Here is a 57,267-nt window from a genome sequence, read left to right on the forward strand (position 1 = left end):
ACCGGCCCGGCCGCGTGCTGCGCCTCGATCGCAGCCTCAAAGGCCGTGCCCGCACCATGAACTGGCATGGCACCACCGGTGTGTGGCTGCTCGCGGCACTGCTGTTCCTGTCCGCGACCGGCATCACCTGGTCGACGTACGCCGGGGAGCACGTCACCGAACTGCGGTCGGCGATGAACTGGAAGCGTCCGGCGCTGGACACCGCCCTGACGCCGGCGGCGGCCGTGGTGCCCGACGAACACGCCGGCCACACCGGGCACACGGCACCGGAGAGCGATTCCGGACCTGTCGATTTCGATGCGGTGCTTCGCGCCGCGGCCGGCGCCGGTGTGCGCCTGCCGCTGGAGGTGACGCTGCCCGCCGAACCCGGACAGGGCATCGGCGTTGCCGAGATCGAGAAGCCCTACCGGCTGACCACGAACGCCGCCTCGGTGGATCCGGCGACCAACACGGTGACCAGCGAAATCGATTACTGGCGTGACTATTCGGTGGTCGCCATGCTCGCCGACTGGGGTATCCGCGGGCACATGGGTCTGCTGTTCGGCCTGCTGAACCAGCTGCTACTGCTCGGTATCGCGGTCGCGCTGGTCGCGGTGATCGTCGGTGGATACCGAATGTGGTGGCAGCGCCGCCCGACCCGCGGATCAGCGTGGGCGGTCGGCCGCCCACCGGTGCGGGGCGGCCTGCGGCGGCTGTCCCCTGTCACGATCGGTGTGCTGACGGTGGCCGCGGTGGCGGTCGGCTGGTTCCTTCCGCTGCTGGGAGTCTCGTTGGCCGCCTTCGTGGTGCTGGACCTCGCCATCGGTGCGGCCAAGCGGCGCAAGGAGCTTTCCGATGCGTAGGTTTCTGATCGCTCTGGTCGTCGCGCTGCTGGCCACCGGTTGCACCTCGCCCACCGCGGAGCACTCCGACCACGCGATGGCCTCCGAGGTGGTGCTCGAAGAGCAGTGGGCGTCGGCCGGCGACGGCGAGATGGCCGCGGTGTTCGGCACGCTGGTCAACCACGGGCACCACGAGGCCCGCATCGTGTCCGGCAGCTCGCCGGCGGCGGGTCACGTCGAGGTGCATGAGGTCGCCGGCGAGGCCGGTACGAAAACCATGCGCCCCAAGGAAGGTGGGATCGTGCTGCCGGCCGGCGGGAGCCACGAACTGGCGCCGGGCGGTGATCATCTGATGCTGATGGATCTCACCGCACCGCTGTCGGCGGGCTCCGATATCGCACTCACGGTGCAGTTCGAGGACGGTTCCACGCTGCCGGTCACCGTGCAGGTGCGGGACTTCGCCGGGGCCAACGAGGAATACCAGCCCGAGCACAACGGCCATGGTTGATGTCAACCGGCGGCGCCTCCTCACCGGGGGCGCCGCCGCGCTGGCCGCCGGCGCCGCCCTCACCCAATGCGGGGCCGCGCAATCCGCCACCCCGGCAGCCGACGGTTTCGGCGGTAACGCCGAGCCGTTTTACGGCACGCACCAGGGCGGCATCACCACCGCGCCGCAGGCCCACGCGCTGTTCGTCGCACTCGATCTGACGCCGGATGCCGGGCGCAGCGCCCGCGCGACGCTGGCCGCGGTGCTCAAGCTGTGGTCGGCGGACGCGGCCAGGCTCACCCAGGGCCGACCTGCCCTCGCCGATACCGAACCCGAACTGGCCGCACGTCCGGCACGACTGACCGTCAGCGTCGGGTTGGGCCCCGCACTGTTCGACGGCATCGGACTGGCGCACCGGCGGCCGCCGACCGCCATCGCGATGCCCGCGTTCCGGACCGACCGGCTCGACCCGGCGTTCTGCGGCGGCGACGTGCTGCTGCAGATCTGCGCCGACGACCCGATGGTCGTCGCGCATACCAGCCGGGTGTTGCTGAAGAACGTGCGGGCGATGACGCGGCAACGCTGGCGTCAGAACGGTTTCCGGCATGCGCATGGTGCCGACGGATCGGGCCGCACCATGCGCAACCTGATGGGGCAGGTGGACGGCACCGCGAACCTCCGGGATGCCGGAGAGTTCGACCGGTTCATCTGGGACGAGGGCGCCGGGCAGCCGTGGTTCGCCGGGGGCACCATCCTGGTGCTGCGCCGGATCCGCGCCGAGATGGACACCTGGGACGAACTCGACCGGGCCAGCAAGGAATTCGCGGTGGGCCGACGTCTGGACACCGGCGCCCCGCTGACCGGGACACGTGAGGACGACGTGCCCGATCTGGACGCGCAGGTGGGCGGCATCCCGGTCATTCCGCCCAATTCGCATATCGCGCTGGCACGTCACCACAATGACGACGAGCGGTTCCTGCGGCGGCCCTACAACTACGACGATCCCCCACCCGCCGGGGTGACCACCGACAGCGGGCTGATCTTCGCGAGCTATTTGAGGGACCCGGCGCGCCAGTTCATCCCGGTGCAGCAGCGATTGGCCGACGCGGACGCGATGAACCAGTGGATCACCACGGTGGGGTCGGCGACGTTCGCGATGCTGCCGGGTGTGGCCGAGGGCGACTGGTTGGGGCAGACCCTACTGTCATGACCGCCGAAACTGTATTCCAGAGGGCAAAGTTCGAGAGCCCGCCGTCTGGAATACAGTTTCGGCGAAGAGGGTTCAGCCGGGCCAGTGGGCGCGCCATTCGTCGGCGCCGATCGGCTCTGACGGCGCCTCCCCGATGGCGTCGCCGCCGCGGGCGGCCTCGATGGCCTGCTCGGTGCGGCGGACCGTGTCGATGAACTCCAGTGTGGCTGTGCGCAGGGTGTTCTCGGCGTCGGAGTCCACCCCGATCCGCACCTCGCGCAGCGCATCGGGGATCAATTCGTCGGGGATCCCCGCTCCGGCGCAGCGTTCGAGCACCTTCTGCGTCAGCGCCAGCGCGGGCTGTCCGGTCGGGACATCGTCCATGCAGGAGTCGCGCACCTTCTCGTTGCGCTTGCGTTCCTCCCACTGGGCGAGCTGCTCCTCCAGTGACACCGAGTCACCGGCGAGCACCCCGGCCGCCCGGTTGCCCAGTTTGCGGACCAGCGCGTCGGCGACATCGTCGATGCCGAACGGGTGAGCCGGCGCGTCCTCGGCGATGCGGGCGTGAAAAAGCACCTGCAGCAACACATCTCCGAGTTCCTCGCGCAGTTCCTCGGCGTCGCCGCCGCGCACCGCGTCGAACAGCTCGTAGGTCTCCTCCAGCAGGTAGCGCCGCAGCGAATCGTGGGTCTGCTCGCTCTCCCACGGGCCGTCGGTGCGCAGCTTGTCCATGATCGCGACCGCGTCGACCAGCCGCTCGCCGGCCTGCGGGCCGGGCGCCGCGATCAGCTGCTCCCCCGCCGCCAGCCGGGCCTTCACACTGGGATGGTCGGGATCCGAGGACAGCAGCACCGGGGCCGGTTCGCCGGCGTAGTCCGGGCGCGCCGAGGGCAGCGACCACGGCACCTTGATCGGCATCTCCTCGGTGTACTGCACGTCACCGGCGAGCAGGCCGACGGCTTCCACCGGCACCTGGGAGGGCCGGCGCGGGTCGACCAGGACGACTGTCATTGCGCACCTCCCATAGCGGTGATGTCGACCTCATTGGCCGGTCGACCGTCCAGGGCCAGCAGAAGACCCGCAACCGCTTGCAGCAGTTCGAGATCGCGGATACGCGGGGCGCCCACCCCGGTGCCTGCCCGCGGAATCGGGATCTGCACCGTCGACGTCGTCGCCCGGTAGGCCGACCCCGGGTAGACCCGCTTGAGCCGCATCTGACCGGAGTCCAGCAGCGTCAACGGTGCGACCTTGATGGTGGCATCGGAGATCGTCGCCACCTCGGTGACCCCGTATTCGCGGCACAGCAGCCGCAGCCGCGCCACCGCGATCAGGCGTTGTGCCGGCTCGGGCAGCGGACCGTAGCGGTCGACGAGTTCCTCGATGACGCGGTCCACCCCGGCCGCGTCGGAGGCCGCGGCCAGCCTGCGGTAGGCCTCCAGCCGCAGCCGGTCGCTGCCGATGTAATCCGGCGGGAAGTGGGCGTCGACCGGCAGGTCGATGCGCACATCCTTGGGTTCCTCGACGGTGCTGACGGTCTTGCCGTCCACGGCGGCGCGGTAGGCCTCGACGGCCTCACCCACCAGCCGCACGTACAGATCGAACCCGACGCCGGCGACGTGGCCGGACTGTTCGACACCCAGCACGTTGCCCGCGCCGCGAATCTCCAAGTCCTTCATGGCCACTGCCATACCAGCGCCGAGTTCGTTGTTCTGGGCGATGGTGGCCAGCCGGTCATGGGCGGTCTCGGTCAGCGGCACCTCCGGCGGATACAGGAAGTACGCGTACCCGCGCTCGCGGCTCCGGCCAACCCGGCCGCGCAGCTGGTGCAGCTGCGACAGACCGAAGGTGTCGGCGCGCTCCACGATCAGGGTGTTGGCGTTCGAGATGTCCAGGCCGGTCTCCACGATGGTGGTGCAGACCAGGATGTCGTAGTCACGATTCCAGAAGCCCTCGACGGTCTTCTCCAGGGTCTCCTCGGCCATCTGGCCGTGTGCCACCACCACGCGCGCCTCCGGCACCATGGCCTGTACCCGTGCGGCGGCCTGATCGATCGACTTGACCCGGTTGTGGATGTAGAACGCCTGCCCGTCGCGCAGCAGTTCGCGGCGCAGCGCCGCGGCGACCTGCTTGTCGTCGTGCGGGCCGACGTAGGTGAGCACCGGGAACCGTTCCTCGGGCGGCGTCAGGATGGTCGACATCTCGCGGATGCCGGCCAGGCTCATCTCGAGGGTGCGCGGAATCGGGGTGGCGCTCATGGTCAGGACGTCGACGTGGGTCCGCAGGCTCTTGATGTGTTCCTTGTGCTCGACACCGAAACGCTGTTCCTCGTCGACGATCACCAGCCCGAGGTCCTTCCAGCGCACCGCGGTCTGCAGCAGCCGGTGCGTGCCGATGACGATGTCCACCGAACCGTCGGCCATCCCCTCCAGGGTGGCCTTCGAGTCGGCCCCATCGGTGAACCGGGACAGCCCCTTCACGGTGACCGGGAAGCCCGCGGTGCGGGCGGTGAAGGTCTGCAGATGCTGGTCGGCCAGCAGTGTCGTCGGCACCAGCACCGCCACCTGCTTACCGTCCTGCACGGCCTTGAATGCTGCGCGGACCGCGATCTCGGTCTTGCCGTAGCCGACGTCACCGCAGATCACCCGGTCCATCGGGACCGGCTTCTCCATATCGGCCTTGACCTCGGTGATGGCGGTCAGCTGGTCCATGGTCTCGGTGAAGCCGAACGCATCCTCCATCTCGGCCTGCCACGGGGTGTCCGGCCCGAACGCGTGGCCCGGCGCGGCCTGGCGTTTGGCGTACAGCGACACCAGCTCACCGGCGATCTCCCGAACAGCCTTGCGCGCCTTGGTTTTCGTGTTGGTCCAGTCGCTGCCTCCGAGGCGGCTCAGGGTGGGCGCCTGGCCGCCGACATACCGGGACAGCTGGTCCAGGGAGTCCATCGGCACGTACAGCTTGTCGGTACCACCGCCCCGCTTGGACGACGCGTATTCCAGCACCAGGTATTCGCGGCGCGCGCCGCCGATCACCCGTTCGGTCATCTCGACGAACTTGCCGATGCCGTGTTGATCGTGCACCACCAGATCGCCTGCGGCCAGCGCCAGCGGGTCGACGACGTTGCGGCGTTTGGCGGCAAGCCTTTTCCCGTCGGTGGCCGCGACCCGGTTACCGGTGAGGTCGGTCTCGGTGATGATGACCAGGTTGGCCCCGGGGATCACCAGCCCGTCGTGCAGCGGTCCCTTGAGCACGCCGACCACGCCGGCCGCGGGCTGCGCGCCGGGCTCCAGAAGCGCTGCCGGCGTGTCGGATTCACCGAGCTGTTCGACGACGCGGTGCGCGGTACCGGTGCCCGGCGTCACCACCACGCCGTATCCACCGGTGAGGACATGCGCGCGCAGCATGGCGAAGATCTCCTCGACCGCGTTTTGGCTCCGCGCCGAGGGAGCGGGCCGGATATCGAGTTCCAGCGCCGATTCGTCGTTGAGCTGGCTCAGCGTCCACCAGCGGCCGGCCGCGGCCCGCACCTCGTCGAGTTCGCGGAAACCGGAACCGCCGAGCGCTTCGATATCGACCGGTGCGGCCCCGCCGATGGCAGCGACCGACCAGGACGCCTCCAGGAACTCCCGGCCGGTGCGGATCAGGTCGGCGGCGCGCGAGCGCACCTTCTCCGGGTCGCACACCAGCACCGGCGTGCCCTCGGGCAGGTGCGTGGTGAGCAGGGTCAGCGCGTCGGGCTGCAGCACCGGCAGCAGCGCCTCCATCCCGTCGACCGGAATGCCCTCGGCGAGCTTGGCCAGCATGTCGCCGACGCCGCCGGCGACGGTGTTGTCGGTCTGCGGGCCGGCGTCGACGAGTTGACCCGCGCGTTCCTTGACCGCATCGCTGAGCAGGATCTCCCGGCACGGAACGGCCACCAGGTGATTGATCTCGATCTCGGTGATGGACCGCTGATCGGCCACCGAGAACATCCGCATCTCGCTGACCTCGTCACCCCAGAACTCGACGCGCACAGGGTGTTCGGCGGTCGGCGGGAAGATGTCGAGGATGCCGCCGCGGACCGCGAACTCGCCGCGCTTGGCCACCATGTCCACCCGGGTGTAGGCCAGCTCGACCAGCCGGGCGATGGTGGCATCGAAATCGGAATCGGCCCCGACGGCGAGCGTCACCGGTTCGATGTCACCGAGGTCGATCACCATCGGCTGTAGCAGCGAGCGGGTGGTGGTGACGACGACCCGCAGCGGTGGCCCCAGGTGTTCGTCCTCGGGATGCGCGAGCCTGCGCAGCAGCATCATCCGGGCGCCGACCGTCTCCACGCCGGGTGAGAGCCGCTCGTGGGGCAGCGTCTCCCAGGACGGGAACAGCGCGACGGCGTCGCCGAAGACGGCCTGCAGTTCGGCGGTCAGGTCGTCGGCCTCGCGGCCGGTGGCGGTCACCACCAGCAGCGGGCCGGTGCGCGCCAGCGCGGCGGCGGCGAACAGCCGCGCGCTGGCCGGCCCGACCATCGCCAGCGAGTCCGGACGGGTCTGTGCGCGGTCGATCAGATCGGTGAAGGTGGGCGAGCTGAGCGCCAGGTCGACGAGCCCCGCGATCGAGTTTTGGACATGCGTGTGCCCCGGTGCGGTCATGATGGCTCCATCCTAGGCGGCACCCTTCAGTGACGAATCTCGCGCCGGAATACCCGGAATTTTGGTGACCGAACGGTGACCGCCACGGTGTTAACGTGCTGGCAGGCATTCATGGGGGCGGGGGCGACATGACCGGGGTGACGCGGTGACGGTCACGATTCCCCAGGTCACCGCCAGTAATCCCGCGACACTGTCCGACGCCGCGGCGCAGCTGCAGGCCAAGATCGCCCAGCTGGACACCTCGATCGACACCCAGCGGCGCACGCTGGCCGGGCTGGCCGCCGGCTGGGAGGGCGACGCGTCCGCGGCCGCCGTGGCCGGCGGCGAGAAGACCCTGGAACGGCTCACCGAACTGCGGCAGCAGCTGCAGACGATCCAGACCACGCTGAGCACCGGCGGTACCAATCTCACCCCGCTGCGCCAGGCCGTCGTCGACGTCACCCAGCAGGCCGTCGCCCTGGGCGCCACCGTCGGCGCCGACGGCACCGTCACCCCGTCCGGCAGTGGCGGCCCGATGACCCCGCAGGTCGCCGCCGCCTACAGCACCGTGCTGAAAACGCTGCTGCAGCAGTTCGACGCCGTCGACCAGGCCACCGCCGATGCCGTCACGAACGCCGCCCCGCTGAACGCTCCCGGCGGCGAGCTGCCCGCCGAACCGCCCCCCGCACCCGATATCGAGGAGCTGAAACCACCCGAGGGCGCCACCGACACCGAGGTGAACCAGTGGTGGGACAGGCTCAGCCCCGAGGAACAGCAGCGCCTCATCGCCGAGAAGCCGGAGTGGATCGGCAACCTCGACGGGGTGCCCGGCACGGCACGCGATCTGGCGAACCGGAACCGGCTGGAGACGCTGCGCCGGGACCCGAACCTCACCGACCAGGAGCGCGCGACGATCGCCGAGATCGACGCCGCCCTCGCCAAGCAGGGCACCCGTCAGCTCCTGGTGGTGGATTTCGACGGCGATCACCCGAAGGTGGCGCTGGCGATCGGCAATGTCGACACCGCCGATCACGTCAGCGTGTACGTGCCCGGTACCGGCTCCATCCCGTGGGACAACCCGACCGACGGCAACGACCTGCCGGCCTACATCGAGCAGTCGGAATGGCTGAAGACCGAGACCGAGCGGGTGCTGCTGGACGCGGGCAAGACCGACGAGACCGTGGCGACCGTCGCCTGGCTGGGCTACGAGCCGCCGTCCAACGTCCTGCAGGCCACCCGCCCGCACTACGCGGACGACAACGCCCCCGAGCTCGCCTCGTTCATCAACGGCATCGACAGTTCACGCGACACCGACCCGCATCTGACGGTGCTCGGGCACTCCTACGGGTCCACCCTGGCCAGCGAGGCGCTGCAACGCGGCACCGCCGCCGATGATGTGGTGTTCATGGGATCTCCGGGACTGGAGACCGACCCGCAGCAGTACCGGGTGCCGACATCGGTTCAGGATCTGCACCTGTCCGAAGGGCACGTCTACGTCCAGCACGCCAAAGACGACCTGGTGGCCAATGCGCGCATCTTCGGCCAGACGATCCCCTCGGACCTGGTCGGCTTCACCGACCTGTCCACCAATGCCGAGACCACCGCGCTGGGCCCGCGCGACGAATCGACGGGCCACAGCAGGTATTCGTTCGTCGACACCACTGCCCTCTACAACCAGGCGGTGGTGGTGGCCGGACTGGGACAAGACGACCGCTACGTGAAGGTGGAGCCGTGATGGGACGACTGATACTCGCGCTGGCGATGGTGCTCGCGCTGGCGGGGTGCGGCCATATGTTTGACACCATGCCCCCGGTCACAGGCGAAGGCGATCACGGCTACGGCACGCCCGAGGAACTCGGCACCCTGCTGGAGCGTCGCGACGCCGAACAGGTCATCGCCGACCGCGACCGGATGATCGGCGAGATCACCACCGCGCTCGGCGATATCGTGCCCGGCGCACGGTGGCTGCCGCACGGCGAACCGCATTCCTCGGTGTGCGGTGACTTCGGGTCAACCGACGGCAGCATCTACTTCAGCCCGCATTACGTGTCGAAGGTGCCCGTGCCCGCCGCGCTGTGGGATCAGGCCTCCCGGACCGTCATCGACATCGCCGCGAAGTTCGGCTACACCGATGTCGTCAGCCGCACCGAGAACGCCACCGACGATGTCGCCAAGGATCTGACCATCCGGGACGCCGACAACGGCCGGCTCGCGTTCGGATCGATGCAGGCGTCCACCATGTACGTCGGTACCGGGTGTTACCTGACCGCCGAGCAGAAGCAGCAGGCCCGCTAGTCCTCGAGCTTGGGATCCGGCTCCAGATGCGTCAGCCCGTTCCAGCACAGGTTGACCACGTGCGCGGCCACGACCTCCTTGGGCGGCTCACGCACATCGAGCCACCACTGCGCCGTCATCGACACCGACCCGACCAGCGCCTGGGCGTACAGCGGCGCCAGATCCGGATCCAGACCGCGCCGGGAGAAGTCCCCGGCCAGGATGGAGGCCACCTGGTTGACGGCGTCGTTGAGCAGCGTCGCGTAGGTGCCCTCGGTGATGGCCGCCGGGGAGTCGCGGATGAGGATGCGGAACCCGTCGGTGTGTTCCTCGACGTAGGTCAGCAGGGCCAGCGCCACCAGCTCGACGCGCACCCGGGACCGGTTGTTGGTCAGCGAGGCGGTGATCCGGTCCAGCAGGGTGGACATCTCGCGGTCGACGACGACCGCGTAGAGGCCCTCCTTGCCGCCGAAATGCTCGTAGACGACGGGTTTGGACACGTTGGCGCGCTGCGCGATCTCCTCCACCGAGGTGCCGTCATAGCCGCGTTCGGCGAACAGGGACCTGGCGATCGCGATGAGCTGTTGACGACGTTCGCTGCCGGTCATCCGGGCGCGGGGCGCACGAGTCTCTTTATCAGGTGCAGCCACACCGAGGAGCCTATAGCTTTCGACTAGAGTCTCGGGTTGATCAGTCCGTCGTGGTGTAATCGGCAGCACCTCTGATTTTGGTTCAGATAGTTCAGGTTCGAGTCCTGGCGACGGAGCAACCCTGCCGTGAGCGACCCCGAACTGACCGCGTCGCCGGAGGAGAAATCCGTGTCAACCACCGAAACCGCCGTGATCGTGCTGGCCGCCGGCGCGGGCACCCGGATGCGCTCGGCCACCCCCAAGGTGCTGCACCCCCTCGGCGGGCGAAGCATGCTGGCCCACGTCCTGCACGCGCTGAACGCGCTCACCCCCACCCACATCGTGGTGGTGGTCGGGCACGGCCGCGACCAGGTTAACGACGAGGTGACCCGGGTCGCCGCCCGCACCAACAGCCGGATCAGCACCGTGGTGCAGGACGAACAACTCGGGACCGGGCACGCCGTCAGCGTCGGACTCTCCGGTCTGCCCGACGACTTCACCGGCACCGTGGTGGTCACCACCGCCGATGTGCCGTTGCTCGGCGGGGCCACCCTGACCACCCTGGCCGCCGCGCATGCGGGCGCCCGGGCCACCATCCTGACCACCACGCTGGCCGACCCCACCGGATACGGGCGCATCATCCGGGACGCCGAGGGTGAGGTGGCGGCCATCGTCGAGCAGGCCGACGCCGACGAGGCCCAGCGGTCCATCGCCGAGATCAATTCCGGGGTGTACGCCTTCGAGGCCGCCGCGCTGCGCTCGGCGCTGACCCGGCTGAGCACCGACAACGCCCAGGGCGAGCTGTACATCACCGATGCGGTGGCCATCCTGCGTGCCGAGGGGCACACCGTGCGCGCCCAGCACGTCGCCGACACCACCGAGGTCTCCGGGGTCAACGACCGCGTCCAGCTCGCCGCGCTGGGCGCCGAGCTGAACCGGCGCACCGTCGAACGCCATCAGCGGGCCGGGGTGACGATCATCGACCCGGCCACCACCTGGATCGACGTGGACGTGGAGATCGGTGCCGACACCGTCGTGCATCCGGGCACCCAGCTGCTCGGCGCCACCGCGATCGGCACCGACTGCACCATCGGACCCGGCAGCACGCTCACCTCCATGGAGATCGGTGACGGCGCGTCGGTCATCCGCACCCACGGCGAGCTGTCGGTCATCGGGGCGGGCGCCACCGTCGGACCGTTCACCTATCTGCGGCCGGGCACCGAACTGGGCGCCGACGGCAAGCTCGGCGCGTTCGTCGAGACCAAGAACTCGAAGATCGGCACTGGCACCAAGGTGCCGCACCTGACCTATGTCGGGGACGCCGACATCGGCGAGCAGAGCAACATCGGCGCCTCCAGCGTCTTCGTCAACTACGACGGTGAGACCAAGCGCCGCACCACGATCGGCTCCCACGTCAGGACCGGTTCGGACACCATGTTCGTGGCCCCGGTGACCGTCGGGGATGGCGCCTACACCGGGGCAGGCACCGTCCTGCGCGACGACGTTCCGCCCGGCGCGCTGGCCGTCTCGGACAATACGCAGCGCACCATCGAGGGGTGGGTGCTGCGCAAGCGCCCAGCAAGCGCGTCGGCCGAGGCCGCACGCAACGCCGGGGCACCCGAACCCGACGCCTGATGTTGGCGTTCCGGTAACCCGGCCACGACCGGTCAGGAAAGCTACGTACGATTGGCGCGTAATCGACCCGACTGGCGAAGGCACCTAAATGAGCCACGACTGGACCGACAACCGTAAGAACCTGATGCTCTTCTCGGGTCGGGCCCACCCCGAGCTGGCCGAGCAGGTGGCCAAGGAACTCGATGTTCCGGTCACCGCGCAGACCGCGCGCGACTTCGCCAACGGTGAGATCTTCGTCCGTTTCGACGAATCGGTACGTGGCTGCGACGCCTTCGTACTGCAGAGCCATCCCGCGCCACTGAACCAGTGGTTGATGGAACAGCTCCTCATGATCGACGCGCTCAAGCGCGGTAGCGCCAAGCGGATCACCGCGATCCTGCCGTTCTACCCGTACGCGCGCCAGGACAAGAAGCACCGTGGCCGTGAACCCATCTCCGCGCGCCTGGTCGCCGATCTGTACAAGACCGCCGGCGCCGACCGCATCGTCACCGTCGATCTGCACACCGACCAGATCCAGGGCTTCTTCGACGGCCCGGTGGATCACATGCGCGCCCAGAAGCTGCTCACCGGGTACATCGCGGAGAATTACGCCGACGCCGACAAGGTCGTCGTCTCCCCCGACTCCGGCCGGGTGCGCGTCGCCGAGAAGTGGGCCGACGCGCTCGGCGGTGTGCCGCTGGCGTTCATCCACAAGACCCGTGATCCGTTGGTGCCCAACCAGGTCAAGTCCAACCGGGTGGTCGGCGAGGTCAGGGGCAAGACCTGCATCCTGACCGACGACATGATCGACACCGGCGGCACCATCGCCGGCGCGGTCAACCTGCTGCGCGAGGACGGGGCCAAGGACGTCATCATCGCCGCGACGCACGGCGTGCTGTCCGACCCGGCCGCCCAGCGACTGGCCGACTGCGGCGCGCGGGAAGTCATCGTCACCAACACCCTGCCCATCGGCGAGGAGAAGCGGTTCCCGCAGCTCACCGTGCTCTCGATCGCGCCGCTGCTGGCCAACACCATCCGGGCGGTGTTCGACAACGGTTCGGTCACCGGATTGTTCGACGGATCCGCGTAACCGTGGCGCGAATCCTCCACAACCCGAAGTGCTCGACCTCGCGCAAGACGCTGGATCTGTTGCGCGAGAACGGTATCGAGCCCGAGATCGTGCTGTACCTGAAGACCCCGCCCTCGCGGGCCGAGCTGGCCGCCATGATCGCCGATGCCGGGATCGACGTGCGCTCGGCTGTCCGCAAACGCGAATCCCTCTACAGCGAACTGGGTTTGGCCGACGCCTCCGATGACGAGCTACTCGACGCGATGGCAGAACATCCGATTCTGATCGAACGGCCGTTCGTGGTCACCGACAAGGGCACCCGGCTGACGCGCCCGATCGACAAGGTCCACGAGATCTTGTGAGAGCTGCACTTGCGGCGCTGGCGGCCGCGGCGACGCTGCTGACCGGCTGCGGTGAAGCCACCCCGGACTACCAGTCGTTGCTGTCGACCACCCCGGCACAGCCGACCCAGACCACCTCGCAGGAGTCGGTCCCGCTCTCGGCCTACCTGGAGGGCGTCGGGGTGAAAGGGCAACCGGTCGCCCCGGAGAAGCTCACCGATCTGGCCGTGACGGTGCCCCGGCCGCCGGGCTGGCACGACTACACCAACACCAATCTGGCGCCCGGAACCCGGGTGATCGCCGACGGCGAGACCTATCCGACGGCCATGCTGATGGTGTTCACCCTGGACGGCGACTTCGACACCGCGGAGGCGCTCAAGCATGCCGACGTCGACGCCGAGGTGTCGGAGAACTTCAAGAAGCTCAACGGTTCTCGCGATGACTTCAAGGGTTTTCCGTCCTCGATGATCGAGGGCACCTACGACGTCAGCGGGCAACGCATGCAGGCCTACAACCGGATCGTGTTCGCCACCGGGAAGATGCCCGAAAAACCCGCGCCGGGTCAGCTGGAACCCAAAGCGCAGAAGTACCTGGTGCAGCTGACCATCACCAGCTTCGCCGATGACGCCGAGGCCAAGGGCGCGGCGATCGAGCAGATCATCTCGGGGTTCAACGTCGCGGCGAAGTAGTTACCCTGGCCACCATGAGTTCATGGACCGCCTCGGACCTGCCTTCCTTCGCCGGCCGCCGCGTCATCGTCACCGGCGCCAACAGCGGGCTCGGGCTGATCACCGCGCGCGAACTGGCCCGGGTCGGGGCCTCGGTGGTGCTCGCCGTCCGCAACACCGCCAAGGGCGATGACGCCGCCGCCACGATGACCGGCGATGTCGCGGTCCGCGCGCTCGATCTGCAGGACCTGGCGTCGGTACGCGCCTTCGCCGAGCAGACCGACGCGGTGGACGTGCTGGTCAACAACGCCGGCATCATGGCCGTCCCGTACGCGCAGACCGCCGACGGGTTCGAGAGCCAGATCGGCACCAACCATCTCGGGCATTTCGCGCTGACCAACCTGCTGCTGCCCAAGATCACCGACCGGGTGGTGACGGTGTCCTCGATGATGCATCTGCTCGGCGTGATCAGCCTCAAGGACCTGAACTGGAAGTCGCGGCCCTACTCGGCGTGGCTGGCCTACGGGCAGTCCAAGCTGGCCAACCTGCTGTTCACCAGCGAATTGCAACGCAAGCTGACCGCCGCCGGTTCGCCGGTCCTCGCGGTCGCCGCGCACCCCGGGTACTCGGCGACCAACCTGCAGGGCCAGACCGGCAACACCACCGGCGACAAGTTCTGGAAGGCCGCGAACCGGATCGCCACCGACGCCGACTTCGGGGCCCGGCAGACGTTGTACGCGGTCGCCGCCGACGTGCCCGGCGACAGTTTCATCGGCCCGCGGTTCGGGATGGGCGGACCGACCGGCCCCAGCCCACGCAGCCCGCTGGCGCGCAACCCCCGGACCGCTGCCGGGCTGTGGGCGCTGTCCGCGCAGCTCACCGGCACCGAATTTCAGATCTGAGGGTGTTCTGGGATAGCCTGGGCCCCATCACGGCGAGGGTGGTCCGACCACCGTTATCGACGGGAACTGTCTCTTCGTCCCTGGCCGTGCTTTTCACCACACCGGCACAGGAGTAACGACACATGGCCAAGAACTCGGCCCCCAACAAGCTCACCGCGACCGTGCGCACCCGTACGGGCAAGGGCGCCTCGCGCCAGGCCCGCCGCGACGGCCTCATCCCCACCGTGCTGTACGGCCACGGCACCGAGCCCCAGCACCTGGAGCTCAACGCGCGCGATTTCGCCGCCGTGATGCGCCACTCCGGCACCAACGCCGTCCTGACCCTGGACATCGAAGGCACCGAGTCGCTCGCGCTGACCAAGGCGCTGGACATCCACCCGGTCCGCCGCAACATCCAGCACGTCGACCTGCTCGTCGTGGTGCGTGGCGAGAAGGTCAACGTGGACATCAACGTGCTCGTCGAGGGCGAAGCGGCCCCCGGCACGCTGGTCACCCAGGAAGCCAACACCATCGCCGTCGAGGCCGAGGCGATGTCCATCCCCGAGCAGATCACCGTGTCGGTCGAGGGCGCCAAGGTCGGCACCCAGATCACCGCCGCTCAGCTCGACCTGCCCAAGGGCGTCAGCCTGAACGTCGATCCCGAGACCCTGGTGGTCAACGTCGTCGCGGCGCCGACCGCTGAGGACCTGGAGAGCGATGGCGCCGGCGAGGCCGACGACACCGCCGCTCCGGCCGAGGATGACGCCGCCGAGGGCGAGGGCGAAGCAGCCGAGGGCGAAGCCGAAGCCTCCGAGTAACTCCGGGGAATTTCGTCGACTATGGCCGAACCGCTGTTGGTGGTCGGCCTGGGGAATCCCGGGCCGAACTACGCCAAGACCCGGCACAACCTCGGATTCATGGTCGCCGACCTCCTGGCCGAGCGCATCGGCTCAGGTTTCAAGGTGCACAAGAAGTCCGGCGCCGAGGTGACCACTGGTCGCCTCGGCGGCCGGGCTGTGGTGCTCGCCAAACCCCGGGTCTACATGAACGAATCGGGCCGCCAGGTCGGCCCGTTGGCGAAGTTCTACTCGGTGTCCCCGGCCGATGTCGTGGTGTTGCACGATGAACTCGACATCGACTTCGGTCGGATCCGGCTCAAGCTCGGCGGCGGGGAGGGCGGCCACAACGGGCTACGCTCGGTGGCGTCCGCGTTGGGCACCAAGGACTTTCAGCGGGTCCGCATCGGGGTGGGACGCCCGCCCGGACGCAAGGATCCGGCTGCCTACGTGCTGGAGAACTTCTCCGCCGTCGAGCGCCCGGAGGTCCCCATCATCTGCGAGCAGGCCGCCGACGCGGTGGAACTGCTTCTCGCGCAAGGGCTGGAGCCCGCGCAGAACACCGTGCACGCCTGGTAGCTACCAGGCGAACGGGACACCGAGATCGAGCGTCCGCTCCGCCTTGTCATACCAGCCCTGCGGCGCGTACTGATCGGTGTGCAGGTAGCACTGCACGATGACCTCCGAAGTGTCCGGGGTGAACGTCAGCAACCGGCTGATCGGCAGCGTCGTGATCGGCATGTGGTGCCGGCTCAGCGACGCGACGTTCATGAAGAACGTTCCTCCCCAGCGTCGTTCGATATGCGTCTTGCCGCCGTGCGAGTCGTCGGGATGAGTGTGGGTGTGCCCACCGATCCACAGCTTGACCGCGCCGGGATGCTCGGCCAGATAGCGTTCGAACGCGCCGGAATCCGGTTGGCTGCCCACCCAGTACAGATACGAGGCCCCCTGCGGCGTGCCCTGCGCGAAGGGGCGGTGGTAGTGCTCGTGCAGGCTGCCGTCGGCGTCTCTGCGCACGCCTTCCCATTCCCCGGAGGCCACCGTGGTGTCCTTGAGCACGTAGTGGTGCACCGTGATGATGATCGAATCACGGTTGTTCTCAACCATGTTCACCCACCAGTCGAAGGTCTGGGCCGAAACCACTCCGCCGGGGTTGCCGCCGAGGGTGCCGCGCCCGACCGTCTGGGAGGGCTCGTTGACATCGCTCATCATCAGGAACAGCAGGTTGCCCACCCGGAAGGAGTAGCGCTCCCAGGTGCCCGCCACGGGAAAGCAGCGGGCCGAGGCGTCGACGCCCGAGTGCTCGGTGTGGTCACCGAGCGGGTCGATCCACTTACGCCACCACCACGCCTGCGGCTCGTCCAGACCGTTGCGGTCGTGGTTCCCGCAGACCGAGTAGACGTCCTCTCGGCGATGCTTGGTCAGTGCCGCCAGCTGGCGGCGCACCTCTTGGCCCTCGGCATCGTCGGGCAGGCTGTGGTGCGCCCCGGACATATCGCCCGCGTCGATGGCGATGTCCCAGTCGAATCCCGTTGCGCCGTCGGATTCGGACTGCCGGATCGCGTCGGCCAGGCTCTCCCGGCCGAACTGTTTGTCGGTGCCTACGTGTGCGTCGCCGAATGCCCAGAGGCGAAAGCTGCGATCCACGCCGACCATTGTCGGGCGCCGCCCCGGTACCGGCGCAGCGTTGCGCTCAGGGCGATTCCAACCGCTTGGCGGTCACGAACTCCCCGCGGATCAGCCAGACCCCGAGCGCGATCACCGCGCCCACCTCGAACGCGACGATGCCGCGTTCGACGATCCCGAGCGGGATGATGCGGTGCCAGCGCAGGTCGGTCACCATGCTGACGGCGATCGCGCCGAACAGCACCGAGAGCCAGGCGATGGAACCGTAGGCCAGCCACACCGCCGGGCGGGCCTGCCGGTGCCTGCGGGCGATGGCCAGCACCGCCGCGGGTAGGGAGACGAAGGCGAGCAGCGTGGCCATCCGGTGTATCGACCCGCTGGTGCTGGGTCCGATCTCCCAGTTGTGTTTGGGGAAAGCCGCCACCCCGACGAGCCCGATCACCCACAGCGACATCAGGATCGAGCCGAACGAGAGCGGAGCCACCACGCCGGCGCGGATCAGCCCGGCCAGCAACAGGATCGAGCCGACGGCCAGGGCCAGCACACCGGTGAGGAAGGCCCAACCACCCGCGGTGTAGATGTACTCGGAAATGGTCGCCATGCGCAGGGTGCGACCCGGCCGGTGGGACTGGCCGCCGAGTATCGCGTCCAGTGTCAGGATGGCGACCACCGAGATGGCGGCGCCCAGTACCGCGATCCAGCCGAACAACGCGTGTGAGGCACGGTCCATCAGACCAGGGTACGGACTGTCGCGCAGCCTAGCCGGTGACGAGTGCCACCGAGTTGGCCCGGCGCAGCTTGCCCGACGGGGTCTTCGGGATGGTGCCCGGTCCGAGCACGACGACGTTGCGCGGGCGCACATCGACCTCGGTCACCACTTCGTGGGCGACCTGGTGCTCGATGCGGCGCACCTCGGCCAGATCCTGGTAGTGGTTGGATTCCACTGCGACGGCGAAGGTTTCGCGTGAATGGCCGGCGTCGAGGCGCACCGCGACGGCGCAACCGGGGCGCACGCCCTCGACGCGGCCGGCGGCCCGCTCGATATCGGTCGGGTAGATGTTGCGGCCGGCCATGATGATGACGTCCTTGACGCGACCACACACCACGACATTGCCCTCATCGGTGATGTAGCCGAGGTCGCCGGTGTCGTACCAGCCGTTCTCGTCCTGGGTCGGCAGGAAGCCGGCCATGGTGATGTAGCCGGGGGTGACCGATTCGCCACGCAGCTGGATGACACCGACACCGCGGGTCGGCAGCAGGGCGCCGTCCTCGTCAACGATGCGGGCTTCCAGGTCATTGAGCAGCGGGCCCAGAGATGCCAGCCGCCGGGTGTTGCCCTTACTGGACGGCACCGCGCGGCGCAGGGCGGCCAGCAGGTCGGCGTCGACCTCGTCGACCACCAGGCCGGCGTTGCACGGTGAGAAGGACACCGCCAGGCAGGTCTCGGCCATGCCGTAGGCCGGCAGGATCGCCGTTTCCGGCAGCCCGAACGGCTTGCCCGCGTCGATCAGGTCCTCGACGTCGGCGGGTTCCACGGGCTCGGCGCCCGACAGCGCGAACCGCAGGGTGGACAGGTCGAACTCGCCCGGCTTGGCCTGGCGGCGCAGCCGCTTCGCGAACAGCGCGTAGGCGAAGTTCGGAGCCGCCGTCATGGTGCCCTTGTACTTGTCGATGAGCTTGGCCCACAGCAGGGTGTCGCGCAGGAAGTCCATCGGCGTCACCTTGACCAGCTCGGCGCCGAAGTACATCGGGATGGTGAGGAAGCCGACCATGCCCATGTCGTGGAAGCAGGGCAGCCAGCTGACCATGACGTCGGTGTTGACGTCGTATTCGGCGCCGATGAACATGGCCTCGGCGTTCGAGAAGATGTTGCGGTGAGTGATCTGCACGGCCTTCGGCGAGCCGGTGGAGCCGGACGTCAGCTGCATCAGCGCCAGATCGTCCTCGCCGGTCTCCAGCGGGTCGATCGGGTCGGCGGCCAACAGGTCGGAGACGACGAGGACCTTTATCCCTTTTTCTTCGAGTACCGGGATCGCCACGATGAACGGTTCGGAGACGATGACGGCCTTGAGTTCGATCATGCCGATGACGGTCATGGTGTCTTCGGCCCAGACGACAAGGTCGGTGCGCGGGGTCGGCTGGTGCAGCATGGTGAGGCTGCCGCCGCGCATCCACACGCCCTGGGCGGTCGGCGCGATCTCCACCGGGAAGCCGGCCAGCACGCCGACGGCGTCTCCGGGGCCGATTCCGGCCGCGGCAAGTCCGCCGGCGACGCGGCGGGCGCGCTCGTGCACCTCGGCCCAGGTGTGCCGAACTGGCTCATACGGTTCGCCGGTGACCATGCCCCGCTCGCTCTCACGGGCGCTGCGGTACATCTTGTCGGTGAATCGGCTCACGACAACCTCCTGGGTGTCTGGGACCGGGTCGGCTGCGACCTCGGCGCCAGTTTCCTTGCGCGTTTCCCTATATTCCGCCTGCTAGCACCCTCGTAGAGAGAGGCGCGCACACACAATTGGGAAGCAGTTGTGTCTCAAAACGGTGATGGCCAGCCGGTAACTCGCACTTGTTTCCGCCTGCGGGTTTCCACCAGAGCCCATCTTAAAGAACCCTTAAGTAACTGCCAAACTCTTGGACCGATCGAGACATGTGTCACAACGCAACAATGTTTGATTCACCGGCCCGGGTCGGGCACCACCCGGGCGCCGTGGACCGGGCCGCTGGCCACCCGCACGGTGCGACAGACTCCGGCGCCCGACAGCGCCGTGCCGACGTCGACCGCCGCGGATTCCGATGCACACAGGAAGGCGCAGGTGGGCCCGGACCCGGAGATGATGCCGGCCAGCGCCCCGGCCTCGTCGCCTGCGCGCAGCGTGCGGCGCAGGTCTGAGCGCAAGCTCAGCGCGGCGGGCTGCAGATCATTGCCGAGCAGGCCGGCCAATTCATGCGGGTCCCCCGAGGCCAGCGCGGCCAGGACCGGTTCGGCATCATCGAGCCGCGGCGGCCCGCCCCGGCCCGGCGTCTCGCGTAACCGGTCGATCTCACCGAACACCGCCGGTGTGGACAGTCCCGCGTCGGCGAAGGCCAGCACCCAGTGGAAGGTGCTGCGGGCCAGGACGGTCGCGAGCTCCTCGCCGCGGCCGGTGCCCAGCGCCGTGCCGCCGTGCAGCGCGAAGGGCACATCGCTGCCGAGCTTGGCGCCCAGCGCATGCAGATCGCGGCGCGGCACGCCCAGCTCCCACAGATGGTTCATCGCCACCAGGACGGCCGCGGCGTCACCGCTGCCGCCCGCCATCCCGCCGGCCACCGGGATCGACTTCGAGATGGAGATCGCCACATCGGGCGCCCGGCCGACATGGTCGGCCAGCAGCTCGGCGGCCTTCCAGGCCAGGTTGCGCGCGTCGGTCGGCAGCGCCTCGGAGCCCTCACCGGACATCGTGAGAGACAGCACATCGGCGTCGCGCACGGTGACGTCGTCGAACAGGGAAACCGCATGAAAAACGGTGGTGAGTTCGTGGTAGCCGTCGGCACGGCGATCCCCGACCGCCAGATACAGATTGACCTTGCCGGGGACGCGCACCGTCACCGAACCGGTGGGCACCCACTCGGTTGCGGTATCGCCGTCAGATGCAGACACCGGACGACACTACCGCCACGCCTGACACGCCGAGCGGATAAGCGCTGAGATACCCCTCGTCAGATCCCGCCGCTGTCCGACCAGGCTAGTGTTTGCCGACAGGGTGTGTCAAGGATCACAACGAGGATGGACCGGCCCGCTATTCGTCGAGATGAACGCGGTCGATATCAGCCGGCGATAATCTGGCCCGGTGCGACCCCGGCGCGGGGACGAACTTTGCCAGGGTCAGCTGCGAGCCGAGTCGGTGGCGCGCTCGGATTCCGTCACGGCCGGCTCGGGTGCCGGGGCCGGCGGGGGCGGCGCCAGTTCGCTGGACCGCTGCAGGAGCCGCACGAAATCCGCGATGGCCAGGGTCTCGCCACGGCGAGCCGGGTCGATACTGGCCGACAGCAGACGTTCGGCGGATTCGTTGCCAGAACCGGCCCACTCGGCGAACGCGTTACGCGAGGTCTTACGGCGCTGCGCGAAGCCGATGTCGATGAGGTTGAAAACCTCCTCGCGGAACGAGGCATCGGTCGGCCACGGGGACGACTCGTAGCGGTCGATGCGGACCAGACCGGAGTACACCCGCGGGATCGGCCAGAACACCGTCGGCGAGACCATGCCGTACCGGCGCACCTCACCGTAGAAACGCACCTTGGCGCTGGGCACGCCGTAGTCCTTGCCACCGGGCTCGGCGGCGAGCCGCTCGGCGACCTCGGCCTGCACCATGACCATCACGGTCTTGATTGACGGGAACTCGGCCAGCAGATGCAGCAGCGCCGGGACCGCGATGTTGTAGGGCAGATTGGCGACCAGCGCGGTGGGCAGCTCGTCGACGTCATCGGCCTTCAACGTCAGGATGTCGCGGTTCAGCACGGTCAGCCGGCCGATCTCGCTGTGCGAGTGGTTGGCGATCGTCTTGGGAAGCTGACGGGCCAGCACCGGGTCGATCTCCACCGCAGTCACGCGGGCACCCCGGTCGAGCAGGCCCAGGGTCAGCGAGCCGAGGCCCGGACCGACTTCGATCACCGAATCCTGCCGATGGATACCGGACGCGGACACGATGCGCCGCACAGTATTGGCGTCGTGGACGAAGTTCTGTCCAAACGCCTTCCTCGGCCGGAAGTCGATCTCCCGAGCCAGATGCCGTATCTCGGTTCGCCCGAGCAGTCGGATCGTCACGATGACCCCAATCTGGCGCTACATGTTGGCCAGGCACCCCAACCCTGACGTGCCCTCGTCACTTCAGCAATCGCGATCTGTTCTTCACGCGTCGCCAAATCTGCCCGCTGAGCATACCTCAGACCACCTTGTCGCTCCCAGGTGTTTTGATCAAATTGGACCCCACCGAAATATCCGTTGCCGGTGTTGATACCCCAATTACCACCTGATTCGCACCCGGCGAGCGCATCCCAGACGTGACCCTGCGATACCGGCGGCACTTCTGTACCGGGTTTGGTGCCAACTCTCAGCACAGATTGGCGCGCCGGATTGACGACGACATTGGCTACTGGCAATCTTCCCGTCTCCACCCCGTTGACCTCCGCGATGGCAAACGTGACGTCCTGCAGACCCGGGGTGCCCGGGTCCTCGACGACCTGGCGACTTTGATTCATCGTCGGATCTTCGATCCGGTTGCTGGGCGGCGGCAGCGGCACCTGCGCGGTCACCTTCTCGATGCGGACACGCGTCACGTCGATGCGCATCCCGTCGACGACCGGCGACGACGCCGCCGGGATCACGGTGTCGCGCTGTTCCAGCGGCACGCCCGCCGCCTCCAGCAGAGCGCCGACGTTCGGGGCTGCCAGCCGGACGGTGCTCAGTTTGCCACCGTCGTTGAGCTGTACGTTTTTGGCGCTGACCACGGGCAATGACATGCCGGCCAGCGGCAGGCGGCTGCCGCGCGATGCCGCGGCAGGAGCGGTGTCGGTCATCGATAGCTGCGAGAGCGCCTCCTGGACCGTCGCTGCCGTCGTCCACACCTCGGTGCTGTTCTGGCCGTCCAGGGAGATCTCCAGGGGGCGGCTGCGGCGCAGCACGATGGAATCCGTATCGGCCACGTTCGCGTCGGCGGCCGGGTAGAGGTCGTCACGCTCGCCGACGGTGTAGCCGTTCTCCTCGACCACGTCGATGACCCGCGACTTCATCGTTGCCACGGTGAGCTGAGTGCCGTCCACGGTCAGTGACACCGTCTTGTGGGAAGTCACTGCGACGCCACCGGCAAACACCAAGGTGAGCAGCAGTGCGCCCACCAAAAACCGGAGCGCAGGCGAGCGCGACTCGTGGAGCTGGTTCAAGACATTCACTGATTTCGATCCCCGACTAATGAGCGCGGCACGTGAGCAGCCAGGATGACCGTCCGCCGTCGATAACAGGACGGTAACGAAGTTCGTTCAACCGCGCCAACTCGCCACGGTACCCAACACGTCACACCAATCCGTACGTGCGGATAGCGTTGTCGGCGGTGATCTCGGCCAGTTCCGCGGCGGAACGGTCCAGCACATCGGCCAGCGCGCGCACGGTGTACGGCAGGCAGTACGACTCGTTGGGCGCACCCCGGAACGGGTGCGGGGTGAGGAACGGGGCGTCCGTCTCCACCAGCAGCAGCTCGGCGGGCACGACGGTGGCGGCCTCGCGCAGGGCGTGGGCGTTGCGGAAGCTGACCGTTCCGGACAGGCTCACCATCCATCCGTTGGCCGCGCAGATCCGCGCCATGTCGGCGTCGGAGGAGAAGCAGTGGAAGATCACCGTCTCCGGCGCCCCCTCCGCGGCGAGCACGTCGAGCACTTCGGCATCGGCGTCGCGGTTGTGGATCATCAGTGGCTTGCCGGTGCGCTTGGCCAGGTCGATGTGCCAGGCGAAGCCTTCCCGCTGCTCGGCGGGATCAGCGCAGCCCTCCAACTTGCCCGGCCAGTACATGTCCATGCCGGTCTCCCCCACCGCCACCACCCGCGGCCGGGCGGCCAGCGCTTCCAGTTCGGCCTTCGCCGCGTCGTCGAGGGCGTTGGCCCGGGTCGGATGCAGGGCGACCGCGGCATAGACGCGGGGATCCCAGTCCGCGGCCTGGGCGGCCCAGCGCGCGGCGTCCAGGTCGTCGGCGATGGTGACCACGGCCTGCACACCGGCCGAGCCGGCCCGGTCGAGGATCGCGTGGACATCGTCGGCGGTTTCGGCACCGCACGCGTCGAGGTGGGTATGAGCGTCGATCAGCGGGGCGAGCGGCTCCGGGATCGGCGGCGGCTCGCTACGTCTTCCGTGGGCGCTCACGCCCTAACACTCTAGGGTGAAGCTGAAATGAGCGAGTCTTACTACATCACCACGGCGATCGCCTATCCCAATGGCGACCCGCACGTCGGACATGCCTACGAATACATCGCCACCGATGCGATCGCGCGGTTCAAGAGATTGGACGGCTATGACGTCCGCTACCTCACCGGAACGGACGTGCACGGTCTGAAGATGGCCGAGACGGCAGCGAAACTCGGTATCCCCACCGCCGAGTTGGCGCGGCAGAACTCCGATGTGTTCCAGCGCCTGCAGGAAAAGCTGAACATCTCCTTCGACCGCTTCATCCGGACCAGCGACGCCGACCACTACGAGGCGTCCAAGGCGATCTGGCGACGGATGGTCGACTCCGGGGACGTCTACCTCGACAATTACTCGGGTTGGTACTCGGTGCGCGACGAGCGTTTCTTCACCGAAGCCGAAACCTCGGTCGGCGCCGACGGCGCCCGGATCGCCACCGAGACCGGCACTCCGGTGACGTGGACCGAGGAGCAGACCTACTTCTTCAAGCTGTCCGCGTACGCCGACCGGCTGATGGCCCTCTACGAGGCGCATCCCGAGTTCATCGAACCCGAGGTGCGTCGCAACGAAGTGGTCAGCTTCGTCTCCGGCGGCCTGCGCGACCTGTCGATCTCGCGGACCACGTTCGACTGGGGCGTTCCGGTGCCCGATCATCCCGATCACGTGATGTACGTGTGGGTGGACGCACTGACCAACTATCTGACCGGCGTCGGTTTCCCCGACACGGATTCGGAGTTGTTCCAGCGGTACTGGCCGGCTGATCTGCACATGGTCGGCAAGGACATCATCCGGTTCCACACCGTGTACTGGCCGGCATTCCTGATGTCGGCGGGCATCGAACTACCGAAAAAGGTTTTCGTGCACGGCTTTCTGCTCAACCGCGGCGAGAAGATGAGCAAGTCGGTGGGCAATGTCGTCGATCCGGTGAACCTGGTCGACACGTTCGGCCTGGACCAGGTGCGGTACTTCTTTCTGCGCGAGGTGCCGTTCGGCCAGGACGGCAGTTACAACGAGGACGCCATCATCGGCCGGATCAACGCCGACCTGGCCAATGAGTTCGGCAACCTGGCGCAACGCTCCCTGTCGATGGTCGCCAAGAACCTCGACGGCATCGTGCCCACGCCGGGTGAGTTCACCGCCGAGGATTCGGCCATGCTTGCAGCGGCGGACGCGTTGCTGGACCGTGTCCGAGGCCATTTCGAGGCCACCGCCATGCACCTCGGACTGGAAGCGATCTGGTCGGTGCTCGGCGCGGCCAACCGGTACTTCTCCGCCCAGGAGCCGTGGGTGCTGCGCAAGACCGACGCCGGGCGCTTCAACACCGTGCTCTACACGACGCTGGAGACCGTGCGCATCGCCGCACTGTTGAGCCAGCCGGTGATGCCCGAGTCGTCGGGCAAGCTGCTCGATCTGCTGGGCCAGCCCGCGCAGCAGCGGGACTTCACCGCGATCGGTACCCGGCTGGCCGCCGGCACCACGCTTCCCGCGCCCGAAGGAGTGTTCCCCCGCTACCAGGTCGAGTGAGACGGTCGGCCTGCACGAGAAGCGCAGGCCGCGAACGCAACTCGGCTAGCGCCAGGCTTTCTGCGCCAAGGGCCGCAACGCCACGCGAAGGTGCCGCAGCAGCAGTTCGGTCTCGCTCGTCCACGGCCGGCTGTAGCCGATTCTGCGCTCGACCCACGCCTCGAAGGATCGACGCGGGGATATCGGCTTGTCGACAGGATCGGATTCCAGGGGTTTGTCGGGGTTACCTCCCCAGGTCACCTCGTCGATGTGCTCGGCGCGACTGACCCACAGTCTGACCCGTTGTCGCGCAGAGGTTTCGATGACCACGCCGGCGGCGCCCGCAACGGGTGTCAACATCAGGTCCGCCACATCGCGGATCAGGCTGTCGCTCTGCCACACGACGGCGCCACGGTCGAAAGACACCTGTTCGACCCGGCCCAGGGTGTCATCGTCGAGGCAGTGACCGACCGCGTGGATCGTGTCGCCGACACACATGACAGCGCCATCGGCGCCGAAGTCGGCCATCAGCCGCGGCCCCAGCACCGGCCAGATATCCTCGACCCGTTCGGTGGTCGCGACGAGCGCCTCGATATCGCGGAAGCGGCGTCCCATCCCGTCTATCAGACGCATCCGCCGACCGGCTCTGAAGGACGAGACCGCCAGCGCATGTGCGTCCACCAGCGCGGCGATGTCGTCGAGGACTCTGATATCAGGGTCCCGTGGACCGGCATGATGGCAGGAGATCAACGCAGCCAGCGTGTCCCCGGCCGCTACCGGGAAGGACAACGCAGCGCCCACACCCATGTTGGCCAGGTATGCCAGATGAACCTCGGACACGCTGCGTAGATCGGACCGGGTCAAATCGACCGGGTCAGTCGATCGCGTCAGCAGTGCAACGGGAGCCGCAGTCGCATCGGGGATCATCCGCCAGGGGTTCTGTAGGTACAACGCTCGCGCGATCTTCGGGATGTCGCTGGCTGGAAAGTGCAGCCCCTGGTAGCTACCGAAAGCAGTTCCGTTGCGCGCTTCGGCGATCACCTCGCCATGCCCGTCATCATGAAACTGGTAGTACATGGTGCGCGCATATCCGGTGCGCTCAGCGATCTCGTCCACAAGCCGCTGCTTGTCGGCCTTGATGTCAGCCTCGCTACTCGGCGGATGCGCACTGCGCACCGCAGATCCAGCGTGCGCCGGCACCGATGATCCGGCCTGCGGGATCATTTCCAGGAGCATCCCTCCATCGGCAGCGACGATCGTGAGCACGCTCAGCGTGATGCCGCGATGCGTCACCGCCTGCCGCCGGGCCCGGCGGTCGGTGGGCTGGACCGGCGTCCCATGCGGCAGATCGAGTGAATCCGCGTGCGTGCCTATCGCTTCATCGGCGCCGAGACCGATGACTGTGTGCACGTTCGCCGACGCATGGGTGATGTACCCGGCCCGGTCGACCTTCAGCAGCACGCCAAAGGGCTGAATCGCTCCTGAGAGGTGCAGCCGCTCCTGCTCGCAGCCATCGATGAAACCACGACTCATGCCTGTTCCGACCGCCTCACCAACAGGTCTGCGATCATCGCAGGTTCGCTCGGGCGCGAAAGGCCGAAACCCTGGCCGTACTCACAGCCATGCTCCTCCAGCCATGAACGTTGCTGCTCGTTCTCGATCCCTTCGGCCACTGTCGACAGACCGAGGTTGTCGGCCAGCCCCAGGATCGCGAGTGCGACGGCCCCGTCCTCCGCCACGCGGCCGACTCCGGCGGTGAGCGACCGATCGATCTTCAGCTCCGACAACGGGAGTCGGCGCAAATAGCTCAACGATGAATATCCGGTACCGAAATCATCGATGGACAGCACCACGCCGGCCGCGCCCAATGCCATCAGATTGCCAGACACCGCACCCTCGTCCTGCAGCAGTGCGCTCTCGGTGATCTCCAACCGGACTCGGCTGCCCTCGATACCGGCCTCGGACATGGCAGTGAGCAGTTCCGGTGCGAACTCGGCCTCCCGCAGACTCCACGGGGATACGTTCAGCGACACGGGTGGCACCGCGTAGCCGTCGCCGCGCCACCGCGTCAACTGCGCGAGCAGCAGATCACGCCCCACCCGATCCAGCGCCACAATCAGACCGCACCGCTCGGCGATGGGAACGAACTCGGCCGGGCTGACCGGCCCCAGCTCGCTGTCCTCCCAGCGCAGCAAGGCTTCCAGCCCGACGATCTCACGGGCTCCGGCGATCCGGTGGATCGGCTGATAAATCAGCCGAAAGACATCCTCGCGCAGGGATCGCCGCAGACCGCGTTCTATGCGGGCATCCCGGCGTAGCCGTTCGCCGATCGACGGGTCGAACAACCCGACCCGGTCCCGCCCCTGCGATTTCGCGTGATACATGGCCGCATCGGCCGCGTTCAGTAGCGTCTCACCGTCAGCTCCATCATCGGGGTGGAACGCCAAACCGACACTGGCCGAGCTGAATACGTCAAGTTCGTCAAACGAGTACGTCCGCGACAGCGTGTCCACGACATTTCCGGCCAGTGTCTCGATGTCATGCCGATTCTGCCTGCGTATCAGCGCCACGAACTCATCGCCGCCGAATCGCGCGACCGTGTCGTCGTCGCGCAGAACGGAGCGGATGCGCTTCGCGGCCATTTTCAGCAGTTCGTCACCCACGCTGTGACCGAGCATGTCGTTGACATACTTGAAATGGTCTATATCTATGAAGAACATTGCCAAGACGCCCGATTCGTGCGGAGAGCGTTCGATCCCTTCATCGAGGAGTTCGGTGAAGAGCGCGCGGTTGGGAAGCCGAGTCAACTCGTCGTGGGTGGAGAGGAACTCGGTGCGTCGCTGCACATTCTTGATCTGGGAGATGTCGGAGAACACGGCGACGAAATGTTCGACCCGACCGGGTCTTTCGTTTGACCGACTGACGGTGACCCACGCGGGGTAGGACTCCTGGTTCTTTCGGCGGTGGACGATCTCACCGCGCCACCGGCCGTGCCGGCGCAGTTCCGACCACATCGCCGACTCGCGACCGTCACCCGGGGCCCCGAAGAACAACTCCAGCGCCATCCCCGTCACTTCGGCGGTGGTGTAGCCGGTGATCACCTCGAAGGCGAGGTTGCATGTTTGAATGCGGCCCTCCGGATCGGTGATGACGATTGCCTCGCCGGCCTGCTCGAAGACACTTGCCGACACCCGCAGAATATCCTGGGCTTCTTTCTGCGCGGTGATATCTCGGGCTTCGAACAGATAGCCCGTCGGTGTTCCATTGCTGCCGAGAAGAACTCGATGCGTACTGGCCAGGAACCGCATCGCCCCAGCGACATTCACGGCATACTCCCGGTCCTGCGGTGCGCCGGTCCGCAGTGCCTCGCGGTCGGCGCTCCACAGCTCACCTGCCAGCGGTGGCCCCATGATGTCGAAATCGGTGAGTTCGATTGGGGATCGGTCCAGCCCGAACATGTCGAGAAACTGTTGGTTGACGTACTGATATGTGCCGTGGACATTCTTGATCGCGTACACCGCAGCGGTGACCTCCAGCAGTGCCTGGAGACGCGCCTCTGAGTCGAGCAGGCGCTGTTGCGCCTCGGTGATGTCTGTCATGTCGACAATCGAAGCGGCAAAGGTGACCACCCGCCGACGGTCATCTGTCGCCGGGGTCACCTGGACACGAAATATCCTGTTGTCCCAGGTGGCGGTGAAGTCTTCTCCGGCACCGGTTTTCATTGTCTGGTCCAGTAGCCGCTGCAGCCCGGTGAAGGCATCGGGCAGCTGGAGCTCACCGATCGGGTGACCCACCGACCGATCCGTCAGCGACAGCGAGTTCGCTGCGGCCTTGTTGAACCGCAGGAGAAGCCCATCGCCATCGAATACCAGCACCGCGAAGGGAAGCGTGTCATACAGGTGCGCGTACTCGCCGCTGATCCGTGCGAGTTCGGCGGCCTTGTTGTTGTATTCCTCATTGAGGCCGACAAGTTCCTCGTTGGCAGCCTGCAACGTTTCATTTGAGGCCTGCAGTTCTTCGTTGGCTGCCTGCAGTTCCTCGTTGGCCGCCTGCAATTCCTCGCTGAGCGCCTGCATTTCCTGATTGCCGGCGGTCATCTGTTCCAGCAGAACGTGCAGATGTTCTCGCGTAGAGGTCAATTCATCGACGAGTGCCTCCTCGCTGAGACCCTGCCCGGCAGCGGGCGCCCGGCCTTGCTCCCGGGCAGCCGGCGTCGCCGGAACGATCACGATGGCAATGGACGGTTCCCTGTGGTCCGACAAGGGTTCCAGCAGGATTCGGACCAGCTGATCGCCGACGCTGCAGTGTCGGCTGTGCTGCGGTTTCGCCGTCGCCCGGAAGCGGTGCAGCATCGTGAGCAGTTCGCCACGCAGTTCCATGGCAATCGCGTCGACGATCGCCAACCGCGCAGCACCCGTGGGGAAGGCGAGAAACGACGCCACCTGCCCGACGGTGTATTGGATGGTGCCCTCGCGATCGCACAGGATCACCGTCGCGTGGAGAGTCCTCGCCGTTGCGGCCAACAACTGGTCGACCGGCACATCCACGCGCCGCACCACCCGGCGCGCCGGGTAGCCACCGCGTGGTGCCGGCAGCCGGCTGTCCCCGGTGGCTCTCCGGTACACCCGCGCCGCCCGGTCGACCGGGACAAACAGTGACTCCGCCGCCGAGACGGTCTCCGACTTGCCCAACAACAGGACGCCGTTGGCACCGAGTGCGAAATGGAACGCACCGAGCACCTTCGTCTGCAGCTCCGCATCGAAGTAGATCAGCACGTTGCGGCAGGTGATCGCATCGAGGCGGAGGAACGGAGGGTCGCAGACCAGGTTGTGCCGCGCGAACAGGATCATGTCCCGGAGTCGCGTGTCGACTTGGTAACCGCCCTCCACGACATGAAAGCACTTCGCCACGACGTCGGCCGGCAGATCACCGAGCGCCGACGCCGGGTATACCCCGCGCCGCGCGACCGCCAGCGCGCGTTCGTCGATATCGGTCGCGAAGATCTGGACGTCGCGCGACGCCGAACCGGTGGTGATATCGGCGACGATCATCGCCAGCGTGTACGCCTCCTCGCCGGTCGCGCACCCGGCGACCCACAGACGCAACCCCTCTGCCGGTTCCTTCTCCTCGAGAGTGCGGGCGATGGCACCCGCCATGGCCTCGAACGCAGAAGGATCGCGGAAGAACGCGGTGACCGAGACGAGCATGTCATCGGCCAGCGCATCCAGTTCGCCAGGATCGTCCCGCACCAGCGCGAGGTAGTCGGCGAGCGACGTCACCCCGACGGCACCCAGCCTGCGCTCGATCCGGCGCCGCACGGTGCCGCGTTTGTACCCGGAGAGGTCGATCTCGGCACGGGCACTGAGCAGTCCGAGCAGTTCGGCGAGTTGGTCGTCAGCGCCGTCCGCGGGGGCATCGGTATCGAGCAGGACGGGAAGCTGAGTGGCGATCTCCTCGGGAGTTCCGACGAATGCGATCGCCACCGACTCCAGCGCCGACGCCGGCATCCCATCGAAGGAGGCCGAAGCCGGCTGCTGGACAACCGCCCGGCCACCTGCTTCCACGATGGCACGCAGCCCAGCCGATCCATCCGAACCCGTACCGGACAGCACGATCGCCACTGCCCGCTCCCGTTGCTCGGCCGCCAACGTCACGAAGAACCGATCGATTGACGGTTTCGGGGTCGTCTCGGCGGGGACGGGGGTCAGCCGCATCCGGCCTTCGACGATGTCCGCGTGGTATCCAGCCGGAACCACATAGACGGTGTCTGCGACAGCCTCGGCATCGTCGGCGAGCGTCACCACATCCAGCGAGGTCTTCCCCGCAAGCAGGGCAGCCATGGCCGATGGGCGGGCCGGCGAGATGTGCTGTAGCACCACATAGGCACAGCCCAGACCGGGTTCGACGACCGCGAGCAGCCGCCCGATGGCCTCCAGCCCTCCGGCCGAGGCGCCGATGGCCACGATCCTGGCGCCAGCACCACCGCCCGACATGGACCCCCCTCGGCAGCGCCCTGCTTCGGCTGCCCAATCCGATCTCCGCTGGCATCCCCCGGCCAGAATCAGCTAGCTCGATATTGTTGTGTGCCGCCGACGTGATCTAGGTCACGTCCAGTCACAATATCCGCGTGGCCGGTGTCTTGAGGGCATAACCCGCTCGAGATAGGAGAACACCATGAGTGCTCACAACAGTCGCGTCGTCGTCATCGGCGGCGGATATGCAGGCGTCATCGCGGCCAATCACCTGCGGTGCAACCCCGACGTTGCCGTCACCCTGATCAATCCGCGACCGCAGTTCGTGGAACGGATCCGGCTGCACCAGTTGGTCACCGGCTCCGATGACGCGGTGGTGGACTACGCCGAGATCCTGGGCGCCGATGTGCGATTGCTCGTCGATACTGCCGAGCGGATCGACGCCGCCGCGCGCACCGTCACGCTGGGCTCCGGCGGCACCGTCGGCTACGACTACCTCATCTACGCCGTCGGCAGCACCGGCGCCGCGCTGACCGTGCCCGGTGCCGCCGAATTCGCCTATCCGATATCAGACTTGGAGCACGGCGCTCCGCTGCGCGACGCGATTGCGGGGATCCGCGCCGGCGAGCCGGTGACCGTGGTCGGCGCGGGGCCGACCGGCATCGAGATGGCCGCCGAGCTTGCCGAGGAAGGCCATGCCGTGACGCTGGTGTGCGGTGGGGTGCTCGGCCCGTACCTGCACGCCAAGGGGCGCAGGTCGGTGGCCAAGGTGATGCGCAGGCTCGACGTCACCGTCGTCGAAGGACCCGAGGCCAAGGTGACCGAGGTGCGCGCGGACTCCGTGCTGCTGGCCGACGGACGCGAGCTGCGCAGTGCCGTGACGATCTGGACGGCGGGGTTCGGGGTGCCCGACCTGGCGGCCCGCAGCGGTCTGGCCACCGACGCCCTCGGCCGGCTGCTCACCGACGAGACCCTGACCAGTGTCGACAACCCCTACATCGTGGCCGCCGGCGACGCGTCCGCCCCGTCGGGTCTGCCGCTGCGGATGAGCTGCCAGGCGGCGATCCCGCTGGGCGCCCAGGCCGCGAACACCGTGCTGAGCCGCATCGAGGGCACCGAGCCCGCGGTGATCAACCAGGCCTTCACCGGCCAGTGCATCAGCCTGGGGCGCCGCGCCGCCACCATCCAGGTGGCCCACCTCGACGACCGGGTGATGCCGCTCTACATCGGCGGGCGGGTCGCGGCGACGGTCAAGGAGGCCGTCTGCAAGGGCACGGTGTCGTTCCTGGCCAAGGAGGCCCGCAAGCCGGGCTCGTACTTCTGGCTCAAGGGCGGTAAGCGGGCGCAGCGGGTGGCCGACGCGAAGGCCGCTTCCCCGGGTGCACAAGAAGTCCGATGAGCGAGCACGCCGAACGGTTCACCGCGCTGCGGCCGCTACTGTTCACCATCGCCTACGAGATCCTGGGTTCGGCAACGGAATCCGATGATGTCCTGCAGGAGAGTTACCTGCGCTGGGCGGAGGTGGACCTGGACACGGTGCGCGACACCAAGTCGTATCTGGCCCAGCTGGTGACCCGGCAGTCCCTCAACGCGCTGCGGGCCCAGGCCCGCCGCCGCGAGGAGTACGTGGGTCCCTGGCTGCCCGAACCGCTGCTGGTCGACACCCAGGATGCCGGTTCGGATGTGGTGCTGGCCGAATCGGTGTCCATGGCGATGATGGTGGTGCTGGAATCGCTGACCCCCGACGAACGCGCGGTGTTCGTGCTGCGCGAGGTGTTCGGCTTCGGTCACGACGAGATCGCCGCGGCGGTCGGCAAATCCGCGGCGGCGGTACGCCAGATGGCGCACCGCGCCCGCGAGCATGTACAGGCCCGGCGCAAACGGTTCGAGCCCGTCGACGCGGCGACCAGCGAGCAGATCACCCTGCAGTTCTTCGCGGCCGCCGCGTCCGGTGATGTCAGCAGTCTGATCGAAATGCTCGCGCCGGACGTGGTGTGGACGGCCGACAGCGCGGGCAAGGTCAGTGCCGCCCGCCGCCCGGTGCACGGCGCCGACCGGGTGGCCCGGCTCATCATCGGTCTGCTCCGGATCGGTGGCGACGAGGGCCGCGTCGAGTTGGCCACCTACAACAACGCGCCGGCCCTCAAGCTCTACCTGGGCGAGAGCTTCGAGGGTGTCATCACCGTGGAGATCACCGAGGGCCGGATCTCGCACTTCTATGCGATGCGCAACCCGGAGAAGCTGACCACCGCCACCATCCCCCGCGCCATCAGCCGTTAGCTTCTGACAGGCTGGGCCGGTGCGAATCGACCGGCTCGGCCTCCTGGGCAACGCGCCCGGCGTGCTGCGCTGGGTCGCCGACGCCGGGGCCCGCCTGGGTCTGGCACCGCCGGCCGCGCTGATCGGGGACTGGTTCGGGTCCAGGGCCGTCATTGCACCCTCACTGGACGCGGCACCGGCCACCGAGGTGTTCGCCGTTGTTCCCGGGGCGGCAGCAGCGGTGGGGGGCGGCTGGTTCGGCTATCTGTCCTTCCCCGACGGGCACGGCGCGCCGCGCATCCCGGAAGCTGCGGGCGGCTGGTCCGATTCGGTGCTGCGCCAAGATAGCGATGGCTGCTGGTGGCACGAAAGCCTCACCGGTGCAGCACTTCCCGAATGGTTGACCGGGGTCACCGCGACAGCGCCGCGGCCGTACTCGATGCACTGGACCGCACCCGACCGCGATACGCACCTGACCGGTGTGGCGGCCTGCCTGGAGGCGATCTCCGCCGGAGAGGTGTACCAGGCCTGCGTCTGCACCCAGTTCCACGGCCGGATCACCGGTGACCCACTGGATTTCTTCGTCGACGCCGTCAACCGCACCTCCCCGGCGCGGGCCGCTTACATCGCAGGCAGCTGGGGAGCGGTGGCGTCGTTGTCCCCGGAGCTGTTTCTGCGGCGGCACGGCGAGTCGGTCATCTCCAGTCCCATCAAAGGCACGCTGCCCCTGCACAAGTCACCTGCACTGCTGCGCGCGTCGGTCAAGGACGTCGCCGAGAACATCATGATCGTCGACCTGGTGCGCAACGACCTGAGCCGGCTCGCCGTCACCGGATCGGTGACCGTTCCCGAACTGCTACGGGTGCGCCCGGCGCCGGGGGTGTGGCATCTGGTGTCGACGGTCGCTGCCCGGATCCCGGCCGAGGTGCCGATGTCCGAAGTGCTGGAGGCCACCTTCCCACCCGCGTCGGTGACCGGAACCCCGAAGGGCCGGGCCCGCGAACTGCTGCTGGAATGGGAAAACGAACGACGCGGAATTTACTGCGGCACAGTTGGTTTGGCTTCGCCCAGCGCAGGCACCGAACTGAACGTGGCGATCCGCACGGTGGAGTTCGACGGGCACGGCGCCGCGGTGCTCGGTGTGGGCGGTGGGATCACCGCGGATTCCGACCCGGCCGCCGAATGGGAGGAATGCCTGCACAAGGCGGCGCCGACTGTGGGTCTGGGTCAGCTGGGCGTCAGTGAATTCAACGCGGTGACCCATTCGCCGATACCGGAGAAGACGTAGAAGCCGATCTCCCCCGCGGCGGTCGTGACCACCAGGTGCTGTTGCCCGCCGACCACCGACCCCTTGAAGACCGTGGCCTCGCGCACGCCGGTGATGGCATCGACGGGCACCTCGATCGACTTGCCGGTCAGCGTGCGGAACACCAGCCGCCGCCGGGTCAGCGCGATCACCCCGGTGTTCTTGACGGTCGGGTACCCGGGCGCCGTCGCGCCGCGATAGGAACCCTTCTCCGGGCCGAGAAGCACGCCCTCCCCCGCGAGTTCGGCCCTCACCTGCTCGGCGGCGGCTTCACTGCGCCTGCGTAGCCAACCGAACATCCCCGTCTCCCCTACTCGCGTGACTTCAAGATCAAATCGTAGAGCTCCCGCTTCGATGTCGCGCCCGGATTCGCCGCAACCACCTGCGCGCACGCGTCCTTCACCCGGACTCCGTCCTCGATGAGCTCCTGCACCTCACTCACCAGCGTCTGCAGGTCTGTCTGCGGAACGGCGCCGGCCAGCACCACGGTGATCTCTCCGAGGACCCCGTGTGCGGCCCAGTCCGCGAGGTCGCCAAGGGTGCCGCGGTTGATCTCCTCGTGTGTCTTGGTCAGCTCCCGGCACACCACGGCCTGGCGGCCCGGGCCGAGCACGTCGACGGCGTCGCGCAGCGTGTCGGCCAACCGGCGCGGTGACTCGAAGAACACGCAGGTGCGCCGCTCGCCGGCGAGTTCACCCAGCCAGGTGCGCCGCGCCGCCTGCTTGCGCGGCGCGAAGCCCTCGAAGCAGAACCGGTCGGCGGCCAGACCGGACACCGCCAGCGCCGTCGTCACCGCCGACGGACCGGGCAGGCAACTCACCGTCAGGCCCGCCGCCACGCACGCGGTGACCAGCCGGTAGCCCGGATCGTTGATCAGCGGCATGCCCGCGTCACTGATCAGCAGCACGGTGGCGCCCGCGGCGATCTCCTCGAGCAACATCGGCACCCGGGTGGCCTCGTTCTGGTCGTAGAGGCTGAGCACCCGGCCGGCCGGGGTGACCCCCAGCGCGGCGGCCAGCGTGCGCGCCCGCCGGGTGTCCTCGGCGGCGATCACGTCGGCGGACGTCAGCGCCTGAACCAGACGCGCCGAGGCGTCCCCGGGCTGGCCCAACGGGGTGGCACCCAGGAGCAGTCGGCCGTCTTCCACCTGTGCAGCCTACGATCGTCGGTGATGACCGCTCCCGACACCGTGCTTCCGGAGCGCGCCGCACCCGTGATCAGCCCGGGCCCGCTTGTGCCGGTGCCGGACTTCGGGCCCGTCGACCGGCTGCAGGGCTGGGTCATGACGGCCATCATCGGGGCGCTGGCCGCGCTGACCCGGTTCCTGAACCTCGGGTCGCCGACCGACGCGGGCACCCCGATCTTCGACGAGAAGCATTACGCGCCGCAGGCCTGGCAGATGCTGGGCAACGGCGGCCTGGAGGACAACCCCGGCTACGGGCTGGTGGTGCACCCGCCGCTGTCGAAGGCGCTGATGGCCATCGGCGAGTGGATCTTCGGTTACACCGGGCTGGGCTGGCGGTTCTCCGGTGCGGTGTGCGGCGTCATCATCGTGATCCTGGTGGCGCGGATCGTCCGGCGGATCAGCCGCTCCACACTGGTCGGGGCGCTCGCCGGGCTGCTCATCATCGCCGATGGCGTCAGCTTCGTCTCGGCGCGCACCGCGCTGCTGGACGTGTATCTGGTGGTGTTCGTGGTGGCGGCCTTCGGTGCGCTGATCGTGGATCGCGACCAGGTGCGCGAGCGGATGCACGTGGCCTTGCTCGAGGGCCGGATCGGCGAAACCCCGTGGGGCCCGCGGCTCGGGGTGCGCTGGTGGCGGTTCGGCGCCGGCGTGCTGCTGGGCCTGGCGTGTGCCACCAAATGGTCGGGGCTGTACTTCATCGCGTTCTTCGGGGTGATGACGCTGGCCTTCGATATCGCGGCGCGCCGCCAGTACCGGGCACCGCGGCCGTGGCTGGGCGCGCTGCGCCGTGACACCGTGCCCGCGGTGTACGCGCTGGTCGTGATCCCGCTGTTCGTGTACCTGGCGTCCTACGCGCGCTGGTTCGCCTCCGAGACCGGGGTGTACCGGCATGAGGTGGGCCGCACCATCGGCGAGGGCGGACTGCTGCCCGATGCGATCCGCTCGCTCTGGTACTACACGGCCTCGGTGTACAAGTTCCATTCCGGGCTGACCAATGCGGCGGGCAATCATCATCCGTGGGAGTCCAAGCCGTGGACGTGGCCGATGTCGTTGCGGCCGGTGCTCTACGCCATCGATCAGCAGAACGTGCCGGGCTGCGGCGCGGAGTCGTGCGTGAAGGCGGTGATGCTGGTCGGCACCCCGACCATGTGGTTCATCGCGGTGCCGGTGCTGCTGTTCGCGGTGTGGCGGACGTTCGTGCGCCGCGACTGGCGTTATGCCGCAGTGCTGGTGGGATATGCGGCCGGGTACCTGCCGTGGTTCCTCGACATCGACCGGCAGATGTACTTCTTCTACGCGACGACGATGGCGCCGTTCCTGGTGATGCTGATAGCGCTGATACTCGGCGACATCCTGTATCAGCCCCGGCAGAACGCCGAGCGCAGAACGCTGGGCCTGATCGCGGTGAGTGTGTATGTGGCGCTGGTGATCACCAACTTCGCCTGGCTCTACCCGATTCTGACCGGGCTGCCGATATCGCAGGCCACCTGGCACATGCAGATCTGGTTGCCGTCCTGGCGTTAGGTGCCGGTTCTCCGCGCCGTTTTCTACACCTCGGCTGCTCTTCCGAGCGATCGACGACCATGGCGAAGAAAACGGCGACGGCTGGGACGAAGTTATCCACAACCAGGTCTGGATTCGGGCGTCGATCCCGCATTGGTGTCGGAAGCGCGCGCGAGTCTTCGGCCATGACCACGCCATTCCTGGGACCCGAGGCGCTGCAAGCGGGATTACTGACTCGCGGGCAACTGCGCTGGCGCTACGCCGCAGCACACCCGCGCGTCTACGTTCTGCGAGACGGGCCGCACACCTTGTCGTCGAAGATCGTGGCCGCGTGGTTGTGGTCCGACCGTCGAGCCGTCATCGCCGGGCGCGCGGCAGCGTTCATGCACGGCGCACGGTGGGTGGACGACGGCGTGCCGATCGAGTTGATAACCCGGCACGGGCGCAAGCGTGCCGGCGTGGTGGTGCGGGAGGAGAAGCTGGCGGACGACGAAATCTGCCGTATCGGCGACCTCACCGTCACCACACCCGTCCGCACCGCGCTCGATCTGGCCCGCTTTCTGTCGCCGGTCGAGGCCCTCGCCCATCTGGACGACTTGGCTTCCGTGACGGGTGTCAGCGCGGCAGACGTATTGACGCTGGCCGCGAGATACCCAGGCCTGCGCGGGATCAGGCAGGCGCGGAGTGCCCTGGGTCTGATGGACCCCGGCTCGCAGTCGCCGAAGGAATCGTGGTTGCGATGGGTGCTGGTCGATGGCGGCTTTCCTCGGCCGCGCACCCAGATTCCCGTCACCGATGGCGCCAACGTCGCATACCTGGATATGGGTTATGACGGCCCGAAGGTCGGCTTCGACTACGACGGCGCGATTCATCAGACCGACAGGCGTCGATTCGTGCGCGACATCGGCCGTGCGGAGATGATCGACCGGCAGGGCTGGATCGACATTCATGTGGTGGCCGAGCATTCCAGGGCTTTCGTCCTGCACCGGGCGCGCGAGGCGTTCATCCGACGTGGCCACCCGGTACCGCCGATTTCTACACGAAGGCGGTGAACAACTCCCTGGAACGACCCTGCTGCAGAAAACGGCACCGCGCGCCGAGCTCAACTAAGGTTCAGGTGGTGGAAACCCACGAGCTGACGCCCGGTGAGATGTCACTCCGCAGCGGAGTGGCGGTGTCCGCGCTGCACTTCTACGAGCGCGAGGGCCTGATCAGCTGCCGGCGCACCTCGGGCAACCAGCGCCGCTACCCCCGCGAGACGCTGCGCCGGGTCGCGTTCATCCGGATGTCGCAGCGCCTGGGCATCCCGCTGGCCCGTATCCGCGACGCGCTGGCCACCCTGCCCAACGACCGGATCCCCACGAGCAAGGACTGGGCCCGGCTCTCGGCGGGCTGGCGCCAGGATCTCGAGGACCGGATCGTGCATCTGGAGCGGCTGCGCGACAACCTGACCGGGTGCATCGGCTGCGGTTGCATGAGCCTCAAGGCGTGTCAGCTGGTCAACCCCGAAGACGTGCTGGCCGACCACGGACCGGGCGCGGTCAACCTGTGATATCGAACGTCTGTGCGATACGCTCGAGTCGTGTCTCTGGCCGTCCAAGGGTCGCTCTTCGACCACGATGATCGTCGCAACCTGGGCGCCGGCGCCTGGATCGACGTACGCGCCGGCTGGCTGAATGGCTGGCTGGACGGTGACGGCACCCTGTTCGACGAGTTGCTGGAAGCCATTCCGTGGCGTGCCGAGCGCCGGCAGATGTACGAACGGGTGCTCGACGTGCCCCGCCTGGTCAGCTTCCACGACCTGACCGACGGCCCCGCGCCGCACCCGGCGATCGCCCGGATGCGCAGACGGCTCAACGATATCTACGCCGGCGAACTGGGCGAACCGTTCACCAGCGCCGGACTGTGCCTCTACCGCGACGGCACCGACAGCGTGGCCTGGCACGGTGACACCGTTGGGCGCAGCAGCACCGAGGACACCATGGTGGGGATCGTGAGCCTGGGCGCGCGAAGGACTTTCGCGATGCGGCCGCGCGCCGGGGGACGCTCGCTGCGGCTACCGCAGGGCCACGGGGATCTGCTGGTGATGGGCGGATCCTGCCAGCGCACATGGGAGCACGCGGTCCCGAAGACGGCCCGACCGACCGGGCCGCGGATCAGCATCCAGTTCCGGGCCCGCGACGTGCGTTAGCCGCGTACCGCGGCCACCGCGGCGGTGAGCAGGTCCCTGGCCTTCTGGGTGTCCACCGCGGCGACCGGGGTGTTCGGCACGACCAGCGGATTGGCGGTGACGATCACCAGGTAGGAATCGAAACTCGCGACGTAGTTGAACAACTCGCCGCTGTGCGGCTTCCCGTCCACCACGGTCTGCACCACGCGATGGGTACCCACCACGCGCACACCCTCGATCTGTGGGGATTCGACGACCTCGACCAGGCCGCGCACCCCCGGCCCGCCGTAGCCGACCTTCTGGCAATCCGGGCCGGGCTCGTTGAACGGGACCGGCTCTGAGGTCTCGACGGCGATCGCGATGAACCGGTTGCCCTTGCCCTCGGCCGTGGTGGCGGCCATGTTGCCCTGGGCGCCCTCCGGAATGCCAACGCCGGCGGCGAATTTCGTGCATGCCTCCGGCTCGACCCGGACACCGGCCGGCACCGCCGCCGGCGCGAGGAGCTTGGGGTCGATACCGGTGGGACCCGTCGTGGTCACCTGGTACTGCGCATCGAAGGTCGGCTTCACGTCGAAGACTCCCTCGATACCGGCACCCTGTTCGGGTTCGCCTGCCGTGCAGGCGGTGAGCGCGGCCGCGCAGGCGGTGAGGGCGAGCACCCGTGGCGAGAACATCGCCGCCAATCTACCGGCCTCAGCCGCGGACGGCGGTGACCGTCTGCGCCAGCAGGCGCGCGGCGACGTCGGGCCCGAGGACCGGCAGAGCCGAGCCCGGGTCGGTCACCACCGTCACCGAGGCGACGTATCCCGAGTCCAGATAGGCGTTGACGGTATCGGCGTGCGACCGCGTCTCGGTGCCGCCTTCGACGACGGTGGTGGCCACCGTGCTCATGGCGGCCGTCGGCGTGTCGGCGATGGCCGGCGCCTCGACCGCATTCACCGCAGCGGTCGTGCGCCCGCCGGCCAACGTCCAGGCCACGCACCCGTGCGGCACGCCGGCGCCCGCTCCCGGACCCGCGACGAGGGCGTAGACGATCCCGCCGGGCCCCGACGCCGACCAGCCCCGCACCGGCGCGCCGGCACCCGGATCGGCCAGCGCACCGCACTGCGTGGGCTCGGCGGTCCACTGCGGTTTCAGGCCCCAGAACGACGCCGGCGCAGCATGATCGGCGAGATTGCCGACCTCATAGCCGGGCGGCAGCGCGCTACGCACCCGCGCGACCGCGGCCGGATCCACCGCGGCCGAATGCGGGGTGGCCGACGACGGGGTGGGGGTGGCGGGCTGGGATGCGTCGCATCCGGTGACGACGAGCACGGCGCCCAGACAGATCGCGTAGCCACGCATGAAGCTGTGGTACCACATCGGCGCGCACGCCCGCGGGACATCACCGCGCCAGGTAACGTCCCGCACGAGATCGCCTTCGGGTGCCCACGACAGGAGATGCAATGAACAAGCAGACGACCGCCCGCGGTGTGGCCGCGGCGGCCGCAGTGCTCAGCCTGGCACTGGCCGGCTGTGGGTCGGACACCAAGACCGAATCCACCAGCAGCGCCGAGGAGAGCACCAGCGCCACCTCGTCGGAGGCCGCCGAAACCAGCACCAGCGCCGCGGCATCCAGCGCTCCCGCCGAGCCCGCCGGTGAGAATTACACGATCGCCGAGTACATCCGGGACAACGGCATCACCGAGGCACAGGTGAAGCGCGGCGACGAAGGCGCACCCACGGTGAACCTGCCGGCGCCGGCCGGGTGGATGGACGCCGGACCGGCCACCCCGGAGTGGGCCTACAGCCAGATCGTGTTCACCGACCCGTCGATGCCGCCACCGCCGCCGACCATCACCGCGATCATGTCGAAGCTGACCGGCGATGTGGACATCGCCAAAGTCCTGGAGTTCGCCCCGGGTGAGCTCCGCAATCTCCCCCAGTTCGACGGCCCCGCCGAGGGTCAGCCCGACAAGCTCGGCGGGTTCGACGCCGTCCAGGTCGGCGGCACCTACGTCAAGGACGGCAAGAATCTGCTCGTCGCCCAGAAGACGACGGTCATCCCGGTCGAGGGCGGCGTCTTCGTGCTGCAGATCAACGCCGAGGGCACCGAGGAGCAGATGGGCCCGCTGATGGATGCCACGTCGGCCATCGACGACGAAACGACCATCACGCCCTAGGCCCGCGAGATCGCCGACGCGGCGGCTATCTGCTGATCGGTCGGCCGGACACCGGTGTAACGCTCGAACTGTTCGGCCGCCTGTAACGCGATGACCTCCGCGCCGGTGATCACCGCTGTCCCCGCTGCGCGGGCGGCAGTGATGAGCGGGGTCTCCGACGGCAGCGCCACCACGTCGAAAACGGCGGCGGCGGCGGCGATCACGTCGTCGTCGAAGGCCTGCTCGGTTTCCTCCGCCGCCCCGGCCATACCGATCGGGGTCACGTTCACCACGATCGGCGCCCGCAGCGACCCGACCTCGGGTGCGTACCGGTAGCCCACCCGGTCGGCCAGCGCCCGCCCGGCATCTGCGTTGCGCGCCACGATGACGCCTTCGGCGAAGCCGGCCCCGACGAAGGCGGCTGCCACCGCATTGGCCATCCCGCCGCTGCCCCGGACGATGACCTCCTGATCCGGATTGAGCCCGTGCTGGGCGATGAGGCCCTGCACGGCAAGGTAATCGGTGTTCGAGGCCCGCAGATGGCCGTCGTCGTTGACGATCGTGTTGACCGACTCGATGGCTTGCGCCGAGGGCTCGATCTCGTCGACCAGGGCCATCACGTCGGATTTGAACGGCATCGACACCGAGCAGCCGCGGATACCGAGTGCCCGCACCCCGCCGATGGCGGCGGTGATGTCCGTGGTGGTGAAGGCCTTGTAGATGAAGTCGAGGCCGAGCTCGTCGTAGAGGTAGTTGTGGAACCGGGTGCCGATGTTGCTGGGCCGCGCGGCCAGCGAGATGCACAGCCGGGTGTCTTTGTTCAGCGGCGGGCGGCGCGCCATCAGCTCACCGCTCTCATGGTGCGGCGCGCCATCTCGGCGATCTCCTCGTACATCTCGGGCCGCAGGGACAGCGACTTGGCCGGCGGCACGTCCACCTCGGTGATGACCACGTTCAGATCATCGCGCACCCAGTGCGCGCCGGCACGGTTCATGATCGCCCGCATGGCGTAGTTGTCCGACAGCACCCGCGCCGAGAACCGGGTGACGCCGCCGACGTGCGCGGCCACCGCCAGCGCCTCCATCAGGAACGTGCCGATGCCGTGACCCTGGTAGACGTCGGCCACGATGAACGCCACCTCGGCGGTGCTGACGCCGTGCCCCTCCCGTACGAAGCGGGCGTCGGCCACCACCGGCCCGTCCGGTCCGGCCGTCATCACCCAGACGAAGTGGTCGACATAGTCGACCTCGAACAGGTATGCCATCAGCGCCGGGGTGGGCACCCGGGTGCTCTGGAACCGGCGGTAGAGCGTCTCGGAGGAGAACTCGATCGGGCCGCTGGTGGTGCGCACGTTGTCACCGGGCAGCACCGGGCGCAGATGCAGCACCAGGTGGTCGCGCAGGGCGATCTCGATCGGGGTGATGTGGGCCGCCAGCCGCTGCCGGGCGGTGCGCACCAGCCGGTTCATCGCCTCGGGCAGTTCCAGCATCTGAGCGAAGGCGTCCTGGTTGCCGACCCAGCCGCTCAGCTCGGTGGTCGCCACCACCGTGGCGTTGCGCGGCTTGTCACGCAGCAGCGCGATCTCACCCACGACGACGCCGGGACCGAGGTGCGAGACGGTCACCGCACCGTCCTTGCCGACGTGGGTCACCTCGGCCTGCCCGGAAGCGATGAGCAAAAAGGTCAGGGCGGTCTCACCTTGGCGCATCAGCACCTGTCCGGGCGCCGCGACCAGCGGTTGTAGCTGCGCGGCCAACGGCCTGAGGGTCTGCGCGGGGCAACCGGCGAAGAACTCCAGGGCGGCCAGTTCGTCGGCACGGACTGCGGTCACTCCGGACACCTCACGAGGCTACGGCGGCAAGGACGGGGTCGGCAACAACCCTCGTTCGGACATTTGCTATGGAGGCCGGTAAACCAGCAGTTCGAAACGTTTTCTACGCATGAGTCAGATAACTGTGGCAAACTCCGCGTATGACACAAGCGCTGCGCCGCACTCGCGGGCGTCCACGAGCAGCTAACGGTGCTGAAACCCGTGAGCGGATCATTCATGCGGCTCGGCAGGTTTTCAGTGAACTTGGCTACGATGCGTCAACGTTTCAGGCGATCGCAGAGCGGGCCAATTTGACCCGCCCGGCGATCAATCACTACTTCACGAACAAGAAGGATCTGTACGGGCAGGTGCTGGCGAGCACCAACACCGCGCTGTTCAACGCCGGTGTCGAGGCCGCGGCCGGTGAGACCACCCTGACCGGCAAGCTGTCGGCCTTCATGACCGGGATGATGGCCGCGCACCGCGAGTTCGACTCCGCGGCGGCGTTCCTGGTCACCTCGATGCTGGAGGCCTATCGGCACCCCGAGCTCAAGAACGACGAATACGCGCCCCGCGAGGACATCCGCGCGTTCTTGAACACCGCCGTCAGCGACGCCGCCGAAACCGGCCAGCTGGCCGCCGACGCCGACGCTGCCGCGCTCGTCGAGATGTTGCTGGTGCTGATGTTCGGGATGGGCTTCTACGCCGGATTCGTCGGCACCGATGACGAGGTCACCGCTGTTCTCGACAAGTTGCAGAGGTTGTTGACCAACAATCTGTGGAATCTGCAGGAGCCCGCCGCCAGCTGACGGCCCCAATTTTCCGGTGCGACGCCTCCGCGGTCTCGGTTCTCCCGAGACCCCGGAAGCGTCGCATTCGTCATTTTCGGGATCGTCGTGCAATCTTGGGAGAACGCCATTACCGGTCGGGCCGTGGAAGCGGCCGCAGCGACGAGAGGAACCTCCCAGCATGGCTCGTGTCGACCCGCTGCACCCCAAGGAGTGGCCACCCCAGATGCGTGACGCGCTGGCGGCCATGAACCCGCCGGTGCGCCGCCATCCCCCGCTGCCGACCGAGGGCCGGCCGAAGGGGCTGAACGTCTTGGGCGCCTTGGCGTATCACCCGGAGCTCTCCAAGGCCTTCTTCACCTTCAACGGCCACCTGTTGTCGGCGACCTCACTGACGCCGCGCCAGCGCGAGATGTTGATCCTGCGCACCGCGGTGCTGCGGCAGGCCGAGTACGAATGGGCCCAGCATGTGGTGATCGCCGGCGATGTGGGCATCTCGCGCGACGAGGTGGCCCAGATCGCGTGGGGCCCGGACTACTCGCTGTGGTCCGAGGCCGACGCGGCCCTGCTGCGCACCGCCGATGAGTTGGTCGCCGACGGCGTCATCGGCGACGCCACCTGGGCCACGCTGAACGCGCACCTGAGCACGCAGCAGATCCTGGACGTCATCTTCACCGTCGGCGCCTATGAGACGCTGGGCTGGATGCTGCGGTCCTTCGGGGTCGAACTCGACGACGATGTGCGGGCACACCTGACCGGCCACTGAGCCCGGACTCGGCCGCGCAGTGTGACCCGGCTCTCATGCCCTGGGTGGGCCGGCCTCCTACTACGGTCGCAGATCAAGATCGCCCTCGGGCACGATGCCTGGTCAGCGCATAATTCGTAACGTCGAATCATGACACAGGCACAACCCCTCAGGGGATCGCCGGCGGCAGCGATACCATTGCCGCGCATCAATTCTCGGCACTGGGTGGCCCGTATGAAAGCGGCGTTGCGCGCGACGTTTCTGGCTCCGGTGCAGCAGACACGCAAGAACGCCGGCCACCGCGCGGTTCAGCGGGAGGCCTTCATGGAGGACGCCGCCATGGCGCGGGAGATGTACCGGCTCTAACCGCTGGGCTGCTCCAGCACCGCGACGGCTTCGTGCAGCGGATCCGGCGAGGTCGCCACGTCGCCGATGAACGGGTGCGAAAGCTGCAGCACGAGGAACAGGTTGGTGGCGACCAGCACGCCGACGATGGCCACCATCGGGTAGTGCATCGACGGCTTTTCCACCCCGTAGATGATCGCGGTGCCCAATACCAACGCGCTGGTCAGGAAGACGACGGCCCACAGCGGCCACGGCGGTCCGTCATCGCCGTGGGCAGCCATGATCCGCACCGTCCGGGCCTGACCGACCTTGTCGAGATTGCCGAACGACGTTGCGACGATGGACTTCTGAAGGTCACCGGCCGGCACGATCTGACCGTAGGCGCGGTACACGTCGGTCAGCGCGGCATCGGCCTGGGCCGAACGGTTGCCCGGCCACTCCGCGATGGCCGCCCGTTCATAGGTGAGCAGACGCTGCCGGATGCGTTCGGCATCGACAGCATCGAAAACTGCGGCATCCGTTGCCAACTGCACCGCGGCCGCGCCCTCGGCCCGCGCGTTGCCGTCCGCTGTGTTGATGTGGCCCCACATCGCCGAGACGACGAAACCGATGAAGAAGGCGTAGACGAATCCGATCACCCCGTAGGCGAACCGGGTGACGTCGTTGTGCTCCTCGCCGGCCAGGTGCGGGTACCGGCGCCGCACGAACCGCTGCGCCAGCAGCGCACCGCCGGCGAAGAGCACGATCAGGGCGATGAGCAGCATTCCCGCCGGGACATGCTCCACCAGCCAAGCGCTCATGCCATCACATCCGCAACGTGATCGCCAGCAGCGCCAACACGCCGAGTCCGGCGAGCATCGCGGCGACGACCGAGGCGATGGAATAGCGCATCGGACCGAACTCCCTGCGCAGCGCGGCCAACTCCTGCCGGTGCTGCGCCCAGGCCAGGATCAACGCCGTGATGCCGATGACGATCATGACGGTGCCCACCAGTTGCGGGCTGACGTAGGGGTCGGCCAGGCGCTCATTTTCGGACAGATACCGGAAAATCTGAAAGATGGTGAACCCGAATGCGATCAGCGAGGTCGCCGTCCGGGTCCACGCCATCAGGGTGCGCTCCAGGGCCAGCCGGTTGCGTTCGGCGGCGAGCCGGGTGTTGGGGTCCAGCGGCCGGTCGGTCATCGAGACCAGCATGACACCGGGGCCGCCGCTCACACCGTCGGCGCGCCGACCACCGACAGCAGTTGCAGCTTCTCGTAGCTTCCACTGCCGGGCGCCGCGGTGAAGACCAGCAGCGTGTGCGATTCATCGGGGTCTAGCAGAACCTGGCAGTTCAGCTCCAGCGACCCGACCTCAGGATGGTTGTAGCGCTTGACCTCTCGCGGTCTGATCCCGATCTCGTGTTCGGACCACAGCGCCCGGAACTCCTTGCTCTGCCCGGTGAGCAACTCGACGTAGCGGGCCGCCCTGGACTCGGGCCCACGCAGGGTCAGCACACCGCGAAGCCCCGAAACGTAGAGCCGCGAATAGAATTCGTGGTCCTCGGGTGGATGGATGTCGCGGGCCGCGGGATCGGTGAACCAGCGGTAGCCGATGCTGCGGGCCGGGCCGGTGTGCCGGCACAGATCCCCGGCGAGCGCGACGCCCAGCGGCGTCTGACGCAGCGTCTCCCCCAGTTCGGTGACGATCTCGGCCGGGGTGTCGGTGAGCCGGTCGAGAATCCGCAGCATCCCGGGGCTGATGTGATCGGTGCCCGAACCCCGCACCGGCGGCCGATGCCCGGCCAGCCGGTACAGGTGGTCACGCTCGTGGCGGGACAGATGCAACCCCTGCGCGATCGAGGCGATCATCTGCTCGGACGGATGCGGGCCGCGCTCGCGCTCCAATCTTGCGTAGTAGTCGGTCGACATGTGGCACAGCGCGGCAACCTCTTCGCGGCGCAACCCACTCGTGCGGCGGCGCCGTCCCCGCGGCAGCCCCACGTCCTCGGGCTGCAGTGCACTGCGCCGGCGGACCAGGAATTCCGCCAGGCCGGCTCGATCGATCATGGCTGCCATTGTCGCCCGCCGCGGATCGCGCAGCCACGGATCGTCAGGCCGTGGATACGACTGTCGATGCCGGGCAGTCTCGAACACATGACACGCGGACAGTACGACATCGCCATTGCCGACCTCACCGGGCAACGAGCGGTGGTGACCGGAGCCAGCGACGGCATCGGGCTCGGCATCGCCGCCCGCCTGGCGCGGGCCGGCGCAGAGGTGATCATGCCGGTGCGCAACACCGCCAAGGGCGAGGCGGCGGTCGCCACCATCCGCTCCCAGCATCCGCAGGCGAAGCTGTCACTGGAGGCGCTGGATCTCTCCTCGCTGGCCTCGGTCGCAGCGCTGGGTGCGAAGCTGCGCACCGGTGGCGCCCCGATCCACCTCCTGATCAACAACGCCGGGGTGATGACACCGCCCGATCGTCAGATCACCGCCGACGGCTTCGAGCTGCAGTTCGGCACCAATCACCTCGGGCACTTCGCACTCACCGCGCACCTGCTGCCATTGCTGTCGGCCGGACGAGCGCGGGTGAGCTCGCAGACGAGCATCGCCGCGCGCAGCGGCGAGATCCACTGGGAGGACCTGAACTGGGAGCGCGGGTATGACGGCATGCGCGCCTACCGGCAGTCCAAGATCGCGTTCGGACTGTTCGGGCTGGAGCTCGCCCGCCGCAGCGCCGCCGCGGGCTGGGGCATCACCAGCAACATCTCCCACCCCGGCGTCGCCCCGACCAGCCTGCTCGCAGCACGTCCCGAAGTCGGACGGGACAAGGACACCACCGGCGTACGGATCATCCGCCGGCTATCGGCGCGCGGCCTCGGCGTGGGAACGGTGGACAGCGCGAAGCTTCCCGCACTGATGGCCGCGACGGCGCCCGACCCCGGCGTGTTCTACGGGCCCACCTGGCCGGGTAACGCGGGCGGCCCGCCCGGGCCGCAGAAGCTCTGGAAGCCGTTGCGCGACAGCGCATCCGCTGCCCGGGCCTGGGCGGTGTCGCAGGAACTCACCGGCGTGAGGTTCGCGTGAGCAACCGGGGTCTTCGGCTCGCGTCACGGCGTTGGTCATCCGTAGGCGGGATAGCGTCCCTCCCAGATGGCGAGTTGCTCGGCGCGGTGGCCGTGGGCGATGGCGGTCTCGGGGCCCAGCAGCATCGTGGATCCGCCTGCGCCGTCATAACGCTGCCAGGGCTGTGCGCCGCGGATGAATTCCAGCCAGTGGTCCTGAACGGTTTCTGACATCCGGCGGGCGGCCCCGTCGTCGCCGGCCAGCGCGGGCGCGGCGTCCACGTTGCCGAACACGAGTGCCAGGCACGAGTCGTGGCATGCGCCCCATCCGGCACGCGGGGAAGACCACTGCAGTTCGTAGCGGAACACCGTGTTGCCGCGCCCGGCGTGTGCGCGGACGAACTGCTCGGTCGGCGCGGTGAAGTGGTAGTCGGTGACCATGGCTGCGGCTGCCTCACGCATCGTGGGATGGTCGGCGCGGTAGGTCGCCACCACCGCGTCCGCGTCGTGACCGGCCCCGGCGAGTGCCTGCGCCCGGTCCCGCAGGTACTGCTCGGTGAAGACGCGCTCATCCAGCGCGGCATCGAAGATCCGCCACTCGTCGCGCGTCGTCCCGGCGAGGATGGGGATGGTCGGCAGGGCACGTGTCTGCGCGACCACCAAGGGGTGTTCGTCGATGACATCTCCGTCGATGCAGGGGTGGAACGGGCCCTGCGGGGGCACGAACCCGGTGTCGATACCGCCTTGTGCGGCAAGGATCTCCTCGACACCCGGTTCTCCGTCGCGCGTGAGAACACCGGTCGAGAGGATCTGCCCGGCCACGGCCGAGGCGGCCGCCGTCGAGCGCACGCGCTCCAGGCCACCGCTCTGCAGGATCGCGCGGTCGAACAGGTCGCAGCCGCCGGCGAGCAGGGCGGAGATCGCGACCGCACCGGAGGACTGTCCCGCCACCGTGATGGCGCTCGGGTCGCCTCCGAACGCGGCGATCTCCTCGCGGACCCACCGCAGCGCGTGCCGCTGGTCGCGCAGTGCCAGGTTGGTGGAGCCGGCCCCGTGCCGATCAGGCGCGTAGAGCGTGCCCAGCACGCCGAGCCGGAAGTTCAGCGTCACCACCACGATGTCGCCGCGCCGGGCCAGTCGCGAACCGTCGAGCAGCGCGGCGGATCCGTGCCCCTGCGTCTGGCCGCCGCCGTGCAGGAACACCAGCACGGGCCGGCGCTGGTCGTCGACCGCGGGCGTCCAGATGTTGAGCGTGAGACAGTCCTCGCTCATCGTGAGGCCGCGCTTGGCCAGCCGTTGCGGCGAGATGTCCTGCGGGGCAATCGCTCCGAAGGTGGTGGCCGCCCGCACGCCTGCCCAACTCGGCGGGGGTTGCGGTGGACACCAACGCCGCTGGCCCGTTGGCGCGGCCGCGTACGGCACACCGCGGAAGACGGCGATGCCCGTGCGGGCATCGCCGCGCAGCGCTCCGTACGAGGTGTGCGCGACTGCGGTCACGGGCGCTCGGTCAGGGGGTATTCCCGCGCCATCGCCCCGTCGAGTATCCGGGTCAGGAAGTCGCGGCCCTTGAAGCTCACCACCTCCACCCGGAGCCCGCTGCGCGGGTCGCGCAGAAACGCCACGCCGGCGCCCGTGCGCTCCAACTCCCAACCGTCGTCCTGCAGCCGCGCGACGTCGTCGCGCCAGCGCTGCGCGTAGTAGCCGACGTGGTGCATGCCACCGAGTTTCGGTTCGGCAAAGATCGAGTCTGCGGCCGCGACAACCTCGATCAGCTCCAGATACGGCGGGCCGGACGTGGAGAAGGCGATGCGCACGGTCTGATCGTCGGCGGATCCGTCCGGACGGGTGAAGCCGCTGCGCATCTCGAAAGGTGGCGCCCAGGTGATCTGCAGGGCACCCGCGAGTGACTGCATGGCAGACAACAGATCGGGTACGAGGTGGCCCACGTGATAGACGTTGTCGAACGCCGCCGCGGCGAGAGTCTCGAGTTTGGGGTCCATCTCAGATCCGGAACCTGGCGCGGATGGCGTCGAAGCGTGCATGCAGTTGCGCGGCCCGCTGCTGCGGCGTGACGCGCCGGGTACCCGTCGGCAACACGGCGTCCAGCTCGGCCAGGCGCACGACCGACGTGCTGACCTCGGGCAATTGCCGACTCCCGATCACCCGCATGGTGAGGTAGCCCTCGCCGAAGCGCTGCGTGTCGATCCAGTTGTGCACGCCGGGGTCGTTGTGGGCCATGACCATTCGTACGCGGCCGTCGGAGTCGGTCGCCGCTCTGCTCGGCGTGTAGCTCACCGGCCGGTACAGGTAGTCCATGCTGTTCCAGAACGCGCCCATGTTGGTCAGCATCCAGAACTGACCGTCGTCGGCGAATTCGAAGACCAACGCTTCGTCCGGCCCGAGACGCCACGGCATGGTGACGATGAGCCGGCCGCGGCGCGCGTCGCGCTGCTCCGCCGTGCCCTCGAAGCGGGCACCGGGAAATGCGTTGGGCTCGGGCTCGCCGAACAGCGAGCCGATCTCCAGTTCGCGGTCCGGCCAGTCCGCCATCGCCCCGGTGAGGAAGTCGCCGGCCCACTGCATCGACGCGATGAGATCCTGCGGTGTCGGCACGGGACGTGGCTCATCCATGTCGATGCGCTCGATGCTGAACTGTGCCGAGCGCTCGCTCCAGGAGTCGAAGCCCTGCCGCATGAACAGCTTGCGCGAACCGGGTGTGGTCGGAAGCCAATTCGTGTCTCGCCGTGCACCACCGACGTAGAGGACGAAGCTGCCGTCGGGCTCGGCGACGAGGTCGTCACCGGTGATGTTCGCCTCGGGGGTGTCGCCGAAGGGCTCGTGCAGGTTCGGGTGATCGGCGCCGTAGTAGACGTCCTTGTCGGGTCGCGGCCCCTGCACGGTGAAGTTGATGAAACGCGCGGTGCCCCGGTCACCGGTAATCCGGTACGTCGAGGCGCCGTCGATCCACGCCTGCAGATAGACGAAGTCGGCATTGTCGCCGCCGAGCTTGCGGGTCGGCCCGCAGAACGGGTGGATCATCGGATACCGGGTGTCCTTGGTCTCCAGCGCGAGGTCGTAGGCCTGCCCGAGGTTCTGCGTCAGGTAGCGGAAGGCGTCGGCACGCTGCAGGGCATCCGCGGGCGAGGTGTCCTTGAAGGCCTGGTCTCCGGCGGCCTTGAGCCGGTCACAGAATTCGTGCCATGCGGCGCGCAGCGCCTCGTCATCGGTGCTGTCCCCGAACGCCATCAGCGCCTCGTCTCGATGTCGATGCCGAACCGCTCTCGGTAGGCGGCGAATTCTCGGTGCAGGTCCGGCACGGGGACCGGCAGGACGTCGGTGGAGTAGGTGAATTTGCCGTACCGGTCACCGCGGTTGGTCACCAGGTAGTCGCGCATCGCCTTCTCGGCGGTGGCGGGCAACGGCACTCCGGCGAAGTCGTAGAAGCCGCCGATCGTGGCGACCGGATCGGCGACGAAGTCGCGGTAGCGGACGTGGTGGATGCGCGGGTCGTCGACCAGCGGGTCGTCGAGGTAGGCGTGAAAATTGGCCCGCGACCCCTCGATCGTGTTCTTGGCGTACTGATCCCAGTCCAGCGTGCCGGCGAGGCTCTCGTTGATCTGCCCGAAGGTCACGATCTGTGAGGCGAGCACCTGCACCGGGTCGCGATGCACCCAGACGATCCGGGCGTCGGGGTAGGTGTCGAACAACGCCCGCAGGCGCCGGCCGTGAAAACCTTTGAGCACCCATCGCTTCGGTGGGCGGGTGTACTGGATGTGCTGCAGCATCATGTGATGCAGGGCGTACTGCGCGTGATGGTCTTGGTCGAAGTTCTGGATTGTAAGCGGCACCCGCCACCACGCGCTCGGGTTCGTCGCACGGAAGTCGAAGGCCCACGTGCGTTCACATTCGGGCAGCCCGGCGCCGAGCAGATCGTTGTAGGGGTGGCTGACGATCCACGGCGGGATGCGGTCGAGGATCTCCCGCCAGTCGGCGTCGGCCTGCGCCCGGCGCGGGTCGTCGGCGTATGCCGGACCCGGGGGCGGCGAGGGGTACATCACCTCCCAGAATCGCAGCGCGCGCGAATCCTCGTCCTCGGCGAGCAGGGCATGCAGCAGCGTCGTACCCGACCGTGGCTCGCCGGTGGCGAAGAGCAGGGCGGTGATCCGCTCCGCGGCCAGCGGTAGGCGGGCGCGGTCGGCAACGAACTGCAGCCTGCTGGTCAGCAGTCCGGCGATCGTGGAAGCGGCTGCCCGCGAACCTGTGTCGCCGAGGCCGGCGCTGTTCAGCTTGTCGACCACCGATGCCACCCGCCCGGGCAGGGTGTCGGCACCGAAGTCGGTGAACCCCGTCGCGTCCTGTGCGTCGGCGATGAGGAGGTCCGCGTCCAAGATTGTCATGGTGTGCTTCCCGTGCGCTGTAGCAATGCGTCCTCGACCTCACGAACCTTGCGCGCCGACTCCGCGGCGTAGGCCTGCCCGGCCATTCCGCTGTAGTCGAGTACGGACACCACGCGGGCGCCCGCCTCGCCAAACTCGGCGATCTGCCCGGCGACCTGCTTGGGCGTGCCGTGCGGAACGACAGACAGGATCGCGGCCGGGTCGACGTCCTCGAAGAGCCGGAGCAGTCTGTCGCGGGTCAGCACGCGGGGGTCGATGTCCTGGATGCCGCGCCAGCGCTCCCCCATCGGATGACGGTGCCCGGCGGCGGCCAGTGCGTCGGCCGTCAGTTGCAGCACCAGCGACTTCACCAGCGGGCGTTGCAGGATGGCGTTCAGTTCGTCGGGTTCGCCGATGAGGCAGACCACCATCTTCGCCGGGGTGATCGCCTGCGGGTCGCGTCCGGCCCGTTCGGCCGACTCCCGGATGCAGGCCAGCTGGCCGGCATAGGTCTCCGGTCCCGCGCTGCCCGTCGGCCACCAGCCGTCGCCGAATTCACCGGCCAGTCGCAGCATGCGGGGACCGTTGGCCCCGATCCAGATCGGTGGCGGGCCGGTGCGGTGAAGATCGGTGTCCAGCCGAGCGTGCTCGAGCGTGAAGTACTCACCGGCGAAATCGATCGGGCCGTCGGTGTCCCACAGCAGCCGGATCAGCCGGAGCGCCTCGCCGAACCGACCGACCCTGCCTCTGTCGTCGAATCCGTAGGGAGCCAGGTTCTCCCGCTCGCCGGCGCCGAGTCCGAGGATGAAGCGGCCTTCCGAGAGGTGGCTCAGGGTCAGTGCCGATTGGGCCAGCATCACCGGGTGGCGGCGGACGGTGTCGAGCACGCTGGTGGCGAGCCGGGTGCGTGTCGTGCGCGCCGCGACGGCACCGGCGAGGGTGAGGGTGTCCAGGTAGCGGTGCGGCGACGGCGACACCTCGGCGAGGTCGGTGAACTCGGGTGTCCAGATCGAGTCCGGCCAGAAACTCACGAGGTGATCGGGCATCCACAGGGAGTGATAGCGACCGTCATCGAGCGCCGCGACGCCGTTCAGGTCGAGCGGCAGAGTCGTCCGGAAGAACGCGGCCAACTCCAAGGACATGTAGCGCAAGCTACCCGAGGTTCACCGCGGCGTCTGCCGATTGCTGTGCATTCGCTCAGCGCGAGCGGGCCGGCACACCGGACCCGGCCCCCAGAAAGCAGAAAACCCGCCCGGAAGCGAGTTCCGAGCGGGTTCAAACTCTGTGGAGCTAAGGGGAATCGAACCCCTGACCTTCTCGATGCGAACGAGACGCGCTACCAACTGCGCTATAGCCCCTTGACCGATAGCAGGCTACCAGGAACACCTGCGGCAGCCGAAACCGGCGGCTACTGCCCCGCTGCCCGCGGCAGGTCGTACTCGCGGGCGAGCCGGCCGTACTCCAGGTGCTCGAAGGCCGGGTCCTCATCGTCGATCTCCAGCACGGCGGCACCCGGGCGGCGCAGCCGCGAGGGCACCACGTCGAACTCGCCGTCACCGGTGTTCTCGACGCCCAGCCGCGAACGCATCATCCGCTGCGCACGCCGGCGCCGCACCTGCTCCTCGATACGGGTCTGACGCCGCAGATAACCCAGGTACAGCACGGTCACGGTGGCCACCGAGCCGACCGCCCACCACAGCCCGGGCGACAGCACCGCGGCTGCCACCGCGGAGAGCACCAGCAGCACCGACATCGTCAGCAGGACCTTCTTACGGAAGGCGTACTTGCGTGCGCTCACCGCCTGCGCGGTCTTGGACTCGTAGCGGTTGCGCCGTGCAGAGGCCATCGACTCGGCCAGCTCGGGCTCGTTGTCGGCCTCGACTTCCAGACCCGACGAATCCTCGACGTACTCGTAGTCATCGTCGGTGAGGTCATCGTCGGTGAGGTCGTCCTCGGTGATGACTTCTTCGGAATCGGCCTCTTCGGCAATCGGCTCGTCGGCCTCGGCAGCCTCATGCGTGGTCTCGGCGACCGGCTGCGGGGCCGTTTCGGGCTCCGGGGCGTCGAAATCGAGCGTCAGCTCTTCGGTCTGCGGACCGGCCTGTTCCTTCCGGAATGAGTCGCCGAGTGGCAGGGCGCCGGAGTCCTCGTCGACGATGTCGACGTCGAGGTAGGGCGATTCGGCCGACTCTTCGACGGCGGCCGCGAGCACCACGGCGCGACGGCGCGACGACTCGTCTGCCGTTTCGTCGTGGAGATCCTCGGCGTACTCGGCCTCATACTCGGCGGCCGGCTGCCAGTGCGGGTCGCTGTTATGGCCGGCCGACGCGCGCGGACGTCGCAGCCGGGCATTGCGCCCGGAATTGAGCACGCGGGTCGCCAGCGCGACATCGCTTGTGCGCCGGACGTTGTCGCGTTTGCTCACCAGCATCGGCACCAGCACGAAGAGCCACAGCACGACGAGGGAGATCCACAACAGAGATTGGGGGATGCTTGGCATGACGCCTTTCCTTTCCCCTTCAGGCTAGGTCCGTGACCAGCGCATCCGTAGGCGGCGCGCCGAGGTCAATTACACACCTGTAATTCACCGGATACAAGCACCATTAGCCACATAAGTCACACGAGTAACAAATTGCTCGGGGAAATTTCGCCGCTAAGTCCAGCTCGCCCGGCCCGAGCGCACCAACCGGGCAGCCACCGAGCCTTCGACCTCCTCGACCGTGATGGCCACCAGCAGGTGATCGCGCCACGCGCCGTCCACATCGAGATAGCGCTTGAGCAGGCCTTCCTCCCGGAAACCCGCCCTGGCCAGCACCGCCCGACTGGCCGCGTTCTCGGGCCGCACCGTGGCCTCCACCCGGTGCAGCATCACTGGGCCGAAGGCATGGTCGAGCCCCAGCGCCAAAGCCGCCGTCGCCACGCCCGCACCGGTGAACTCCTTGGTGACCCAGTAGCCGATCCACGCCGAGCGCAGCGCGCCGTGCGTGACGTTGCCGATGGTGATCTGGCCGGCGAACTGCCCGTCGAGTTCGATGACGAACGGCAGCATCCGCCCTCGGCGCGCCTCGCCCCGCAGACCCGAACACACCGCCGGCCACGACGAAAGTGCATGGCGCATTTCCCAACTCGCCTCGGAGCTGGGTTCCCAGGGTTCCAGGTGCGCGCGGTCGGCCAGCCGCAACCTGCTCCACTGGGCGCCGTCGCGCAGCCGCACCGGGCGCAGGCCCACCAGGCCTACCGGCACCCTGATGGGTCCCACCGGAACCGGCCAACCTGGATGAGCCGGACTGGTGCGCCAGCGGTTCATCAGCCGCGTTGGGCCAGGAAGGCGACGTCCACGACCTCGCCGGTTCGGATCTGCTCGGCCTCGCTGGGGACGACGACGAGGCAGTTCGCCTCGGCCAGAGTCGCCAATAAATGCGAGGACGACCCGGGCGCGCCGCCGAGTGCCTGCACCAGATACTCGCCGGTGTCCTGATCGCGCATGAGCTGCCCGCGCAGGAAACCCTTGCGGCCGGCCACCGAGGAGATCGGGGCCAGCGTGCGGGCCTGGATGACCCGGCGCATCGGCGCACGCTTCCCCAGCGACATCCGGATCAGCGGACGGACCATCACCTCGAAAACCACCAGCGCGCTGACCGGGTTGGCCGGCAGCAGGAAGACCGGAACCCCGTCGCGGCCCAGCTGCCCGAAGCCCTGCACCGACCCGGGGTGCATGGCGATCCGCACCACTTCCATCTCGCCGAGCTCGGACAGCACCGCACGCACCGATTCGGCCGCGGCACCGCCGACCGCGCCGGCGATCACCACCACTTCCGAACGACTGATCTGCCCCTCGACGACCTCGCGGAGCTTCGCGGGGTCGGTGTCGACGATGCCGACACGGTTCACCTCGGCGCCCGCATCGCGGCCGGCCGCAGCCAGTGCGTAGGAGTTGACGTCGTACACCTGACCGTTGCCCGGGGTCCGGGACACGTCGACGAGCTCGCCCCCCACCGAGAGCACCGTCATCCGGGGACGCGGATGCACCATCACCTTGTCGCGGCCCACCGCCGCGAGCAGACCCACCTGTGCGGCGCCGATGATCGTGCCGGCCCGCACCGCGACGTCTCCGGGCTGTACATCGTCACCGGTGCGGCGCACATAGGCACCCGAG

54 protein-coding genes and 2 tRNA genes (2 of these 56 running past the window's edge) are annotated in these 57,267 nt (G+C 68.1%); 26 read left to right on the top strand and 30 right to left on the bottom strand.

Features of this window, described 5'->3' with window-relative positions; translation table 11 throughout:
- The 3 genes in view from ASE48_RS16815 to ASE48_RS16825 are tightly spaced (each overlapping or abutting the next) and all read left to right on the top strand, a layout consistent with a single transcriptional unit that may run on beyond the window.
- A protein-coding gene (locus ASE48_RS16815; protein ID WP_057168251.1) for a PepSY-associated TM helix domain-containing protein crosses the window boundary here: on the top strand, positions 1-842 show its 3' portion. It extends 586 nt beyond the left edge of the window; only the last 842 of its 1,428 coding nucleotides appear in the window; its start codon lies beyond the left edge, outside the window; its stop codon occupies positions 840-842.
- Positions 835-1,329 (top strand): copper chaperone PCu(A)C, encoded by a 495-nt coding sequence (locus ASE48_RS16820; protein ID WP_057168252.1) that lies wholly within the window; start codon positions 835-837, stop codon positions 1,327-1,329. Before ASE48_RS16815 ends, ASE48_RS16820 begins: the two co-directional genes overlap by 8 nt.
- Complete coding sequence (locus ASE48_RS16825; RefSeq protein ID WP_057168253.1) at positions 1,322-2,518, top strand: Dyp-type peroxidase; 1,197 nt, start codon at positions 1,322-1,324, stop codon at positions 2,516-2,518. The genes ASE48_RS16820 and ASE48_RS16825 overlap by 8 nt, the downstream gene beginning before the upstream one ends.
- A 72-nt stretch (positions 2,519-2,590) precedes the next feature.
- Here the strand turns inward: ASE48_RS16825 and ASE48_RS16830 are convergent, their stop codons facing one another.
- Both ASE48_RS16830 and mfd read right to left on the bottom strand, forming a co-directional pair.
- Positions 2,591-3,508, bottom strand: a complete 918-nt coding sequence (locus ASE48_RS16830; RefSeq protein WP_057168254.1) for a nucleoside triphosphate pyrophosphohydrolase — start codon at positions 3,506-3,508, stop codon at positions 2,591-2,593.
- Positions 3,505-7,122, bottom strand: coding sequence for a transcription-repair coupling factor (gene mfd, locus ASE48_RS16835; protein ID WP_057168255.1), 3,618 nt, complete (start codon positions 7,120-7,122; stop codon positions 3,505-3,507). The genes ASE48_RS16830 and mfd overlap by 4 nt, the downstream gene beginning before the upstream one ends.
- Before the next feature lie 145 nt (positions 7,123-7,267).
- Here mfd and ASE48_RS16840 point away from each other — a divergent pair, with 145 nt between their 5' ends.
- The gene (locus tag ASE48_RS16840) at positions 7,268-8,836 is read left to right on the top strand and encodes an alpha/beta hydrolase (RefSeq protein ID WP_057168256.1); all 1,569 of its coding nucleotides are present in this window, start codon (positions 7,268-7,270) and stop codon (positions 8,834-8,836) included.
- Positions 8,836-9,396 (top strand): LppA family lipoprotein, encoded by a 561-nt coding sequence (locus ASE48_RS16845; RefSeq protein WP_057168257.1) that lies wholly within the window; start codon positions 8,836-8,838, stop codon positions 9,394-9,396. Before ASE48_RS16840 ends, ASE48_RS16845 begins: the two co-directional genes overlap by 1 nt.
- On the opposite strand, the gene ASE48_RS16850 is transcribed toward ASE48_RS16845, so the two are convergent.
- A complete protein-coding gene (locus ASE48_RS16850) occupies positions 9,393-9,983 on the bottom strand; it encodes a TetR/AcrR family transcriptional regulator (RefSeq protein ID WP_057168258.1) in 591 nt (196 codons plus the stop codon). The genes ASE48_RS16845 and ASE48_RS16850 overlap by 4 nt on opposite strands.
- Before the next feature lie 86 nt (positions 9,984-10,069).
- Here ASE48_RS16850 and ASE48_RS16855 point away from each other — a divergent pair.
- From ASE48_RS16855 to pth, 8 genes are all read left to right on the top strand, one after another.
- Positions 10,070-10,141, top strand: a tRNA-Gln gene (locus ASE48_RS16855).
- Positions 10,142-10,247: 106 nt separating this feature from the next.
- On the top strand, positions 10,248-11,639 hold the full coding sequence (gene glmU, locus ASE48_RS16860; RefSeq protein WP_057168588.1) for a bifunctional UDP-N-acetylglucosamine diphosphorylase/glucosamine-1-phosphate N-acetyltransferase GlmU: 1,392 nt from the start codon (positions 10,248-10,250) through the stop codon (positions 11,637-11,639).
- An 88-nt stretch (positions 11,640-11,727) separates the two neighbouring features.
- Positions 11,728-12,708 carry a ribose-phosphate diphosphokinase gene (locus tag ASE48_RS16865; protein ID WP_057168259.1) on the top strand — a complete coding sequence of 327 codons (981 nt, stop codon included), beginning with the start codon at positions 11,728-11,730 and terminating at the stop codon, positions 12,706-12,708.
- A 2-nt stretch (positions 12,709-12,710) separates the two neighbouring features.
- Positions 12,711-13,049 (top strand): arsenate reductase (glutaredoxin), encoded by a 339-nt coding sequence (gene arsC, locus ASE48_RS16870; RefSeq protein WP_057168260.1) that lies wholly within the window; start codon positions 12,711-12,713, stop codon positions 13,047-13,049.
- Complete coding sequence (locus ASE48_RS16875; RefSeq protein ID WP_057168261.1) at positions 13,046-13,717, top strand: LpqN/LpqT family lipoprotein; 672 nt, start codon at positions 13,046-13,048, stop codon at positions 13,715-13,717. Before arsC ends, ASE48_RS16875 begins: the two co-directional genes overlap by 4 nt.
- Positions 13,718-13,731: 14 nt before the next feature.
- Complete coding sequence (locus tag ASE48_RS16880) at positions 13,732-14,598, top strand: oxidoreductase (RefSeq protein ID WP_057168262.1); 867 nt, start codon at positions 13,732-13,734, stop codon at positions 14,596-14,598.
- 122 nt (positions 14,599-14,720) lie between these two features.
- A complete protein-coding gene (locus tag ASE48_RS16885) occupies positions 14,721-15,395 on the top strand; it encodes a 50S ribosomal protein L25/general stress protein Ctc (RefSeq protein WP_057168263.1) in 675 nt (224 codons plus the stop codon).
- Between the two features lie 21 nt (positions 15,396-15,416).
- A complete protein-coding gene (gene pth / locus ASE48_RS16890) occupies positions 15,417-15,992 on the top strand; it encodes an aminoacyl-tRNA hydrolase (protein WP_057168264.1) in 576 nt (191 codons plus the stop codon).
- Here pth and ASE48_RS16895 read toward each other — a convergent pair whose 3' ends face one another.
- From ASE48_RS16895 to ASE48_RS16925, 7 genes are all read right to left on the bottom strand, one after another.
- Positions 15,993-17,069 (bottom strand): metallophosphoesterase family protein, encoded by a 1,077-nt coding sequence (locus ASE48_RS16895; RefSeq protein ID WP_057168265.1) that lies wholly within the window; start codon positions 17,067-17,069, stop codon positions 15,993-15,995.
- Positions 17,070-17,106: 37 nt separating this feature from the next.
- Positions 17,107-17,769, bottom strand: a complete 663-nt coding sequence (locus ASE48_RS16900) for a DUF998 domain-containing protein (protein ID WP_057168266.1) — start codon at positions 17,767-17,769, stop codon at positions 17,107-17,109.
- A 28-nt stretch (positions 17,770-17,797) separates the two neighbouring features.
- A complete protein-coding gene (locus ASE48_RS16905) occupies positions 17,798-19,435 on the bottom strand; it encodes a fatty acyl-AMP ligase (RefSeq protein ID WP_057168267.1) in 1,638 nt (545 codons plus the stop codon).
- 275 nt (positions 19,436-19,710) lie between these two features.
- A complete protein-coding gene (locus tag ASE48_RS16910; protein ID WP_082614249.1) occupies positions 19,711-20,673 on the bottom strand; it encodes a 4-(cytidine 5'-diphospho)-2-C-methyl-D-erythritol kinase in 963 nt (320 codons plus the stop codon).
- 225 nt (positions 20,674-20,898) lie between these two features.
- A complete protein-coding gene (gene rsmA / locus ASE48_RS16915) occupies positions 20,899-21,837 on the bottom strand; it encodes a 16S rRNA (adenine(1518)-N(6)/adenine(1519)-N(6))-dimethyltransferase RsmA (RefSeq protein ID WP_057168269.1) in 939 nt (312 codons plus the stop codon).
- Positions 21,834-22,961, bottom strand: coding sequence for a resuscitation-promoting factor (locus ASE48_RS16920; protein WP_057168270.1), 1,128 nt, complete (start codon positions 22,959-22,961; stop codon positions 21,834-21,836). Before ASE48_RS16920 ends, rsmA begins: the two co-directional genes overlap by 4 nt.
- Before the next feature lie 121 nt (positions 22,962-23,082).
- The gene (locus ASE48_RS16925; RefSeq protein WP_057168271.1) at positions 23,083-23,922 is read right to left on the bottom strand and encodes a TatD family hydrolase; all 840 of its coding nucleotides are present in this window, start codon (positions 23,920-23,922) and stop codon (positions 23,083-23,085) included.
- Between the two features lie 27 nt (positions 23,923-23,949).
- On the opposite strand from ASE48_RS16925, the gene metG reads away from it, so the two are divergent.
- The gene (gene metG / locus ASE48_RS16930) at positions 23,950-25,485 is read left to right on the top strand and encodes a methionine--tRNA ligase (RefSeq protein WP_057168272.1); all 1,536 of its coding nucleotides are present in this window, start codon (positions 23,950-23,952) and stop codon (positions 25,483-25,485) included.
- 45 nt (positions 25,486-25,530) lie between these two features.
- On the opposite strand, the gene ASE48_RS16935 is transcribed toward metG, so the two are convergent.
- Entirely contained in the window at positions 25,531-26,997 is a 1,467-nt protein-coding gene (locus ASE48_RS16935; protein ID WP_057168273.1) for a GAF domain-containing protein, read from the bottom strand.
- Positions 26,994-31,457, bottom strand: a complete 4,464-nt coding sequence (locus ASE48_RS16940) for an EAL domain-containing protein (protein ID WP_057168274.1) — start codon at positions 31,455-31,457, stop codon at positions 26,994-26,996. The genes ASE48_RS16935 and ASE48_RS16940 overlap by 4 nt, the downstream gene beginning before the upstream one ends.
- 181 nt (positions 31,458-31,638) lie before the next feature.
- On the opposite strand from ASE48_RS16940, the gene ASE48_RS16945 reads away from it, so the two are divergent.
- The 3 genes from ASE48_RS16945 to ASE48_RS16955 are packed head-to-tail and all read left to right on the top strand — an operon-like array spanning position 31,639 to position 34,983.
- A complete protein-coding gene (locus ASE48_RS16945; RefSeq protein WP_057168275.1) occupies positions 31,639-32,835 on the top strand; it encodes an NAD(P)/FAD-dependent oxidoreductase in 1,197 nt (398 codons plus the stop codon).
- Positions 32,832-33,716 carry an RNA polymerase sigma-70 factor gene (locus ASE48_RS16950; protein ID WP_057168276.1) on the top strand — a complete coding sequence of 295 codons (885 nt, stop codon included), beginning with the start codon at positions 32,832-32,834 and terminating at the stop codon, positions 33,714-33,716. Before ASE48_RS16945 ends, ASE48_RS16950 begins: the two co-directional genes overlap by 4 nt.
- A 19-nt stretch (positions 33,717-33,735) precedes the next feature.
- Positions 33,736-34,983, top strand: a complete 1,248-nt coding sequence (locus ASE48_RS16955) for an aminodeoxychorismate synthase component I (RefSeq protein ID WP_057168277.1) — start codon at positions 33,736-33,738, stop codon at positions 34,981-34,983.
- Here the strand turns inward: ASE48_RS16955 and ASE48_RS16960 are convergent.
- Complete coding sequence (locus tag ASE48_RS16960; protein WP_057168278.1) at positions 34,923-35,300, bottom strand: hypothetical protein; 378 nt, start codon at positions 35,298-35,300, stop codon at positions 34,923-34,925. The two genes, ASE48_RS16955 and ASE48_RS16960, sit on opposite strands and share 61 nt — an antisense overlap.
- A gap of 11 nt (positions 35,301-35,311) precedes the next feature.
- Positions 35,312-36,148: a 16S rRNA (cytidine(1402)-2'-O)-methyltransferase gene (rsmI, locus tag ASE48_RS16965; protein ID WP_057168279.1), complete on the bottom strand. Its 837-nt coding sequence runs from the start codon at positions 36,146-36,148 to the stop codon at positions 35,312-35,314.
- Positions 36,149-36,172: 24 nt separating this feature from the next.
- Here rsmI and ASE48_RS16970 point away from each other — a divergent pair, with 24 nt between their 5' ends.
- From ASE48_RS16970 to ASE48_RS16985, 4 genes are all read left to right on the top strand, one after another.
- A complete protein-coding gene (locus ASE48_RS16970; RefSeq protein ID WP_057168280.1) occupies positions 36,173-37,711 on the top strand; it encodes a dolichyl-phosphate-mannose--protein mannosyltransferase in 1,539 nt (512 codons plus the stop codon).
- A gap of 164 nt (positions 37,712-37,875) precedes the next feature.
- Positions 37,876-38,742, top strand: a complete 867-nt coding sequence (locus ASE48_RS16975; protein ID WP_057168281.1) for a hypothetical protein — start codon at positions 37,876-37,878, stop codon at positions 38,740-38,742.
- Positions 38,743-38,810: 68 nt separating this feature from the next.
- The gene (gene soxR / locus ASE48_RS16980; protein ID WP_082614276.1) at positions 38,811-39,242 is read left to right on the top strand and encodes a redox-sensitive transcriptional activator SoxR; all 432 of its coding nucleotides are present in this window, start codon (positions 38,811-38,813) and stop codon (positions 39,240-39,242) included.
- A gap of 30 nt (positions 39,243-39,272) precedes the next feature.
- Positions 39,273-39,881 carry an alpha-ketoglutarate-dependent dioxygenase AlkB gene (locus ASE48_RS16985; RefSeq protein ID WP_057168282.1) on the top strand — a complete coding sequence of 203 codons (609 nt, stop codon included), beginning with the start codon at positions 39,273-39,275 and terminating at the stop codon, positions 39,879-39,881.
- On the opposite strand, the gene ASE48_RS16990 is transcribed toward ASE48_RS16985, so the two are convergent.
- Positions 39,878-40,534, bottom strand: a complete 657-nt coding sequence (locus ASE48_RS16990; RefSeq protein WP_057168283.1) for a DUF5642 family protein — start codon at positions 40,532-40,534, stop codon at positions 39,878-39,880. The two genes, ASE48_RS16985 and ASE48_RS16990, sit on opposite strands and share 4 nt — an antisense overlap.
- Positions 40,535-40,553: 19 nt before the next feature.
- Positions 40,554-41,270, bottom strand: coding sequence for a DUF5642 family protein (locus ASE48_RS16995; protein ID WP_235571278.1), 717 nt, complete (start codon positions 41,268-41,270; stop codon positions 40,554-40,556).
- A gap of 35 nt (positions 41,271-41,305) precedes the next feature.
- Between ASE48_RS16995 and ASE48_RS17000 the strand changes: the two genes are divergently transcribed.
- The gene (locus ASE48_RS17000) at positions 41,306-42,022 is read left to right on the top strand and encodes an LpqN/LpqT family lipoprotein (RefSeq protein WP_057168284.1); all 717 of its coding nucleotides are present in this window, start codon (positions 41,306-41,308) and stop codon (positions 42,020-42,022) included.
- Here ASE48_RS17000 and ASE48_RS17005 read toward each other — a convergent pair.
- Positions 42,019-42,843, bottom strand: coding sequence for a shikimate 5-dehydrogenase (locus tag ASE48_RS17005; protein ID WP_057168285.1), 825 nt, complete (start codon positions 42,841-42,843; stop codon positions 42,019-42,021). The genes ASE48_RS17000 and ASE48_RS17005 overlap by 4 nt on opposite strands.
- The gene (locus ASE48_RS17010; RefSeq protein WP_057168286.1) at positions 42,843-43,841 is read right to left on the bottom strand and encodes a GNAT family N-acetyltransferase; all 999 of its coding nucleotides are present in this window, start codon (positions 43,839-43,841) and stop codon (positions 42,843-42,845) included. The genes ASE48_RS17005 and ASE48_RS17010 overlap by 1 nt, the downstream gene beginning before the upstream one ends.
- Positions 43,842-43,972: 131 nt before the next feature.
- Here ASE48_RS17010 and ASE48_RS17015 point away from each other — a divergent pair, with 131 nt between their 5' ends.
- The 3 genes from ASE48_RS17015 (at position 43,973) to ASE48_RS32730 (ending at position 45,710) form a co-directional block, all read left to right on the top strand.
- Positions 43,973-44,620 carry a TetR/AcrR family transcriptional regulator gene (locus tag ASE48_RS17015; protein WP_057168287.1) on the top strand — a complete coding sequence of 216 codons (648 nt, stop codon included), beginning with the start codon at positions 43,973-43,975 and terminating at the stop codon, positions 44,618-44,620.
- Positions 44,621-44,780: 160 nt separating this feature from the next.
- Entirely contained in the window at positions 44,781-45,365 is a 585-nt protein-coding gene (locus tag ASE48_RS17020; protein ID WP_057168288.1) for a carboxymuconolactone decarboxylase family protein, read from the top strand.
- Between the two features lie 129 nt (positions 45,366-45,494).
- Positions 45,495-45,710, top strand: coding sequence for a hypothetical protein (locus ASE48_RS32730; protein ID WP_156409248.1), 216 nt, complete (start codon positions 45,495-45,497; stop codon positions 45,708-45,710).
- On the opposite strand, the gene ASE48_RS17025 is transcribed toward ASE48_RS32730, so the two are convergent.
- The 3 genes from ASE48_RS17025 to ASE48_RS17035 are packed head-to-tail and all read right to left on the bottom strand — an operon-like array spanning position 45,707 to position 47,737.
- Complete coding sequence (locus tag ASE48_RS17025; protein WP_057168289.1) at positions 45,707-46,489, bottom strand: bestrophin-like domain; 783 nt, start codon at positions 46,487-46,489, stop codon at positions 45,707-45,709. The two genes, ASE48_RS32730 and ASE48_RS17025, sit on opposite strands and share 4 nt — an antisense overlap.
- Positions 46,490-46,493: 4 nt before the next feature.
- Entirely contained in the window at positions 46,494-46,871 is a 378-nt protein-coding gene (locus tag ASE48_RS17030) for a YidH family protein (RefSeq protein WP_200962188.1), read from the bottom strand.
- A gap of 29 nt (positions 46,872-46,900) precedes the next feature.
- Positions 46,901-47,737: a helix-turn-helix transcriptional regulator gene (locus ASE48_RS17035; protein WP_057168591.1), complete on the bottom strand. Its 837-nt coding sequence runs from the start codon at positions 47,735-47,737 to the stop codon at positions 46,901-46,903.
- Positions 47,738-47,824: 87 nt separating this feature from the next.
- On the opposite strand from ASE48_RS17035, the gene ASE48_RS17040 reads away from it, so the two are divergent.
- Positions 47,825-48,757 carry an SDR family oxidoreductase gene (locus ASE48_RS17040; RefSeq protein WP_057168592.1) on the top strand — a complete coding sequence of 311 codons (933 nt, stop codon included), beginning with the start codon at positions 47,825-47,827 and terminating at the stop codon, positions 48,755-48,757.
- A gap of 35 nt (positions 48,758-48,792) precedes the next feature.
- On the opposite strand, the gene ASE48_RS17045 is transcribed toward ASE48_RS17040, so the two are convergent.
- From ASE48_RS17045 to glp, 9 genes are all read right to left on the bottom strand, one after another.
- A complete protein-coding gene (locus ASE48_RS17045) occupies positions 48,793-50,232 on the bottom strand; it encodes a carboxylesterase/lipase family protein (RefSeq protein ID WP_057168291.1) in 1,440 nt (479 codons plus the stop codon).
- Positions 50,229-50,735 (bottom strand): VOC family protein, encoded by a 507-nt coding sequence (locus ASE48_RS17050; RefSeq protein WP_057168292.1) that lies wholly within the window; start codon positions 50,733-50,735, stop codon positions 50,229-50,231. The genes ASE48_RS17045 and ASE48_RS17050 overlap by 4 nt, the downstream gene beginning before the upstream one ends.
- A gap of 1 nt (position 50,736) precedes the next feature.
- On the bottom strand, positions 50,737-51,981 hold the full coding sequence (locus tag ASE48_RS17055) for a DUF1214 domain-containing protein (RefSeq protein WP_057168293.1): 1,245 nt from the start codon (positions 51,979-51,981) through the stop codon (positions 50,737-50,739).
- Entirely contained in the window at positions 51,981-53,132 is a 1,152-nt protein-coding gene (locus ASE48_RS17060) for a sulfotransferase family protein (protein ID WP_057168294.1), read from the bottom strand. The genes ASE48_RS17055 and ASE48_RS17060 overlap by 1 nt, the downstream gene beginning before the upstream one ends.
- Positions 53,129-54,253, bottom strand: a complete 1,125-nt coding sequence (locus tag ASE48_RS17065; RefSeq protein WP_057168593.1) for an LLM class flavin-dependent oxidoreductase — start codon at positions 54,251-54,253, stop codon at positions 53,129-53,131. The genes ASE48_RS17060 and ASE48_RS17065 overlap by 4 nt, the downstream gene beginning before the upstream one ends.
- Before the next feature lie 143 nt (positions 54,254-54,396).
- Positions 54,397-54,469, bottom strand: a tRNA-Ala gene (locus tag ASE48_RS17070).
- A gap of 50 nt (positions 54,470-54,519) precedes the next feature.
- Entirely contained in the window at positions 54,520-55,611 is a 1,092-nt protein-coding gene (gene sepX / locus ASE48_RS17075) for a divisome protein SepX/GlpR (RefSeq protein WP_057168295.1), read from the bottom strand.
- A 153-nt stretch (positions 55,612-55,764) separates the two neighbouring features.
- Entirely contained in the window at positions 55,765-56,418 is a 654-nt protein-coding gene (locus ASE48_RS17080) for a GNAT family N-acetyltransferase (RefSeq protein ID WP_057168296.1), read from the bottom strand.
- On the bottom strand, positions 56,418-57,267 hold the 3' portion of the coding sequence (glp, locus tag ASE48_RS17085; RefSeq protein ID WP_057168297.1) for a molybdotransferase-like divisome protein Glp. Its footprint extends 404 nt past the window's final position; only the last 850 of its 1,254 coding nucleotides appear in the window; the start codon falls outside the window, past its right edge; its stop codon occupies positions 56,418-56,420. Before glp ends, ASE48_RS17080 begins: the two co-directional genes overlap by 1 nt.

It is taken from the genome of Mycobacterium sp. Root265, assembly GCF_001428895.1.
Taxonomy (GTDB): Bacteria; Actinomycetota; Actinomycetes; order Mycobacteriales; family Mycobacteriaceae; genus Mycobacterium.

Bases quoted from the DNA above. Each gene is read 5' to 3' on its own strand.
- ASE48_RS16820 (WP_057168252.1), top strand. From the start codon at position 835: ATGCGTAGGTTTCTGATCGCTCTGGTCGTCGCGCTGCTGGCCACCGGT.
- ASE48_RS16825 (WP_057168253.1), top strand. From the start codon at position 1,322: ATGGTTGATGTCAACCGGCGGCGCCTCCTCACCGGGGGCGCCGCCGCG.
- ASE48_RS16830 (WP_057168254.1), bottom strand. From the start codon at position 3,508: ATGACAGTCGTCCTGGTCGACCCGCGCCGGCCCTCCCAGGTGCCGGTG.
- mfd (WP_057168255.1), bottom strand. From the start codon at position 7,122: ATGACCGCACCGGGGCACACGCATGTCCAAAACTCGATCGCGGGGCTC.
- ASE48_RS16845 (WP_057168257.1), top strand. From the start codon at position 8,836: ATGGGACGACTGATACTCGCGCTGGCGATGGTGCTCGCGCTGGCGGGG.
- ASE48_RS16850 (WP_057168258.1), bottom strand. From the start codon at position 9,983: ATGACCGGCAGCGAACGTCGTCAACAGCTCATCGCGATCGCCAGGTCC.
- glmU (WP_057168588.1), top strand. From the start codon at position 10,248: ATGCGCTCGGCCACCCCCAAGGTGCTGCACCCCCTCGGCGGGCGAAGC.
- ASE48_RS16865 (WP_057168259.1), top strand. From the start codon at position 11,728: ATGAGCCACGACTGGACCGACAACCGTAAGAACCTGATGCTCTTCTCG.
- ASE48_RS16880 (WP_057168262.1), top strand. From the start codon at position 13,732: ATGAGTTCATGGACCGCCTCGGACCTGCCTTCCTTCGCCGGCCGCCGC.
- ASE48_RS16885 (WP_057168263.1), top strand. From the start codon at position 14,721: ATGGCCAAGAACTCGGCCCCCAACAAGCTCACCGCGACCGTGCGCACC.
- pth (WP_057168264.1), top strand. From the start codon at position 15,417: ATGGCCGAACCGCTGTTGGTGGTCGGCCTGGGGAATCCCGGGCCGAAC.
- ASE48_RS16895 (WP_057168265.1), bottom strand. From the start codon at position 17,069: ATGGTCGGCGTGGATCGCAGCTTTCGCCTCTGGGCATTCGGCGACGCA.
- ASE48_RS16900 (WP_057168266.1), bottom strand. From the start codon at position 17,769: ATGGACCGTGCCTCACACGCGTTGTTCGGCTGGATCGCGGTACTGGGC.
- metG (WP_057168272.1), top strand. From the start codon at position 23,950: ATGAGCGAGTCTTACTACATCACCACGGCGATCGCCTATCCCAATGGC.
- ASE48_RS16935 (WP_057168273.1), bottom strand. From the start codon at position 26,997: ATGAGTCGTGGTTTCATCGATGGCTGCGAGCAGGAGCGGCTGCACCTC.
- ASE48_RS16940 (WP_057168274.1), bottom strand. From the start codon at position 31,457: ATGTCGGGCGGTGGTGCTGGCGCCAGGATCGTGGCCATCGGCGCCTCG.
- ASE48_RS16945 (WP_057168275.1), top strand. From the start codon at position 31,639: ATGAGTGCTCACAACAGTCGCGTCGTCGTCATCGGCGGCGGATATGCA.
- ASE48_RS16950 (WP_057168276.1), top strand. From the start codon at position 32,832: ATGAGCGAGCACGCCGAACGGTTCACCGCGCTGCGGCCGCTACTGTTC.
- ASE48_RS16960 (WP_057168278.1), bottom strand. From the start codon at position 35,300: ATGTTCGGTTGGCTACGCAGGCGCAGTGAAGCCGCCGCCGAGCAGGTG.
- ASE48_RS16970 (WP_057168280.1), top strand. From the start codon at position 36,173: ATGACCGCTCCCGACACCGTGCTTCCGGAGCGCGCCGCACCCGTGATC.
- ASE48_RS16975 (WP_057168281.1), top strand. From the start codon at position 37,876: ATGACCACGCCATTCCTGGGACCCGAGGCGCTGCAAGCGGGATTACTG.
- ASE48_RS16990 (WP_057168283.1), bottom strand. From the start codon at position 40,534: ATGTTCTCGCCACGGGTGCTCGCCCTCACCGCCTGCGCGGCCGCGCTC.
- ASE48_RS17000 (WP_057168284.1), top strand. From the start codon at position 41,306: ATGAACAAGCAGACGACCGCCCGCGGTGTGGCCGCGGCGGCCGCAGTG.
- ASE48_RS17005 (WP_057168285.1), bottom strand. From the start codon at position 42,843: ATGGCGCGCCGCCCGCCGCTGAACAAAGACACCCGGCTGTGCATCTCG.
- ASE48_RS17015 (WP_057168287.1), top strand. From the start codon at position 43,973: ATGACACAAGCGCTGCGCCGCACTCGCGGGCGTCCACGAGCAGCTAAC.
- ASE48_RS17020 (WP_057168288.1), top strand. From the start codon at position 44,781: ATGGCTCGTGTCGACCCGCTGCACCCCAAGGAGTGGCCACCCCAGATG.
- ASE48_RS32730 (WP_156409248.1), top strand. From the start codon at position 45,495: ATGACACAGGCACAACCCCTCAGGGGATCGCCGGCGGCAGCGATACCA.
- ASE48_RS17025 (WP_057168289.1), bottom strand. From the start codon at position 46,489: ATGAGCGCTTGGCTGGTGGAGCATGTCCCGGCGGGAATGCTGCTCATC.
- ASE48_RS17030 (WP_200962188.1), bottom strand. From the start codon at position 46,871: ATGACCGACCGGCCGCTGGACCCCAACACCCGGCTCGCCGCCGAACGC.
- ASE48_RS17035 (WP_057168591.1), bottom strand. From the start codon at position 47,737: ATGATCGATCGAGCCGGCCTGGCGGAATTCCTGGTCCGCCGGCGCAGT.
- ASE48_RS17040 (WP_057168592.1), top strand. From the start codon at position 47,825: ATGACACGCGGACAGTACGACATCGCCATTGCCGACCTCACCGGGCAA.
- ASE48_RS17050 (WP_057168292.1), bottom strand. From the start codon at position 50,735: ATGGACCCCAAACTCGAGACTCTCGCCGCGGCGGCGTTCGACAACGTC.
- ASE48_RS17055 (WP_057168293.1), bottom strand. From the start codon at position 51,981: ATGGCGTTCGGGGACAGCACCGATGACGAGGCGCTGCGCGCCGCATGG.
- ASE48_RS17060 (WP_057168294.1), bottom strand. From the start codon at position 53,132: ATGACAATCTTGGACGCGGACCTCCTCATCGCCGACGCACAGGACGCG.
- ASE48_RS17065 (WP_057168593.1), bottom strand. From the start codon at position 54,253: ATGTCCTTGGAGTTGGCCGCGTTCTTCCGGACGACTCTGCCGCTCGAC.
- sepX (WP_057168295.1), bottom strand. From the start codon at position 55,611: ATGCCAAGCATCCCCCAATCTCTGTTGTGGATCTCCCTCGTCGTGCTG.
- ASE48_RS17080 (WP_057168296.1), bottom strand. From the start codon at position 56,418: ATGAACCGCTGGCGCACCAGTCCGGCTCATCCAGGTTGGCCGGTTCCG.